At 68.0% G+C, this 56,223-nt stretch carries 49 protein-coding genes (2 of these 49 running past the window's edge); 19 read left to right on the top strand and 30 right to left on the bottom strand.

All coding sequences use genetic code 11. The features are described 5' to 3' along the window. The 4 genes in view from AC6CR5_RS17910 to AC6CR5_RS17895 are tightly spaced (at most 52 nt apart) and all read right to left on the bottom strand, a layout consistent with a single transcriptional unit that may run on beyond the window. On the bottom strand, nucleotides 1-198 hold the 5' portion of the coding sequence (locus AC6CR5_RS17910) for a YciI family protein (protein WP_024070579.1). It extends 99 nt beyond the left edge of the window; 198 of the gene's 297 nt are visible here — the first part of the coding sequence; it begins with the start codon at nucleotides 196-198; the stop codon falls past the left edge of the window. A 12-nt stretch (nucleotides 199-210) separates the two neighbouring features. Then, the gene (catC, locus tag AC6CR5_RS17905) at nucleotides 211-486 is read right to left on the bottom strand and encodes a muconolactone Delta-isomerase (RefSeq protein WP_020926098.1); all 276 of its coding nucleotides are present in this window, start codon (nucleotides 484-486) and stop codon (nucleotides 211-213) included. A gap of 52 nt (nucleotides 487-538) precedes the next feature. Further along, entirely contained in the window at nucleotides 539-1,183 is a 645-nt protein-coding gene (locus AC6CR5_RS17900) for a 3-oxoacid CoA-transferase subunit B (RefSeq protein WP_020926099.1), read from the bottom strand. Further along, entirely contained in the window at nucleotides 1,180-1,869 is a 690-nt protein-coding gene (locus AC6CR5_RS17895; protein ID WP_024070578.1) for a 3-oxoacid CoA-transferase subunit A, read from the bottom strand. Before AC6CR5_RS17895 ends, AC6CR5_RS17900 begins: the two co-directional genes overlap by 4 nt. 170 nt (nucleotides 1,870-2,039) lie before the next feature. Between AC6CR5_RS17895 and AC6CR5_RS17890 the strand changes: the two genes are divergently transcribed. Continuing rightward, nucleotides 2,040-2,822 carry an IclR family transcriptional regulator gene (locus tag AC6CR5_RS17890; protein ID WP_498084780.1) on the top strand — a complete coding sequence of 261 codons (783 nt, stop codon included), beginning with the start codon at nucleotides 2,040-2,042 and terminating at the stop codon, nucleotides 2,820-2,822. Nucleotides 2,823-2,872: 50 nt separating this feature from the next. Here the strand turns inward: AC6CR5_RS17890 and AC6CR5_RS17885 are convergent, their stop codons facing one another. The 4 genes from AC6CR5_RS17885 to ppc form a co-directional block, all read right to left on the bottom strand. Next, complete coding sequence (locus tag AC6CR5_RS17885) at nucleotides 2,873-3,601, bottom strand: SDR family NAD(P)-dependent oxidoreductase (protein ID WP_006391655.1); 729 nt, start codon at nucleotides 3,599-3,601, stop codon at nucleotides 2,873-2,875. A 155-nt stretch (nucleotides 3,602-3,756) separates the two neighbouring features. Continuing rightward, nucleotides 3,757-5,097 (bottom strand): short-chain fatty acid transporter, encoded by a 1,341-nt coding sequence (locus tag AC6CR5_RS17880; RefSeq protein WP_006390043.1) that lies wholly within the window; start codon nucleotides 5,095-5,097, stop codon nucleotides 3,757-3,759. Between the two features lie 182 nt (nucleotides 5,098-5,279). Continuing rightward, on the bottom strand, nucleotides 5,280-6,215 hold the full coding sequence (locus AC6CR5_RS17875) for a 3-hydroxyacyl-CoA dehydrogenase family protein (RefSeq protein ID WP_448685473.1): 936 nt from the start codon (nucleotides 6,213-6,215) through the stop codon (nucleotides 5,280-5,282). 344 nt (nucleotides 6,216-6,559) lie between these two features. Then, nucleotides 6,560-9,406: a phosphoenolpyruvate carboxylase gene (ppc, locus tag AC6CR5_RS17870; RefSeq protein ID WP_498084779.1), complete on the bottom strand. Its 2,847-nt coding sequence runs from the start codon at nucleotides 9,404-9,406 to the stop codon at nucleotides 6,560-6,562. Nucleotides 9,407-9,577: 171 nt separating this feature from the next. Here ppc and queC point away from each other — a divergent pair, with 171 nt between their 5' ends. Together queC and AC6CR5_RS17860 are read left to right on the top strand one after the other, a co-directional pair. Next, entirely contained in the window at nucleotides 9,578-10,291 is a 714-nt protein-coding gene (queC, locus tag AC6CR5_RS17865) for a 7-cyano-7-deazaguanine synthase QueC (protein ID WP_020926106.1), read from the top strand. 331 nt (nucleotides 10,292-10,622) lie between these two features. Next, nucleotides 10,623-12,248: an EAL domain-containing protein gene (locus tag AC6CR5_RS17860; protein ID WP_227740026.1), complete on the top strand. Its 1,626-nt coding sequence runs from the start codon at nucleotides 10,623-10,625 to the stop codon at nucleotides 12,246-12,248. On the opposite strand, the gene AC6CR5_RS17855 is transcribed toward AC6CR5_RS17860, so the two are convergent. After that, nucleotides 12,226-13,407 (bottom strand): MFS transporter, encoded by a 1,182-nt coding sequence (locus tag AC6CR5_RS17855; RefSeq protein ID WP_395500592.1) that lies wholly within the window; start codon nucleotides 13,405-13,407, stop codon nucleotides 12,226-12,228. The two genes, AC6CR5_RS17860 and AC6CR5_RS17855, sit on opposite strands and share 23 nt — an antisense overlap. Continuing rightward, nucleotides 13,404-13,949 (bottom strand): GNAT family N-acetyltransferase, encoded by a 546-nt coding sequence (locus AC6CR5_RS17850; protein ID WP_049053005.1) that lies wholly within the window; start codon nucleotides 13,947-13,949, stop codon nucleotides 13,404-13,406. Before AC6CR5_RS17850 ends, AC6CR5_RS17855 begins: the two co-directional genes overlap by 4 nt. Before the next feature lie 125 nt (nucleotides 13,950-14,074). Here AC6CR5_RS17850 and AC6CR5_RS17845 point away from each other — a divergent pair, with 125 nt between their 5' ends. Continuing rightward, on the top strand, nucleotides 14,075-14,965 hold the full coding sequence (locus tag AC6CR5_RS17845) for a LysR family transcriptional regulator (protein WP_026382245.1): 891 nt from the start codon (nucleotides 14,075-14,077) through the stop codon (nucleotides 14,963-14,965). Here the strand turns inward: AC6CR5_RS17845 and AC6CR5_RS17840 are convergent. Then, on the bottom strand, nucleotides 14,913-15,950 hold the full coding sequence (locus tag AC6CR5_RS17840) for a 2-isopropylmalate synthase (RefSeq protein ID WP_395500593.1): 1,038 nt from the start codon (nucleotides 15,948-15,950) through the stop codon (nucleotides 14,913-14,915). The genes AC6CR5_RS17845 and AC6CR5_RS17840 overlap by 53 nt on opposite strands. A 443-nt stretch (nucleotides 15,951-16,393) precedes the next feature. Here AC6CR5_RS17840 and AC6CR5_RS17835 point away from each other — a divergent pair, with 443 nt between their 5' ends. From AC6CR5_RS17835 to AC6CR5_RS17825, 3 genes are all read left to right on the top strand, one after another. Continuing rightward, nucleotides 16,394-17,221 (top strand): AraC family transcriptional regulator, encoded by an 828-nt coding sequence (locus tag AC6CR5_RS17835; protein WP_047992010.1) that lies wholly within the window; start codon nucleotides 16,394-16,396, stop codon nucleotides 17,219-17,221. Nucleotides 17,222-17,334: 113 nt separating this feature from the next. Then, nucleotides 17,335-19,200 (top strand): dihydroxy-acid dehydratase, encoded by a 1,866-nt coding sequence (gene ilvD, locus AC6CR5_RS17830; protein WP_047992009.1) that lies wholly within the window; start codon nucleotides 17,335-17,337, stop codon nucleotides 19,198-19,200. A 157-nt stretch (nucleotides 19,201-19,357) separates the two neighbouring features. Then, complete coding sequence (locus tag AC6CR5_RS17825; protein ID WP_047992008.1) at nucleotides 19,358-20,239, top strand: LysR family transcriptional regulator; 882 nt, start codon at nucleotides 19,358-19,360, stop codon at nucleotides 20,237-20,239. A 63-nt stretch (nucleotides 20,240-20,302) separates the two neighbouring features. On the opposite strand, the gene lpdA is transcribed toward AC6CR5_RS17825, so the two are convergent. The 11 genes from lpdA to AC6CR5_RS17770 all read right to left on the bottom strand — a co-directional run bounded on the left by lpdA (nucleotide 20,303) and on the right by AC6CR5_RS17770 (nucleotide 32,429). Next, nucleotides 20,303-21,700 carry a dihydrolipoyl dehydrogenase gene (gene lpdA / locus AC6CR5_RS17820; RefSeq protein WP_498084778.1) on the bottom strand — a complete coding sequence of 466 codons (1,398 nt, stop codon included), beginning with the start codon at nucleotides 21,698-21,700 and terminating at the stop codon, nucleotides 20,303-20,305. A gap of 8 nt (nucleotides 21,701-21,708) precedes the next feature. Beyond that, a complete protein-coding gene (locus AC6CR5_RS17815) occupies nucleotides 21,709-22,977 on the bottom strand; it encodes a pyruvate dehydrogenase complex dihydrolipoamide acetyltransferase (RefSeq protein ID WP_498084777.1) in 1,269 nt (422 codons plus the stop codon). A gap of 12 nt (nucleotides 22,978-22,989) precedes the next feature. Next, on the bottom strand, nucleotides 22,990-23,481 hold the full coding sequence (locus tag AC6CR5_RS17810; RefSeq protein WP_054439043.1) for a VOC family protein: 492 nt from the start codon (nucleotides 23,479-23,481) through the stop codon (nucleotides 22,990-22,992). Continuing rightward, the gene (locus tag AC6CR5_RS17805; protein WP_104413562.1) at nucleotides 23,478-25,661 is read right to left on the bottom strand and encodes an alpha-ketoacid dehydrogenase subunit alpha/beta; all 2,184 of its coding nucleotides are present in this window, start codon (nucleotides 25,659-25,661) and stop codon (nucleotides 23,478-23,480) included. Before AC6CR5_RS17805 ends, AC6CR5_RS17810 begins: the two co-directional genes overlap by 4 nt. Nucleotides 25,662-25,697: 36 nt before the next feature. After that, entirely contained in the window at nucleotides 25,698-26,486 is a 789-nt protein-coding gene (locus AC6CR5_RS17800; RefSeq protein WP_047992003.1) for an SDR family NAD(P)-dependent oxidoreductase, read from the bottom strand. Between the two features lie 30 nt (nucleotides 26,487-26,516). Continuing rightward, nucleotides 26,517-27,236, bottom strand: a complete 720-nt coding sequence (locus AC6CR5_RS17795) for an ABC transporter ATP-binding protein (RefSeq protein WP_054444585.1) — start codon at nucleotides 27,234-27,236, stop codon at nucleotides 26,517-26,519. Beyond that, the gene (locus AC6CR5_RS17790; RefSeq protein WP_006386226.1) at nucleotides 27,233-27,985 is read right to left on the bottom strand and encodes an ABC transporter ATP-binding protein; all 753 of its coding nucleotides are present in this window, start codon (nucleotides 27,983-27,985) and stop codon (nucleotides 27,233-27,235) included. Before AC6CR5_RS17790 ends, AC6CR5_RS17795 begins: the two co-directional genes overlap by 4 nt. Next, on the bottom strand, nucleotides 27,982-29,256 hold the full coding sequence (locus tag AC6CR5_RS17785) for a branched-chain amino acid ABC transporter permease (protein WP_498084776.1): 1,275 nt from the start codon (nucleotides 29,254-29,256) through the stop codon (nucleotides 27,982-27,984). Before AC6CR5_RS17785 ends, AC6CR5_RS17790 begins: the two co-directional genes overlap by 4 nt. Continuing rightward, entirely contained in the window at nucleotides 29,253-30,194 is a 942-nt protein-coding gene (locus tag AC6CR5_RS17780; RefSeq protein WP_006386228.1) for a branched-chain amino acid ABC transporter permease, read from the bottom strand. Before AC6CR5_RS17780 ends, AC6CR5_RS17785 begins: the two co-directional genes overlap by 4 nt. 137 nt (nucleotides 30,195-30,331) lie before the next feature. Beyond that, nucleotides 30,332-31,567 carry a branched-chain amino acid ABC transporter substrate-binding protein gene (locus tag AC6CR5_RS17775; protein ID WP_020926123.1) on the bottom strand — a complete coding sequence of 412 codons (1,236 nt, stop codon included), beginning with the start codon at nucleotides 31,565-31,567 and terminating at the stop codon, nucleotides 30,332-30,334. A gap of 40 nt (nucleotides 31,568-31,607) precedes the next feature. Continuing rightward, nucleotides 31,608-32,429 (bottom strand): shikimate dehydrogenase family protein, encoded by an 822-nt coding sequence (locus AC6CR5_RS17770; RefSeq protein WP_049053019.1) that lies wholly within the window; start codon nucleotides 32,427-32,429, stop codon nucleotides 31,608-31,610. Between the two features lie 238 nt (nucleotides 32,430-32,667). Here AC6CR5_RS17770 and AC6CR5_RS17765 point away from each other — a divergent pair, with 238 nt between their 5' ends. Both AC6CR5_RS17765 and AC6CR5_RS17760 read left to right on the top strand, forming a co-directional pair. Further along, entirely contained in the window at nucleotides 32,668-33,405 is a 738-nt protein-coding gene (locus tag AC6CR5_RS17765; protein ID WP_006386231.1) for an SDR family NAD(P)-dependent oxidoreductase, read from the top strand. Nucleotides 33,406-33,557: 152 nt separating this feature from the next. Further along, the gene (locus AC6CR5_RS17760; protein ID WP_006386232.1) at nucleotides 33,558-34,310 is read left to right on the top strand and encodes a FadR/GntR family transcriptional regulator; all 753 of its coding nucleotides are present in this window, start codon (nucleotides 33,558-33,560) and stop codon (nucleotides 34,308-34,310) included. Between the two features lie 59 nt (nucleotides 34,311-34,369). Here the strand turns inward: AC6CR5_RS17760 and AC6CR5_RS17755 are convergent, their stop codons facing one another. The 3 genes from AC6CR5_RS17755 to thpR form a co-directional block, all read right to left on the bottom strand. Next, a complete protein-coding gene (locus AC6CR5_RS17755; protein WP_020926127.1) occupies nucleotides 34,370-35,707 on the bottom strand; it encodes an NAD(P)H-dependent oxidoreductase in 1,338 nt (445 codons plus the stop codon). 104 nt (nucleotides 35,708-35,811) lie between these two features. Continuing rightward, on the bottom strand, nucleotides 35,812-36,372 hold the full coding sequence (locus AC6CR5_RS17750) for a 5'-3'-deoxyribonucleotidase (protein WP_110134801.1): 561 nt from the start codon (nucleotides 36,370-36,372) through the stop codon (nucleotides 35,812-35,814). 56 nt (nucleotides 36,373-36,428) lie between these two features. Beyond that, a complete protein-coding gene (thpR, locus tag AC6CR5_RS17745) occupies nucleotides 36,429-36,959 on the bottom strand; it encodes an RNA 2',3'-cyclic phosphodiesterase (RefSeq protein WP_327761233.1) in 531 nt (176 codons plus the stop codon). Nucleotides 36,960-37,161: 202 nt separating this feature from the next. Here thpR and AC6CR5_RS17740 point away from each other — a divergent pair, with 202 nt between their 5' ends. The 6 genes from AC6CR5_RS17740 to AC6CR5_RS17715 are packed head-to-tail and all read left to right on the top strand — an operon-like array spanning nucleotide 37,162 to nucleotide 43,083. Continuing rightward, on the top strand, nucleotides 37,162-37,731 hold the full coding sequence (locus AC6CR5_RS17740) for a Csu type fimbrial protein (RefSeq protein WP_047991996.1): 570 nt from the start codon (nucleotides 37,162-37,164) through the stop codon (nucleotides 37,729-37,731). 59 nt (nucleotides 37,732-37,790) lie between these two features. Next, nucleotides 37,791-38,306, top strand: coding sequence for a Csu type fimbrial protein (locus tag AC6CR5_RS17735; protein ID WP_047992127.1), 516 nt, complete (start codon nucleotides 37,791-37,793; stop codon nucleotides 38,304-38,306). After that, complete coding sequence (locus AC6CR5_RS17730; protein WP_498084775.1) at nucleotides 38,300-38,851, top strand: Csu type fimbrial protein; 552 nt, start codon at nucleotides 38,300-38,302, stop codon at nucleotides 38,849-38,851. Before AC6CR5_RS17735 ends, AC6CR5_RS17730 begins: the two co-directional genes overlap by 7 nt. Before the next feature lie 11 nt (nucleotides 38,852-38,862). Continuing rightward, on the top strand, nucleotides 38,863-39,636 hold the full coding sequence (locus tag AC6CR5_RS17725) for a fimbrial biogenesis chaperone (protein ID WP_047992125.1): 774 nt from the start codon (nucleotides 38,863-38,865) through the stop codon (nucleotides 39,634-39,636). A 7-nt stretch (nucleotides 39,637-39,643) separates the two neighbouring features. Further along, a complete protein-coding gene (locus AC6CR5_RS17720; protein WP_173000046.1) occupies nucleotides 39,644-42,112 on the top strand; it encodes a fimbria/pilus outer membrane usher protein in 2,469 nt (822 codons plus the stop codon). Nucleotides 42,113-42,123: 11 nt separating this feature from the next. Continuing rightward, nucleotides 42,124-43,083: a Csu type fimbrial protein gene (locus tag AC6CR5_RS17715; protein WP_053074792.1), complete on the top strand. Its 960-nt coding sequence runs from the start codon at nucleotides 42,124-42,126 to the stop codon at nucleotides 43,081-43,083. A 108-nt stretch (nucleotides 43,084-43,191) separates the two neighbouring features. Here the strand turns inward: AC6CR5_RS17715 and AC6CR5_RS17710 are convergent, their stop codons facing one another. The 3 genes from AC6CR5_RS17710 to AC6CR5_RS17700 form a co-directional block, all read right to left on the bottom strand. Beyond that, a complete protein-coding gene (locus tag AC6CR5_RS17710; RefSeq protein WP_498084774.1) occupies nucleotides 43,192-44,679 on the bottom strand; it encodes an efflux transporter outer membrane subunit in 1,488 nt (495 codons plus the stop codon). Between the two features lie 68 nt (nucleotides 44,680-44,747). Then, nucleotides 44,748-47,963, bottom strand: a complete 3,216-nt coding sequence (locus AC6CR5_RS17705; protein ID WP_173000044.1) for an efflux RND transporter permease subunit — start codon at nucleotides 47,961-47,963, stop codon at nucleotides 44,748-44,750. A gap of 36 nt (nucleotides 47,964-47,999) precedes the next feature. Then, a complete protein-coding gene (locus AC6CR5_RS17700) occupies nucleotides 48,000-49,190 on the bottom strand; it encodes an efflux RND transporter periplasmic adaptor subunit (protein WP_006386238.1) in 1,191 nt (396 codons plus the stop codon). A gap of 397 nt (nucleotides 49,191-49,587) precedes the next feature. On the opposite strand from AC6CR5_RS17700, the gene AC6CR5_RS17695 reads away from it, so the two are divergent. The 4 genes from AC6CR5_RS17695 (at nucleotide 49,588) to AC6CR5_RS17680 (ending at nucleotide 53,864) form a co-directional block, all read left to right on the top strand. Further along, on the top strand, nucleotides 49,588-50,652 hold the full coding sequence (locus AC6CR5_RS17695; protein ID WP_020926131.1) for a LysR family transcriptional regulator: 1,065 nt from the start codon (nucleotides 49,588-49,590) through the stop codon (nucleotides 50,650-50,652). A 178-nt stretch (nucleotides 50,653-50,830) separates the two neighbouring features. Continuing rightward, nucleotides 50,831-51,952, top strand: coding sequence for an AI-2E family transporter (locus tag AC6CR5_RS17690; protein ID WP_024070554.1), 1,122 nt, complete (start codon nucleotides 50,831-50,833; stop codon nucleotides 51,950-51,952). Nucleotides 51,953-52,064: 112 nt separating this feature from the next. Beyond that, nucleotides 52,065-52,832 (top strand): phytanoyl-CoA dioxygenase family protein, encoded by a 768-nt coding sequence (locus tag AC6CR5_RS17685; protein WP_006386241.1) that lies wholly within the window; start codon nucleotides 52,065-52,067, stop codon nucleotides 52,830-52,832. A gap of 204 nt (nucleotides 52,833-53,036) precedes the next feature. Continuing rightward, nucleotides 53,037-53,864 (top strand): IclR family transcriptional regulator, encoded by an 828-nt coding sequence (locus AC6CR5_RS17680; RefSeq protein ID WP_024070553.1) that lies wholly within the window; start codon nucleotides 53,037-53,039, stop codon nucleotides 53,862-53,864. 51 nt (nucleotides 53,865-53,915) lie between these two features. Here the strand turns inward: AC6CR5_RS17680 and dapA are convergent, their stop codons facing one another. Then, nucleotides 53,916-54,818, bottom strand: coding sequence for a 4-hydroxy-tetrahydrodipicolinate synthase (gene dapA / locus AC6CR5_RS17675; RefSeq protein ID WP_047991993.1), 903 nt, complete (start codon nucleotides 54,816-54,818; stop codon nucleotides 53,916-53,918). A 36-nt stretch (nucleotides 54,819-54,854) separates the two neighbouring features. Next, nucleotides 54,855-56,223: the 3' portion of an ABC transporter permease subunit gene (locus AC6CR5_RS17670; protein ID WP_054482505.1), read on the bottom strand. Its footprint extends 407 nt past the window's final position; 1,369 of the gene's 1,776 nt are visible here — the last part of the coding sequence; its start codon lies beyond the right edge, outside the window; its stop codon occupies nucleotides 54,855-54,857.

The raw sequence follows: 56,223 nt of genomic DNA, 5'->3' as shown, positions 1-56,223 counted from the left end.
CTGCTGCGCGGCCTCGCGCGTGTCCAGGTCGACGATGTACAGGCCGCCGCCCAGGTCCTTGCCGTCATCCTGCAGCTTGGCGCCGCAGGCCAGCAGCAGGTGCTTGTTGGCGTCCAGGTATTCGAGGTGCGCGGCGCGATGCTGCTGGCGCACGGCCTGGTGGTCGGGCTTGTCGAAGGTTTCGATGATGTAGGGCATGGGCGGCTCCGATCAGATGGCCGAGGGATGGCGCGCCAGCGCCGTCACCTGGATGTCCATGTACGGGAACAGCGGCAGCGACGACAGCAGCGCGTGCAGTTCGTCGTTGTCCTGCACGTCGAAGATGCTGACGTTGGCGTAGCGGCCGACGACGCGCCACAGGCTCTTCCACTTGCCGTCGCGTTGCAGCTGCTGCGCCAGGGCCTTTTCGTCGGCCTTGAGCTTGTCGGCTTGGGCCGCCGGCATGTCGACGGGCAGATTGACCTGCATTTGAACCATGAACAACATGATGGGTGTCTCCAGGAAATCGGCCCCGGCGTTGCCGGGGCGCGGGGATTGATCAGTTGGAAAACTTCAGCGGCAGGCCGGTCAGGCGCAGCAGTTCGTCGGCGGTGGTTTCGCCGAACATGTCGATCACCGTGACGCCGTCGGCGCGGATGTCGAACACGGCCACGTCGGTGTACACGCGCGACACGCAGCGCACGCCGGTCAGCGGATAGGTGCAGGCGTCGACCAGCTTGCTCTGGCCTTCGCGGGTCTGCAGTTCCATCATGACGAAGACGTCCTTGGCGCCGATGGCCAGGTCCATCGCGCCGCCCACGGCGGGGATGGCGTCGGGCGCGCCGGTGTGCCAGTTGGCCAGGTCGCCGTGCTGCGACACCTGGAAGGCGCCCAGCACGCAGATGTCCAGGTGGCCGCCGCGCATCATCGCGAACGAGTCGGCGTGATGGAAGAACGAGCAGCCGGGCAGTTCGGTGACGGGCTGCTTGCCGGCGTTGATGAGGTCGTAGTCTTCTTCGCCCTTGGCCGGCGCGGGGCCCATGCCCAGCATGCCGTTCTCGGTGTGCAGGATGACCTCGCGGTCGGCCGGCAGGTGGTTGGCCACCAGCGTCGGCAGGCCGATGCCGAGGTTGACGTAGGCGCCTTCAGGGATGTCCTGGGCGACGCGGGCGGCGATCTGGTCGCGGGTCAGTTTGGTGCTCATTGCTGCTCCTTGGCGGCCTGGGCGGCGTCTATCTGCACGACGCGCTGCACGAAGATGCCGGGGGTGACGACGGTTTCCGGGTCGAGGGCGCCCAGTTCCACGACTTCGCGCACCTGGGCCACGGCCACGCGCGCGGCGCTGGCCATGATGGGGCCGAAGTTGCGCGCGGTCTTGCGGTACACCAGGTTGCCCCAGCGGTCGCCGCGCTCGGCCTTGATGAGGGCGTAGTCGGCGTGCAGCGGATATTCCAGCACGTATTGGCGGCCGTTGATCTCGCGGGTTTCCTTGCCGTCGGCCAGCGGGGTGCCGTAGCCGGTGGGCGAGAAGAACGCGCCGATGCCGGCGCCGGCGGCGCGGATGCGCTCGGCCAGGTTGCCCTGGGGCACCAGTTCGAGTTCGATCTTGCCGCTTCGGTACAGGCCGTCGAAGATCTGCGAGTCCACCTGGCGCGGGAACGAGCAGATGATCTTGCGCACGCGGTTGGCGCCCAGCAGGGCGGCCAGGCCGGTGGTGCCGTTGCCGGCGTTGTTGTTGATGATGACCAGGTCCTTGGCGCCTTGCTCGAGCAGGGCGTCGATCAGTTCCATGGGCTGGCCGGCGGTGCCGAAGCCGCCGATCATGACGGTGGCGCCGTCAGGGACGTCGGCGAGGGCGGCCGCCGCGCTTGCAACAAGCTTAGAAATCATGGTGTTCGCTCATAGGTGGCGTGTCATAATTTGTTCTTAATTAGAACTTTCGTTCTTCTGAAGAACATCGTTTCATGGGGATGGTCGACCGTCAAGGCAAGCCGGCGCGGTGCGATCCTCCCCGTTTCAGGGTTGCCGGCAACGGCAACGTTTTTTCTCGCGGTAGACGGATGACCGAGCAAGCAACCCAGCAACCCAGCGACAGCTACGTTCAATCTTTTGCGCGCGGCCTGTCCGTGATCCGGGCGTTCGGCCCGGATCGTTCCCAGATGACGCTGTCCGAGGTCGCGGCCGTCACCGGCCTGACCCGCGCCGGCGCGCGCCGCATCCTGCTGACGCTGGAGCACCTGGGCTACGTCACGGTCGAGGACCGCAAGTTCGCGCTGACCCCGCGCATCCTCGAACTGGGCTACGCCTACCTGTCGGGCACGCCGTTGTGGAACCTGGCGCTGCCCTACATGGAAGAAGTGGCCGAGCAGACGCGCGAGTCGTGCTCGGTGTCGGTGCTGGAAGGCGCCGACATCGTCTACATCCTGCGTCTGTCGACGCACAAGGTCATGACCATCAACCTGGCGGTGGGCAGCCGCCTGCCGGCCTGGGTGACGTCGATGGGCCGCGTGCTGCTGGCGGGCCTGCCCGCGGCCGAACTGGACCGGGTGCTGGCCATGAGCCAGATCCAGGCCTATACCAAGGACACCGTGACCGACATCGGCGCGCTCAAGGCCATCCTGGCCGGCGTGCGCGCCGACGGCTACGCCTGCGTGGCGCAGGAACTGGAACCGGGCCTGCAATCCGTCGCGGTGCCGATCGTCGACCGCAGCGGCCGCGTGATCGCCGCCATGAACGTCAGCGGCCATGCCAACCGCTTCTCGCGCGAGGAAATGCTGGCGACCTTCCTGCCGCCGCTGCGCCACGCCGCCGACCAGATCAACCACGCGCTGCTGCGCCGCTAGGCGGCGCGGGCGGGCGGAGTCGGGCAGGCGGGCGGACATGGCGGCCGGTCTCAGATCGGGGCGACGCCCAGCGTCGTGCCGCCGCAGACGTACAGCATCTGGCCGGTGACGAAGCCGTTGTCGGGCGACAGGAAGAACATGGCGGCGCGCGCCACGTCCTCGGGCGTGCCCAGGCGCTTGACCACGATGCTGTTGATGATGCGTTCGGTCTGCGGCGCGCCGGCGGGATTGCTCTTGGTGAACAGGTCGGTGGCGATGGGGCCGGGGCCGATGGCGTTGACCGTGATGCCGTCGCCGCCCAGTTCCATCGCCAGCGTGCGCGTCAGGCCGACCAGGCCGGCCTTGGTGGCCGAATAGACCACGCGGTCCGGCTTGCCCAGCGCGGCGCGCGACGACATGTTGACGATGCGGCCGAAGCCGGCGGCGCGCATCGCCGGCAGCGCGGCCTGCACCAGGATCAGCGCGGTGCGCAGATGCAGGTTGACCACGTAGTCCAGGTCGGCCAGGGTGGCCGTGTCGGCGGTGCCGGGACGCGTGGCGCCGGCGTTGTTGACCAGGCCGACGATGTCGTAGGCCGCGGTCACTTCGGCGGCCACTTCCTTGGTGCGCGCCTCGTCGGTCAGGTCGGCCTGGTACGACACCAGCCCCGCCGGCGGATGCTCGGGCAGGCGGTAGTCGATGTTGACGACCTTGTGTCCGGCATCCAGCAGCATGCGGATGATGGCGGCGCCGATCCCGGCGCTGCCGCCGGTCACCAGATACGCGGTAGGTTTGCTCATCTCAGCTCCCAATTCAGTTCTCAATCGCGACGTCCTCAAGAACACCGCCTCTCAATATTCCATCTGCCTCCCCAGCGAGGACACCGCCAGATCCGGCTCTGCCGGTCTGCAGGTGTCGCCCCCTGGGGGGCGCGCGCAAGCGCGTACGGGGGGGCTTAATGCGTCAGATAGCCCCACGCCAGCACGGCGGTGATGTGGATCACGCCGACCCACAACATCATGATGACCGTATAGCCCATCACGTCGCGCAGCTTGAGCTTGGACAGCGCCAGCGCCGGCAGGATCCAGAAGGGCTGCACCAGGTCGTTCCAGGCGTTGCCCAGCATCACGGCCATGGTCGTCTGGTTGAGCGCGCTGCCGATTTCGCGGGCGGCGTCGATCATGAACGGACCCTGGATGACCCAGTGGCCGCCGGCCGAGGGCGCGAAGAAGTTGATGACGAACGAGCTGATCAGGCCCCAGAACGGCAGCGTGGCCGGCGTGGCGACGTCGACGAACACCTTGGAGATCGTGGTCACCAGGCCCGAGGCGGCCATGATGGCCATGATGCCGGCGTAGAACGGGTACTGCAGGATGATCCCGGAGATCGTCTTGATGCCTTCGGTCAGCTTGGCCACGTAGGCGGCCGGCGTGCCCAGCAGGATGATGCCCAGGAACAGGATGATGAAGTTGATCAGGTTCAGGTCGAGCGAGCCGCCATCGATGAAGTGGAAGGCGACGTAGGCCACGCCCAGCGCGCCGATCAGCAGGCTGAGGATGCGGCTGTTGTTCAGCTTGGAGGCGAGGGTGCCTTTCTCCAGCATGTCTTCGGCCGCATTGGACGCGTTGGCGTCGCGGTCGATGGCCGGGTCCACTTCGACGATCTTCTCGCCCTTCTTTGGATGCAGCCAGGCGTTCAGCAGCGGCAGCGTCACGATGATCACCAGGCTGGTGATCAGCATCGGCACCGAGAAGATGGTTTCCGTCAGCGGGATGATGCCCATCTGCTTGGCGGTGGGGTGGCCGGGGGTGGCCACCAGCACGGGGATGCTGGCCGACAGGCCCAGGCCGTACATGGTGAAACCGCTGTAGGCCGCGGCGATGATCAGCGGGTAGTGCACACCCTTGACCTTCAGCGCCAGTTTCTTGGCGACGATGCCGCCGATGACCAGGCCGAAGCCCCAGTTCAGGTAGCTGCCGATGCCGCCCACCAGCGTGGCGACGATGATGGCGGTGTGCGGCTTGTGCACGTGGCTGACGATGCGGTTGAGCAGGCGGTCGGTCAGCGGCGCGGTGGCCAGCACGTAGCCCATGGCCAGGATCACGGCCATCTGGGTGGTGAACGCCAGCAGGCTCCAGAAGCCCTTGCCCCAGGCGCGGGTCACGTCGCCGATGCCCTGGCCTTCGATGCCCATGGCCAGCAGCACGGTGAGCAAGGTCAGCGCGATCGCGAAGACAAAGGGATCGGGCAGATACTTGCGCATCAGCTCAGTGAAAAAAGATGCCAATTTATTCATGGTGCCTCCTACGAACTCCGGTAAGGCATATTGCTCTTGTGTCTTGCGCCGTGGCGCGCCGGATGTGGCGGCGCCGCGGGTGGGACGGTCGGTTTCTTTGTGTGGTTGGGCTCGTGGCCCGCTGGCGCGTCGGAGGGATCGCCGCGCGCCTTATGGTGTAGGGTTTCGGTGATGCGGCGGCGTCAGGAATCGCCGGCCTTGGCATTGAGCCACGCGGCCAGCTCGCCCAACGCCGCGCTCTTGTCGCGCAGCACCCGTTCGCGGCGTTCGGCGCTCCAGGTGTAGAACCCCTGGCCGCTCTTGGCGCCGAGCTGGCCGTTCTCGACCTTGCTCTTGAGCAGCTCGGACGGCTCGGTGCGGTTTTCCAGGTCTTTGTAGAGATAGCTGGCGATGGCGTAGTGGACGTCGATGCCGTTCATGTCGCGCTGCTCCAGCGGACCGGACAGCGCCAGGCGGATGCCCAGGCTCCACTTGACCACTTCGTCGATGTCCTCGGCGCTGGCCACGCCCTTTTCCAGCAGCGAGATGGCCTCGCGCGCCAGGGCGTGCTGGATGCGGTTGGCGATGAAGCCGGGGATGTCCTGGCGCACCAGCACCGGGCGCTTGCCGCCCAGGCGCAGCGTCGCCATGACGCGCGCCACGGTGTCTTCCGAGGTGGCGTCGTTGCGCACCACTTCGACCAGCGGGATGACGTCGGCGGGGGTGAAGAAGTGCGTGCCGACGAAACGGTCGCGGCGCGCGACAGCACTGGCGATGGCGTTGATCGACAGGCCCGAGGTGTTGGTGGCGAAGATCGCTGCGGGCTTGCACAGCGCGTCGAGCTGGGCGAACAGGCCGCGCTTGAGTTCCAGGTTCTCGGGCACCGCCTCGATGACGAGATCACAGGCGGCGGCCGCGTCCAGGCCGGGCGCCATGCGGATGCGTTGCATCACGGCGTCGACCTGGCCGGGGGCGTAGACGTTCAACTGGCGTTCGATGACGGCGCGGGCGCGATCCAGGGCGCCTTCCATCGGATCGACCAGGACCACGTCCAATCCCTTCGAGGCGAAGAGCGCGGCGATGCCGCTGCCCATGGCGCCGGCGCCGATGACGGCCAGATTCTGCAGGGGAGTATCCATGAGGGTTCGCTTGCCTTACACGGCGCGCGCGGCGGGCGGCACAGGCGGAACCAGGGAACTGCGATCTGTCTCTTCCGTCGGTGTCTTCCTGTGCGCGGGCCAGAAAAATCGTTGTGTTCTATATACGAACATTTGTGCGTATATAGAATTTCTGGAAAAGATAGTACTAAAAGTTGCCGGGGGTGGACAAATGGCCTTTTTGCGGTGTTCGGCAGGTGGACAGTGCGGGGCGCCACCAGGCCGCCTGCCGGGGCGTCGCGTTCCGCATGGAGGGCCGATCCGAGGGGATGGGGGCAAAGAGGGCGCCGGAGCGCGGGGCCCCGGCGCGGCGTTGGTCTTTCGTCTCAGCCCGAGTTGCGCAACCCCGCTGCGATGCCGTTGATGGTCAGGTGGATGGCGCGTTGCACGCGTTCGTCGGCCTCGGCGGCGGGCGACTTCTGCGCCGCGCGGTGGCGGCGGATCAGGTCGACCTGCAGATAGTTGAGCGGGTCGATGTAGGCGAAGCGCTCGCGCAGCGAGGCCTGCAGCGCGGGGTTGTCGGCCAGCAGTTCGCGCCGCGTCAGCAGCTTGAGCATGGCCAGGGTGCGGGCGTGCTCGGCGCTGATCATGCCGAAGATCTTCTCGCGCAGCGCGCGCTGCGGCACCAACTGCGCATAGCGCGCGGCGATGGCCAGGTCGGACTTGGCCAGCACCATCTCCATGTTGGACAGCAGGGTGCGGAAGGCGGGCCAGTCGCGCGCCATTTCGCGCAACTGGGCCAGGCGGCCGCGCTGCGAGCGCGGCGCCCCCGGCGCGCCGGTCTCCAGGTAGGCCTCGATGGCCGAGCCCATGCCGTACCAGCCGGTCAGCATCAGGCGGCATTGGGCCCAAGAAAACCCCCAGGGGATGGCGCGCAGGTCCTCGATGCGCTGGCCCTTCTTGCGCGAAGCCGGGCGCGAGCCGATGTTCAGGCCGGCGATCTCGGCGATGGGCGTGGCGGCGAAGAAGTACTCGGCAAAGCGCGGCGTGTCATACACCAGGCCGCGGTAGCTGCGCTGCGCGGCCTCGGACATGAACGACATGGCCGGGCCGTGCTGCGCCATGTGCGCGTCTTCCGCGCTGGTGGCCTCGGCGCGCGGCGCCAGGCTGGATTCGAGCGTGGCGGCGACCAGCAGCTCCAGGTGCCAGCGGCCGACCTCGGCGTCCTTGTACTTGCTCTGGATGACCTCGCCCTGTTCGGTCAGGCGGATCTGGCCGGCCACGGTGCCGGGCGGCTGCGCCAGGATGGCGTCGAAGCTGGAACCGCCGCCGCGGCCCACCGAGCCGCCGCGGCCGTGGAACAGGCGCAGGCGCACGTGGCGGCTGGAGAACACGTCGACCAGTGCGCGCTCGGCCTGGTACAGCGACCAGTTGGAGGTGAGGAAACCGCCGTCCTTGTTGCTGTCGGAATAACCCAGCATGACTTCCTGGGCGCCGTTCTGGGCGCGCTTCACGCGCTCGCGGATCTCGGGCAGGTCGAGCCAGGCGGCCATGATGTCGGCGCCGCGCTGCAAGTCGGGAATGGTCTCGAACAGCGGCACCACCATCAGGCCGTCTTCCGGCGGGATGTCCTGGCCGGCGGGCGCGATCAGGCCCGCTTCCTTCTGCAGCACCATCACTTCCAGCAGGTCGCTGAGGGTTTCGGTGTGCGAGACGATGGTCTGGCGCACGGCCTGCCTGCCATAGCGCTGGCGGCCGGCGGCGGCGGCGCGCAGCACCGCGAGCTCGCGCGTGGTGTCCTCGCTGTAGGCGATCCAGGGCGAGGCCAGCGGCCGCGCCTGCGCCAGTTCGGCGCGCAGCAGGGCCACGCGCGCGTCCTCGTCCAGCGCCAGATAGTCCAGCGGCTGGCCCGCGTGCGTGACGCCGGCGCGGCTGAACAATTCGGCCAGCGCGCGTTCGTGCACGTCGGAACTCTGGCGCAGGTCGACCGTGGCGAGGTGGAAACCGAACACTTCGACCGCCTGCTGCAAGCCGGCCAGCCGCAGCCGGCCGATGGGCGCGCCATGGTGCGCGGCCAGCGACGCTGCGATGATGGCCAGGTCGGCCGACAATTCCTGCGGCGTGTCGTAGGGCTGCGCCGCGACGGTGCTGCGGCGGGCCAGGTTCTGGCCGGTCAGGCGCAGCGCGGTGGCGGCCAGGCGCGCATAGACGCCGACCAGCGCGCGGCGGTAGGGCTCGTCGCTGCGATGCGGCGAGTCGTCGCCGCTGTGTTCGGCCAGCGCCAGCAGCGCCGGGTCGACCGCGATCAGCAGCGTGGTGATGGACAGTTCGGCGCCCAGCGCGTGGACTTCCTGCAGATAGTGCTCGAACAGCACCGTGGCCTGGCGCAGCAGGGCGCGCTCCAGCGTGTCGGCGTCGACGTTGGGGTTGCCGTCGCGGTCGCCGCCGATCCAGCTGCCCATGCGCAGGAACGGCTCCAGCGGCGCGGGCGGGGCGCCGAAGGGCTTGGCGTCGCGGTTGAGCAGCTTGGACAGGTCGCCGTAGACGCGCGGGATGACCTGCAGGAAGGTGCTGCGGTAGTACGACAGCGCGTTCTCGATTTCGTCGGCCACCGTCAGGCGGGTGTAGCGCAGCATGCGCGTCTGCCACAGCGTGGCCACGCGGCCGAGCAGCGCGGCGTCGAGCTCGGCCAGTTCCTCGGGAGTCAAGGGTTGGTCGCGCTGGGTCAATGCCGCGGCGATCTCGCGATGCACGTCCAGCGTGCTCTTGCGCTGCACCTCGGTGGGGTGGGCGGTCAGCACCGGCATGACGCAGGCCTCGGCCAGGAGGCGGCGGATGCGCGCGGGCGTCACGCCCTGGCGGCCCAGGGTCTGCACGGCATCGCGCAGGCTGCCGCGGGCCGGCGCGTCGCCCGCCAGCGCGCGGGCGCGCTGGCTGCGGTTCTGGTCGCGGTCCTCGGCGATGTTGGACAGGTGCAGGAAATAGCTGAAGGCGCGCGCCACCGAGTTGGGGTCGCTGCCCTGCAGGTGCTTGACGCGCTGTTCCAGCAGCTTGCCGTCGGCGGCATTGCCTTCGCGGCGGAATTTGACGGCGGTGCGGCGCAGGGTCTCGATGGTGTCGAAGACGCGTTTGCCTTCGCATTCGGCGATGACTTCGCCGAGCAATCGGCCTAACAGCCGGATATGGTGACGCAAGGGTTCTGCTGAATCGGACTGCGGGCGGCTGGCATTCATCGGGCGGGAGATCCGTCGGGCTGCTGGAAAAGGGGAAGGGTCAGGTGATGCGCACTGCGGGTAAACCGTAAACGAGAACGGCACCGATTTTACGCAGGCTTCCTTACGGGGAAGACGGCCAGCTGCGGTAAAGTCTGGCCTATCCCTTAGTCTTTGCAGAAACCCCCTTTTATGCTGAATCACCAACGTCGCGCGCTCGTGCTGTTTTCGGGCGGACAGGATTCCACCACCTGCCTGGCCTGGGCGCTGGACCGCTATGCCCATGTGGAAACCGTGGCGTTCGACTACGGCCAGCGCCACCGCATCGAGCTGGATGCGCGCCTGAACGTGCTGCGCGACATCCGCGCGCGCTTTCCGCAATGGGCGCCGCGCCTGGGCGAAGACCATCTGCTGGACCTTAAGGTGCTGGGCCAGGTGGGCGACACCGCCATGACCAGCGACCGCGCCATCGAGATGCAGGAAAACGGCTTGCCCAACACCTTCGTGCCGGGACGCAACCTGCTGTTCCTGACGCTGGCGGCCGCCCTGGGCTACCGGCGCCAGCTGGACGTGCTGGTGGGCGGCATGTGCGAAACCGATTTCTCGGGCTATCCCGATTGCCGCGACGACACCATCAAGGCGCAACAGGTGGCGCTCGGGTTGGGCCTGGGCAGCCGCGTCACCATCGAGACACCGCTGATGTGGATCGACAAGTCCGAAACCTGGGCGCTGGCAAAGCACCTGGGCGGCGACGCCCTGGTCGAGACCATCGTCGAGGAAAGCCACACCTGTTACCTGGGCGAGCGCGGCGCTCGCCATGACTGGGGTTATGGCTGCGGCGAATGCCCGGCCTGCAAGCTGCGCCGAGCTGGCTGGGACAAATGGCAGGCGCAGGGCGGGATCTGAGGCCTCCGTCCATCCCCCATCGATAACCCTGAATTCACACCGCTTCAGCGACAGGCCGCGATGCACTGCCGACCAACGCCGCAATGGCGTCAGAACTCGCGCGGACGGTAGCCAGGCGCGTGTCGCTACGTTTCGCCGATCAGTGATTTTTATTTCGATATATTGAATTCCATTCATTTAAAAGTGAATGGAATTCAATTATTTTCGACTTTGCGCAGCGACGTGAACGATTGAGCGCTCTTTTTTTGCGACCCTGTTCCCGGTATGGAGATGCAAACAAACATTTCAATACCGTTCGATGGAAAGCGGTTTCACTCAGGGCTCAATCATCATGAATCGGTCGCGCATTATCCTTATTTTCGACAACGAATTCGCCAAGCAGGGCATCTCCGATTCGCTCGAGCAGATCGGTTTCGTCCTGAATCCCGTATCGCTCCAGGAACCGGCGCCGGCGTGCCAGGCCGGCGAAATCCAGGTGCACCTGTGCCTGCCGCGAGATCTGGACATCACCATCGGCCAGTTGCGCGCGCGCTTCGCCCATTCCACGATCATCGCCATCCGCCACATCGAAAGCCCGGCGGTGCGGATCAATGCGCTGCTGGCCGGCGCCGACAGCTGCTATGGCGCCAACATCAGCTATAGCGAAGTGGCGGCCGCGATCCAGTCGGCGCAACGCAAACTGACCCTGTGCCAACCGCCCGCGGCGGTCGCACCGCGGCGGGCGGACGCGCCGCTCGATCCGACCGCGGCCGAAAAAAGCTGGCGGCTGTGCGACAACGAATGGACGCTGGTCTCGCCCGCGGGGCCGGGCGTCAGCCTCACGCCCATGGAGCGCGCGGTGCTCAAAGGCATGCACGCGCATGCCGAACGGCTCATCCGCCGCGCCGATTTCGCGGTCGCCAGCCTGGATATCCCCGGCAACGGCCGCGCGCTGGACCTGGTCATCAGCCGCCTCAAGCGCAAGGGCGCGGCCGCCGGGCTGAGCATTCCGATCCGCAGCTTGCGCGGCAAGGGGTATTCGTTCTCCGCCGCGTTGGCGCAGGATAGCGCCGCCGGCGACGGCCGCGAACCGGCGGCGCCCCGGAAAGAGGGCGGGCCCGTCTCGCCGTTGCTGGCCGCGATCCAGGGGGACCGGCTGCAATTCCACTACCAGCCCATCGTCGCCGCTTCGGACCTGGAGATCGTGGGCGCCGAGGCGCTGTTGCGGTGGCGGGCGGCCGGCGGCGAAACGCTGGGCATCGACGGCCTGTTGCGCGAGGCGGGGGCGCCCGAGGTCGCGCAAGCCCTGATCAGCTGGGGCATTCGCACCATTGCGAGCGACCAGGCGCGCTGGCGGCAGGCGGCGCGCGGCTGCGGACCTGCGGTCAATATCAATATCTCGCCCCAGAGCTTTGCCCGCCGTGACGTCGTCGGCGTGATCCTGCGAGATATCGCCGTGTGTGGACTGGCGCCGCGCGATATCCGCATCGAACTTACCGAAGAGGCGGCCTTGCACGCGGCCAGCGCGGACATCCGTTGCATGCTGGAGGAGTTCACCAGCCGCGGCATCCAGGTGTGGCTGGACGATTTCGGCAAGGGCTACAACAACCTCGAATGGCTGTCGACGCTGCCGCTGGCGGGCTTGAAACTCGACAAGTCCATCGTCTGGAGCGCGGCGCGGCAGGCCGATGCGCAGAAAGTGCTGGCCTCGATCTGCCAGCTGGCGCGGGATCTGGATATCGTCACCGTGGCCGAAGGGGTAGAAACCGAGGCGCATTGCCGGGCCGCGCGGGAAGCCGGCTGCGACCTGTTGCAGGGCTTCCTGTTCTTCAGGCCCGGCACCGCCGACGAACTGGCCACCGCGTTGAACGCGCAATGCCAGCGCCGTGACGACGAGGCCTGGGCGCGCGACCGCGGTGCGCCCGCCACGGCGGTCCGCGACGGCGGCGCGCCGTTCAGCCCCGTGCCCGGGCAATGAAGCGCCACCGCAGCGCCAATGCGGCGGCCAGGATGGCGCCGGCCAGGCCGGCGGACATGCCCATCGCGGCATGCGCCCCATGCCGTTGCACGACGTAGGCGTACGCCACCGGCGCGGCGGCCGTCAGCAGGAAGCTGGGCATCAGCAGGGCGCCGGTCACCGCGCCGTAACTGCGGAAGTCGAACAGTGCCAGCGGCAGCGTGCCGCGCGCGATGGTCAGCAGGCCGTTGCAGGCACCGTACAGCGAGGCATAGGCGGCCAGGGCGGCGAGATGGCCGCCGGAGAACAGCGCCAGCATGAAGCCGAGCGGCAGCAGGGTGGCCACCGCCAGGGTCAGGGTCAGCGGATGCAGGCGAGATCCCAGCGCGACATCGGCCAGCCGCGAGGCGAACTGGCCAATGCCCCATAGCGCGGCGACGTTGACGGCCAGGGCCTTGGCCAGGCCAAGGCCAGACAGCAGGGGGATCAGGTGGGCGGCGTTGCCGGCCGCCAGGAAGTTGGTCAGCATGGCGATCGTGGCATACAGCGCGCCAGCCAGGCGACGCTCGCGGGCATTGCGCGCCAGGCCGGCTCCGCCCTGGCCGGATGCCTGCGCCGGCGCGGCGTAGCGCGTGCGCGGCAGCGCCAGGTACAACGGCAGCGTCGCCAGCGCCAGCGCGGCGTACGCCAGCACCGCGCCGCGCCAGCCCAGCCAATCCGACAGCGCATGGCCCACCGGCCACATCACCGTCGAGGCGAGTCCGCCGAACAGGGTGATCTGCGACATCGGCCGGCGCGCGGCGGGACCCGCGGCGCGCGCCAGCGAAGCGAAGGCGGCGTCATACAGGCACAGCCGCATGCCCAGGCCCAACAGCGTCCAGGCGGCGAAGTACGCTACCGGGCCGTGCGCGGCGGCCAGCAGGATGCAGCCGGCCGCGGCCACGACGGCGCCGGTCGGCATGATGCGGTGGCCGCCCCAGCGGTCCACCGCCCGGCCAGCCAGCGGCGAAACCAGCGCCATGACGACGATGGCACAGGAGAAGCCGCCATAGATGGTGGCGGGGTTCCAGCCCAGGTCGGCGGCCATGTCCGGTCCGAGCGCGCCGATCAGGTAGAACGTCACGCCCCAGCCGACCAGTTGGGTCAGGCCCAGGCAGACCACCGCGCGGGCGGCGATCACGGGCGTTGCGGCGGCGTGCCGTCGCCTTCGCCGAGTGCGCGCTGCATCAGCACGGTGTCGCGCCATTCGCCATGCTTGTGACCCACCGAGCGCAGCGTGCCGACCGGATGGAAGCCCTGGCGCGCATGCACCGCGAGCGAGGCGGCGTTGCGGCTGTCGCCCACCACCGCCAGCATCTGCCGCCAGCCGGCCGCGGTGCAGCGTTCGACCAGCGTCGCCAGCAACCTGCCGCCGATGCCCTGGCCGGCGCGGCCGGCCTTGACGTAGACCGAATCCTCGACGGTGTGGCGGTAGGCGGGACGCGGACGATAGGGGGTCACGTAGGCATAGCCCACGACTTCGCCGTCGATTTCGGCCACCAGGTAGGGCATGTCCTTTTCCAGCACGCCGGCGCGCCGCTGGCGCATTTCCTGGATCGACGGCGGGTCCAGTTCGAACGACGCGGTGCCGTGCTGCACGTGATGCGCGTAGATGGATTTGATCGCGGGCAGGTCGGCGTCGACGCTGTCGCGGATCAGGATGGGAGCGGCGGAGGGCGGCATGGCGGTGTTTTCGGCGGTGGGGGATCGATGGAAAGCAGCCGCCAGTGTGGCGCAGGCCCATGCATAAATAAAGCTTTGGTCTGTTATGGTTTACATAAGCAAAACTTTGGATGACGGGCGGACTCATGCGCGGCCTCAATCTGGACGCCCTGCGCACGTTTGCGCAGGTGATCGAACTGGGCAGTTTTTCGGCCGCCGCCGAACGCGGCGGCATCACCCAACCCGCGGTCAGCCTGCAGGTGCGCCAGCTCGAGCGCCGCTTCGGCCTGAAGCTGGTCGAGCGGGTCGGCCGGCGCGCCGGTCCCACCGCTGCCGGACTGGAACTGCTGACCCACATCCGCGCCATCGACGCGGCGCTGGCGCAGGCCGAGCAGGCCATGACCGCGCATGCTTCACAGGTGACGGGCCGCGTGCGGCTGGGCACCGGCGCCACCGCCTGCACCTACCTGCTGCCGCCGCTGCTGGCTGATCTGCGGCGCCGTTTTCCGGCGCTGGACGTGGTGGCCAGCACCGGCAATACCGCCGACATGCTGCGCGGGCTGGAGAACAACACGCTGGACATCGGCCTGGTGACCCTGCCCGCGCCGGGGCGCATGATCGAGGCCACGCCGGTGCTTGAAGACGAGTTCGTGGCCATCTTCCCCGCGCGGGGGCCGCTGGCGATTCCCGACGCGGTGACGCCGCAGGCGTTGGCGGCATTGCCGCTGGTGCTGTTCGAGCCGGGCGCGCGCACCCGCCGCCTGGTGGACGACTGGTTCGAAGAGGCCGGTGTGGCGGTCAAGCCGGTCATGGAGCTGGGCAGCACCGAGGCCATGAAGGAAATCGTGGCCGCCGGCCTGGCCTGCGCGGTGCTGCCCAGGATGGCGGTGAGCGGCGCGGGCCAGCGCGGCAGCCTGGCGCTGCGTTCGCTGGCGCCGCGCCTGGCGCGCACCCTGGCGGTGGTGGTGCGCCGCGACAAGCCGCTCAGCCGCGGGCTGCGGCACCTGCAGGAGGCATTGCTGGCGCTGCGGACGTGAACGCGTAGGGATGGAACACGTCCACCGGCAATTGGTTGCATGCCTGCACGCAGTCGCGCACGGCGGCCATGTCGGAAAAGTCCAGGCCGCTGGCGATGCCCTGCCGGTCCAGGTTCAGCGCCAACGTCACCAGATCGACGTTGCCGGTGCGTTCGCCGTTGCCGAAGAGGCAGCCTTCGACGCGGTCGGCGCCCGCCAGCACCGCCAGTTCGGCCGAGGCCACGGCGGTGCCGCGGTCGTTGTGCGGATGCACGCTCAGCACGATGCTGTCGCGCCGCGCCAGGCGGCGGTGCATCCATTCGATCTGGTCCGCGTACACGTTGGCGGTCGTGCACTCCACCGTCGACGGCAGGTTGATGATCATCTTGCGGCCCGGCGTCGGTCGCCAGATGGCGCTGACCGCATCGCAGACCTCGAGCGCGAAATCCAGCTCGGCCAGGCTGAAGGTCTCGGGCGAGTATTCGTAGATCCACTCCGTCTCCGGATGCGCGTCGGCCAGCGCGCGGATCTGGCGGGTGCCGGCCAGCGCGATCTCCTTGATCTCGGCGCGGCTCATGCCGAACACGATGCGGCGCCATTGCGGCGCTATCGGGTTGTACAGGTGCACGATGGCGCGCGGCGCGCCGCGCAGCGATTCGAAGGTGCGCGCGATCAGGTCGGGCCGCGACTGGGTCAGGACCTCGATGGTGACGTCGCTGGGGATGCGGCTTTCCTCGATCAGCTTGCGCACGAAATTGAAATCCGTGTCGGACGCCGAGGGAAACGCCACTTCGATCTCTTTCAGGCCCACCGCCACCAATTGCTCGAAAAAGCGCAGCTTGCGGGCCGCGTCCATGGGCTCGATCAGCGCCTGGTTGCCGTCGCGCATGTCGGTGCTCATCCAGATCGGCGGTGCGCTCGGACGGCGCGTGGGCCACTGGCGTTCGGCGTAGTCGCGCGAAAAGGGCTGGACGGGGCGGTACTTGTGTTGGGGGTGGTCGAGCATGGAAACCTCCGGCCGCGCGGCGCGCGGCGTCTGTGGCCGCCGGTCTGCGGCGGCGGGCGGGCAAGGGAGGTGGCGAACGGACCCTTCAGAGGGGCCGTGGCTGCCGGGCGGCCACGGGGCGCAAGGCCCGGCAACCGCGCGCTAGTCGTAGCGTCGACGCGGCGGCGTGCGCGACAGGAGTGTCGAAGGGGCGGGCGGCCGGAAGGGCTGGCGCGCAGGCGCAAGCGGGGCGGGCGTCCGGGATCGCGCGCGTCGAGGTGAAGGCGTCCGATTTGCCGGCCACGCGCGCGCGCCTGCCGCGCAAGGTGGCGCAGGCGGCGGTGGAACGGGGGACGGGACGCATGATCGGGGCGCGGGCAGCAATGAAATCGAACGGGGATGCCGGCAGGATAGGTACACTGGAAAAGACCGTCTACCGCCAGCTGGACATGAATCGTCGAGAAATGGACAAACCCAAACCGCCGTCGCGCCTGGTCGGCTCGCGCAAGCCCGCCGATCTGGACCTGTTCCCATACGAATCCTCGCTGCGCCCGGTGGCCGCGCTGGCCGTGGACTACGAGGACGGGCATCGCGTGGGCCGCCACCGTCACCGCCGTTCGCAGCTGGTGTATGCGATCTCCGGCGTGATGGTGGTGGATACCGACGCCGGCATCTGGGTGGTGCCGCCCACGCGCGGCGTGTGGGTGCCGGCCTGGGTATCCCACGCCATCCGCATGAGCGGCGAGCCGCGCATGCGCACCGTGTTCGTCGAGCCGGGGGCGGCCTCGCACCTGCCCACCGAATGCTGCGTGCTGTCGATCTCGCCGTTGTTGCGCGAGCTGATGGTGGCGGCCGCGGAGGTGCCGCTGGACTGGAAGCCGGGCACCCGCGACGGCCGGCTGATGCTGCTGCTGCTGGACGAATTGAAACAGGAGCCGGTGCTGCCGCTGCACCTGCCGCAGCCGTCCGAGCCGCGCCTGGCGCGCATCTGTCGCGCCATCGTGCGCCACCCCGAGCGGCAGGCGGGCGCGGCCGACTGGGCGCGCGAATTGGGGGTGGATCCCAAGACGGTGCACCGCCTGTTCCTGCGGCATACCGGCATGACCTTCGGCCGCTGGCGCCAGCAGGCGCGCCTGCTGGCGGCGATGGAGCGGCTGGCGCGCGGCGAGCGGGTATTGGATGTGGCCCTGGACCTGGGCTATGAAAGCCCCAGCGCCTTCGCGGCCATGTTCCGCAAAGCCCTGGGCGAGCCGCCCAGCGCCTTCGCCGCGCGCGGCGCGGCGTCCGCCTGATGGCCGCGGCGCGGTCTCGGGGCGGCCTCGGAGGCGGTCCGCGGCCGCTGTGCGCCGGAACCAGCGTATTATTTACCGTTTTGCCGCCCACGCTAATCGCCTGAGACAAGATCATGCCGCACTACCGTTCCCGCACCTCGACCCACGGCCGCAACATGGCCGGCGCCCGCGCCCTGTGGCGCGCCACCGGCATGAAGGACGGAGACTTCGGCAAGCCGATCATCGCGGTGGTCAACTCGTTCACGCAGTTCGTGCCGGGCCACGTGCACCTGCGCGACCTGGGCGCGCTGGTCGCCAAGGAAATCGAGGCCGCCGGCGGCGTCGCCAAGGAATTCAACACCATCGCCGTCGATGACGGCATCGCCATGGGCCACGGCGGCATGCTGTATTCGCTGCCTTCGCGCGAACTGATTGCCGACTCGGTCGAATACATGGTCAACGCGCACTGCGCCGACGCCATGGTCTGCATCTCGAACTGCGACAAGATCACCCCGGGGATGCTGATGGCCGCGATGCGCCTGAACATCCCGGTGGTGTTCGTGTCCGGCGGCCCGATGGAAGCCGGCAAGGTCAAGTCGCCGACCGACGGCAAGGTGATCGCCAAGATCGACCTGATCGACGCCATGATCAAGGCCGCCGACCCCAACGTGTCGGACGCCGACGTGGCCGAAGTCGAACGCAGCGCGTGTCCGACCTGCGGCTCCTGTTCCGGCATGTTCACCGCCAACTCGATGAACTGCCTGACCGAGGCCATCGGCCTGGCGCTGCCGGGCAACGGCACCATCGTCGCCACGCACGCCTGGCGCAAGGGGCTGTTCGAGCAGGCCGGCCGCCTGGTGGTGGACCTGTGCCGCCGCTACTACGTCGAGGAAGACGAGTCGGTCCTGCCGCGCAGCATCGCCACCAAGAGCGCGTTCCAGAACGCCATGGCGCTGGACGTGGCCATGGGCGGTTCCACCAACACCGTGCTGCATCTGCTGGCCGCGGCGCAGGAAGCCGGCGTCGACTTCACCATGGCCGACATCGACCGCATTTCGCGCAAGGTGCCGTGCCTGTGCAAGGCCGCCCCGGCCACCGACAAGTACCACATCGAAGACGTGCACCGCGCCGGCGGCATCCTGGGCATCCTGGGTGAACTGGCGCGCGCCGATCTGCTCGACCTGTCCTGCGGCAACGTGCACAGCGGCACGCTGGGCAACGCCATCGCGCAATGGGACGTGGCCGGCGGCGCCGGCGAAGCGGCGCAGAAGTTCTATCGCGCCGCGCCTGGCGGCATCCCCACCACCGTGGCCTTCAGCCAGGACGCCACCTTCCTGACGCTGGACACCGATCGCAAGACCGGCTGCATCCGCAGCAAGGAAAACGCCTACTCCAAGGACGGCGGCCTGGCCGTGCTGTACGGCAACCTGGCCGAGAAGGGCTGCATCGTCAAGACCGCCGGCGTGGATGAATCGCAGTGGGTCTTCACCGGCCGCGCGCGCGTGTTCGAAAGCCAGGACGACGCCGTCGAAGGCATCCTGGGCGACAAGGTCGTGCCGGGTGACGTGGTGGTGATCCGCTACGAAGGCCCCAAGGGCGGTCCCGGCATGCAGGAAATGCTGTATCCCACGTCGTACCTGAAGTCCAAGGGCCTGGGCAAGACCTGCGCGCTGTTCACCGATGGCCGCTTCTCGGGCGGCTCGTCGGGCCTGGTGATCGGCCACGCCTCGCCCGAAGCGGCCGAGGGCGGCACCATCGGCCTGGTGGAAGACGGCGACACCATCGAGATCGACATCCCCAACCGCAAGATGCATCTGGCCGTGTCCGACGAGGAACTGGCCCGCCGCCGCGCCGCGATGAATTCGCGCGAGGATGGCGGCTGGCTGCCCGTGGATCGCGAACGCGTGGTGTCGCAGGCCCTGCAGGCCTACGCGGCGCTGGCCACCTCGGCCGACCGTGGCGCGGTGCGCGATCTGTCGCAGCTCAAGCAGAAGCGTTGATCGGCCGGCGGTCGATCCCATGGAAAAAGCGGCGCCGCGTGCGCCGCTTTTTCTTTTGTGGTCGCAGAGCCAGATAACCCTGCCGTCGGCCCGGCCACCGCGCAACCGGGGCGTCCACGCGCTATAAAATTCCGCTACTCGTGATCCGGAGTCAAAAATGGCGCTCAATTCCGAGGCCCTGCGGTTGTTCCTGGGCGTGGTCGACGCCGGCTCGATGAGCGCCGCCGCCGAGATGCTTGGCCAGACCGCGTCCGGCGTCAGCCGCGGCCTGTCGCGCCTGGAGGAAGACCTGGGCGTGACGCTGCTGAACCGCACCACGCGGCGCATGGAGCTGACCGCCGAAGGCGCGCATTTCCTGCACAAGGCGCGCCAGATCGTGCAGTCGTTGGAAGAAGCCGAGGAATGCATGCGCATCGTCAACCAGCAGCCGGCCGGCCGCCTGCGCGTCGATGCCTCGGTGCCGGTAATGCTGCATTGCGTGGTCCCGCATGTGGCGGACTTTCGCCGCGAGTATCCGGCGATCTCGCTGGAGCTGACCAGCAATGATCGCATCGTCGACCTGATCGAGCATCGCACCGATGTGGCGCTGCGCATGGGGCCGTTGAATGATTCCACGCTGCATGCGCGGCCCATGCGGCCGCGCCCGCGCTGGCTGATGGCCAGCCCCGAATACCTGGCGCGGCGCGGCGTGCCGCGCACCGTCGAGGACCTTGCCAGCCACGAGCTGCTGGGCTTCACCCAGCCCGAAAGCCTGAACGTCTGGCCGCTGCGCCATGCGGGCGGCTCGACCTATCTGGCCACGCCCACGCTGGCCACGTCCAGCGGTGAGACTCAGCGGCACCTGGCGTTGCGCGGCGTGGGCATCGCCTGCCTGTCGGACTTCGTGTCGCGCGACGACCTGCGCGAAGGGCGCCTGGTGCGCATCATGGAAGACCTGCACACCGACTACCTGCAGCCGATGCACGCGGTGTACTACCGCAATACGCAGCTGTCGCGGCGTATTGCGTGCTTCCTGGATTTCTTCGCCAGCCGCTTGTGAAGCGGGGCGCCCCGCGCGGCCGAGGACGGTCCGCGCGAGACGCCTGGCGCGTTGCCACGGGCCTTAGCCGTGCAGCGCCCGGCCGAAGGCCGCCAGCACCGATTCGTGCAGCGTCTCCGACAGCGTCGGATGCGCGAACACGGTGTGCATCAGGTCTTCCTCGGTGGCTTCCAACGCCGCCGCCACGCCGTAGCCGGCGATCAGCTCTGACGCCTCCGGGTGGATGATGTGCGCGCCCAGCAGCTCGCCGGTCTTGGCGTCGAACACGGTCTTCACCAGCCCCTGGTCCTCGCCCATGGCGATGGCCTTGCCGTTGCCGACGAAGGTGAATCTGCCGACGCGGATCTCGCCGCCCGTCGCCTTGGCGTGCTCGCGCGCGCGGGCCTCGGTCATGCCGATGCTGGCGACCTGCGGATGCGAATAGGTGCACGCGGGAATGCGCAGCGGATCGAGCGCGTGCACCGGCAGGCCGGCGATGGCTTCCACGCACAGCACCGCCTCGTGGCTGGCCTTGTGCGCCAGCCACGGCGCGCCGGCCACGTCGCCGATGGCGTAGACGCCCGGTTCCGCCGTGCGGCCCAGGCCATCCGTGACGATGTGGGTCTTCTCCACCTTCACGCGGGTCTGCTCCAGGCCCAGGTTCTCGACGTTGCCGACGATGCCGGCCGCGACGATGACGCGCTCGACCTCCAGCTCGATCTGCTTGCCCTGTTGCTCCAGCACGGCCTTGACGCCGGTGGCCGTCAGGCTGGACGACTTGACCGCGCACTGCGTCAGCACGCGGATGCCCTGCTTTTCGAAGGCCTTGCGCGCCAGCGCGGAGATCTCGGCGTCTTCCTGCGGCAGGATCTCGGCCGTCATGTCGATCAGCGTCACCTCCGCGCCGACCGCGCGGTAGAAGCTGGCGAACTCGGCGCCGATCGCGCCAGCGCCCACCACCAGCAGCGACTTGGGCAGCGCCGGCGGCGTCAGCGCCTGGCGGTAAGTCCAGATTCGTTCACCCACCGGCAGCGCCGGCAGCTCGCGCGCCCGCGCGCCGGTGGCCAGGATGATGTGGCGGGCCGACAGCGTGGCGCCGTTGTCGAGCGCGACGCGGCCGCCGCCGGCCAGCTTGGCGCTGGCGGCAAAGACCGTGACGCCGTTCTTCTTCATCAGGTGCGTCACGCCCTGGCCCAGGCGGCCGGCGACCTTGCGCGAGCGCGCCACCATCGCGGGCAGGTCGGGTTGGGCCGCGCCGGCGCCGGTCACGCCGTACTGGTCGGCCTCGCGGCAGGCGCGCAGCACGGTGGCGCTGTGCAGCAGCGCCTTGGTCGGGATGCAGCCCCAGTTCAGGCAGATGCCGCCGAGTTCGGCGCGTTCCACCAGCGCGGTGGACAGGCCCAGTTGCGCCGCGCGGATGGCGGCCACGTAGCCGCCGGGGCCGCCGCCCACCACCACCAGGTCAAACGAAGTCTTGGTCATGGCGGGGCTCACAGCAGGATGCGCACGGGGGCTTCGATCAGCGCGCGGAAGGCGGCCAGCCAGCGCGCGCCGACGGCGCCGTCCACCACGCGGTGGTCGGCCGACAGCGTCACGGTCATGACGGTGGCGGCCTTCAGGTCGCCGTTGTCGTCCACCACCGGGCGGCGCTCGGCCGCGCCCACCGCCAGGATCGCGGCCTGCGGCGGATTGATGATGGCGGCGAACTGCTTGATGCCGTACATGCCCAGGTTGCTGACCGTCAGCGAGCCGCCGGTGAATTCCTCGGGCTTCAGACGATTGACCTTGGCGCGGCCGGCCAGTTCGACGATCTCGGCGGCGATGGCGGACAGCGGCTTGACGTCGGCGTCGCGCACGATGGGCGTGACCAGGCCGCCGTCGGTGGCCACGGCCACGCTGATGTCGGCGCCGGCGTGGAATTCAATGGCATCGTCGTGCCAGCTGGCGTTGACCTCGGGCACCTCGCGCAGCGCCAGGGCGGCGGCGCGCACGATGAAGTCATTGACCGACAGCTTGACCGCGCCGCCCTGGTTGGCCTGGGCGCGCAGGGCCAGCAGCGCGTCCATGCGGCAGTCCACCGTCAGGTAGAAGTGCGGCACCTGCTGCTTGCTTTCGGTCAGGCGGCGGGCGATGGCGCGGCGCATGCCGGAATGCGGCACGCGGCGCGCGGCGGCGCGATTGGCGGACGGCGTTGCGGCAACGGGCGAGCGGTCGCGCGCGGCCTCGACGTCGCGGCGCACGATGCGGCCGCGCGGGCCGGTGCCCTGCACGTCGAGCAGGTTGACGTGCCATTGCGCGGCCAGGCGGCGCGCCAGCGGGCTGGCGAAGCGGCGCGTGCCGGGAGTGGGGGCGTCGGAAGCGGCGTCGCGTGCGGCGGGCGCCGGCGCGGCGATCGGTGCCGCATTGGCGGTGGCCGCAGGCGTCGCTGCCGGCTGCGCGGCGGCAACGGGCGCGGCGGGCTTTGCCGCCTGCGCGCCGTGTTCCGCCAGCGCCTGATCGATCGCGGCGGCGTCTTCGCCCGGCGCCAGCAGCACGCCGATCACGGTGTTGATCGGCACCGACGCCGGCCCGGCCTGCACCACGATGCGGCCGAGCACGCCCGCGTGTTCGGCGTTGATCTCGACGATCGCCTTCTCGGTTTCGATTTCCGCCAGCGCCTCGCCCACGGCGACCGTGTCGCCTTCCTGCTTGAGCCATTGGTGCAGCGTGCCGGCGTCGGCATCGGCCGCGACGGAGGGGAGCTTGATAAGGTGTGCCACGTGTATTTCGTCCTATTCTGCGCGCACGGCCAGGTCGGGCCGATAGGCCGCCGGGTCGTCGTATTCGACCAGTTCCAGCACATTGCCTTCGGGGTCGCGGAAGAAGGCCAGCCAGGTGCCGGGCCGCACTTGCATCGGCGCCGGATCGCTGTCGAAGACCACGCCGCGCGCCCGCAGGCGCTCGACGGTGCCGGCCAGGTCATGCACGATGAAGGTCAGGTAGGTGCTGCCCTGGCGGTCCAGGATGGCGGCGCCGCGCACCGCGGGCTCCGGCGCCACGGCCGGCTGCAGCAGCTTGATGCGCTCGCCGTACGAGGTCTGCAGGCGCGCCACGTCGTAGCCATGCTGCGTCAGGCCGGTGGCGCGGGCCTTGTCGGCCGGCACGCTGACGCGGTTCACCAGCGTCAGGCCGACTATGTCGGTGTAGAACGCCAGTTGCGCGTCCAGGTCGGCGCAGCAAATGCCGACTTCCATCGGCACGCTCATGCGCAAGGCGGCGTTCATGCGCGTTCTCCCAGGTCGGCCAGCACGTCGTTCAGGCCGGCGATGACTTCTTCCGTGTCGGCGAAGGCCGCGCGCTCCAGCACCTTGGAGATGCTGGGCGAGGCCTCGCCGCCCGTGACGCGCTTGACCGGCTGGTCGAGCCAGTCGAAGTAGCGGCGCTGGATCTCGTCGGCCAGCATGGCGCCGTACGAGGTGCCGCGCGCGCCCTGTTCGACGATCAGCACGTTGTTGGTCTTCTGGATGCTGGCGCCGATGGTGTCCCAGTCGAGGTTGGCGCGGTCCAGCGTGCGCAGGTCGATCACCTCCGCATCCACGCCGGTTTCCTCCGCCGCCTTGAGGGCGCGGCTGACCATCGACAGGTAGGTCAGCACCGTGACCTTGGAACCGGCGCGGCGCACGCGCGCCTTGCCGAACGGAATGGCGTAGTCCAGGTCGCCGTCGGGAACCTCGCCCGACGAGGCGTACAGGTCGACGTGCTCGATCACCAGCACCGGGTCCTTTGAGGCCAGCGCGGTGTTCATCAGGCCGATGTACTCATACGGCGTGGACGGCGCGACGATGCGCCAGCCCGGGGCTGTAGCGAAGACGCCGGCCGGGTCCATCGAGTGCTGCGAGCCGTAGCCCGTGCCCATCGCCACCTTGGTGCGCAGCACGAAGGGCACGTCGATGTCGCCGCCGAACATGTGGCGGGCCTTGCCGATCTGGTTGAAGATCTGGTCGGCCGCGACCCACATGAAGTCGGGGTACATGAATTCCACCACCGGCTTGTAGCGACCGTCCATGGCCAGGCCGCCGCCCAGGCCGGCGAAGGCGTTCTCGGAAATCGGCGTGCCCAGCACGCGGTCGGGGTACTTGTCCTTCAGGCCGCGGGTGGCGCCGTTGGTGCCGCCCTTCAGGCGGTGCACGTCCTCGCCCAGCACCACCACGCCGGGGTCGGTTTCCATGCGGCGATCGAGCACGTCGGCCACCGCGTCCACGAACTTGCGCTCGACGCGGGCGCCGGCATGGTCGGCGGCGTCCTGGTAGCGCAGGCCGGCCAGTTCCGAGCCGTCGCTGCGCAGGCCCACGTCGCGGAAGTCGGGGCGCGGCCACAGGTCGGCGCGCACGCGGCGCTTGCCGCCGTCGGTGGCCTCGGTCAGCCGGCCCGACACGTCTTTCATCACGTCCTTGCAGCGCTGGCGCAGGGCGTCGACCTCGGCCTGGGTGATCAGCTGACGGCCGATCATCTGGCTGGCGATCTTGTCGAGCGGATCGCGGCGGCGCCATTGCGCCTCTTCTTCCTTGCTGCGGTAGCCGAAGGCGCTGCCGGGGAAGGGGCCGTTCTGGTGGAAGAAGCGGTAGACGTCCACCTCGATGATGGTGGGGCCGTTGCCGGCGCGCATGTGCGCCACGGCTTCCGACATGGCCAGGTGCACGGCCAGCGGGTCCATGCCGTCGACCTGCCAGGCCGGGATGTTGAAGGCCTGGCCGCGGGCCGACAGGCGCGGCTCGGCGGTCGATTCCTCGACCGTGGTGGACACGGCGTAGCGGTTGTTCTCGATGAAGAAGCACAGCGGCGTCTTCCACGCGGCGGTCAGGTTCATCGTCTCGAGCACCGAGCCGATGTTGACGGCGCCGTCGCCGAAGTAGGTCACGGCCACGCGGTCGGTGCCGGCGTGGTGGTGGGCCCAGGCCGCGCCGGCGGCCAGCGGCACGCCGCCGCCGACGATGGCATTGGTGCCGAGCGCGCCGGCTTCCAGCCAGCGCAGGTGCATGCTGCCGCCACGACCGCGGCAGTAGCCTTGCGCCAGGCCCATGATCTCGGCCAGGGTCTTGTGCAGCACTTCGTCGATGGCGGGCGTGAGCGGGTTGCGCGGATCCAGGCCCAGCGGCGCGACGTGTTGCAGCGCCTTGGCCAGGAACTGGTGGTGGCCGCGGTGCGAGCCGTTGATCTGGTCGCCGGCGCCCAGCGCCAGCACCGAGCCGACGGCGCCGCCTTCCTGGCCCACCGACGAGTGGGCGGGGCCGTGCACCAGGCCTTCGGCGGCCAGGTCCAGCACCGCTTCCTCGAAGGCGCGGATCCAGTGCAGCTGCGTCAGCATGGTGGCCAGCAGCGCGGGGTCGGCCTGTTGCCAGTCCGAGGCCTCGACCGTCAGTTGCCGCCAGGGCGCCTGGGAACCAAGCGGTTGGTAGGTGGCCATGAGTGAATCTCCAGAATGTAGGTAAGCGTCGATGCGTCAGAGGTAGCTGTAGCGGCTCCAGCCGCCATCGGCCACCAGGGTGTGTCCGGTGATGTAGGCGGCCTGGCTGGACGCCAGGAACACCGCCAGGTCGGCCATTTCGGCCGGTTGCGCCAGGCGCCGCAGCGGCGTGCGCTGCTTGAGGCGTTCGGGGTCGAGGCGGCCGCGCGCGGCCAGGTCGCGCACCAGGTCGGTCTCGACGTAGCCGGGCGCCAGCGCGTTCACGCGCACGCCCGCCGGGCCCCATTCCACCGCCAGGGTCTCGGTCAGCAGCACCACCGCGCCCTTGGTGGCGCAGTAGGCGGCGCGGTCGGGCGCGGCCACCACGCCGTACATGGAGGCCAGGTTGATGATGCAGCCCTCGCCCTTGGGCACCATGCGGCGGCCGGCGGCCTGGGCGCACAGGAACACGCCGGTCAGGTTGATGTCGACCGCGCGGCGCCATTCCTCGGGGGTGACGTCCAGCGACGGCTTGTTGGCCGAGATGCCGGCGTTGTTGACCAGCACGTCGATGCCGCCCCAGGCCTGTTCGACCTGGGCGAAGCCGCGCTCGACCGCCTCGGCATCGGTGACCGAGGCCTGCGCGGCCAGCGCTTGGCCGCCGGCCGCGCGCAGCCCGGCCACGGCCGCGTCCAGGGCTACCGGGTCCATGTCCAGCAGCGCCACCCGCGCGCCCTGGCGCACGAACGCCTCGGCCGTGGCGTAGCCGATGCCTTTGGCGCCGCCGGTGATCACCACGTTCTTGCCGCGCAGGTCGGCGTGGCGTACTTCAGGGGTGTTGTCCAAGTGCTTGCCTCTACAGATGCGTTACGGCGGTCAGACCGCCAGCCATTCCTGGACCACGTCCTGGCGCTCATGCAGCTGCGCGGGCGGTCCTTCGAAAACGATGCGGCCATGGCCCATCACGCTCACCCGCGTGGAGACCTTCAGCGCGATGGTCAGCTTCTGCTCGACCAGCACCACCGACACGCCGCGCTGGTGGATGTCGCGGATCACGTCGGCGATCACTTCCACGATCTTGGGCGCCAGGCCCTCGGTGGGTTCGTCGATCAGCATGACCTTGGGATTGCCCAGGAGCGAACGGCACATGGTCAGCATCTGCTGTTCGCCGCCGGACAGGTTGCCGGCGCGGGTATTGCGGCGTTCCTTCAGGCGCGGGAAGTAGCCGAACATTTGCTCGATGGTCCAGGCCGGCGCGTCGGGCCGCACGGGCTGTTCGCCCATGCGCAGGTTCTCGTCCACCGTCAGGTTGGCGAACACCTCGCGCTCTTCCGGCACGAAACCCAGTCCGGCGCGAGCGATCTCGAAGGGGCGCTTGTTGGTGATGTCGCGGCCTTCGATGGCAATGCGGCCGCCCGTCACGTCCACCAGCCCCATGATGCTCTTCATGGTGGTGGAGCGGCCGGCGCCGTTGCGGCCCAGCAGGCTGACCACTTCGCCGCGGCCCACCGTCAGGTCGATGCCGTGCAGGATGTGGCTCTTGCCGTAGTGCGCGTGCACGCCTTGCAGGGCCAGCAGGGGGGATTGCATGTTCATACCGTTTCCTCTCCCAGGTAGGCTTCGCGCACGCGGGCGTCGCCGCGGATCTCGGCGGGCGTGCCGGTGGCCAGGATCTCGCCGTACACCAGCACGCTGATGCGGTCGGCCAGCGAGAACACCACCTGCATGTCGTGCTCCACGATCAGCAGGGTGCAGTCGCGCGTTACGTCCTTGATGAGTTCGACGGTGTAGTCGACCTCGTGCTGAGACATGCCGGCCATCGGCTCGTCCAGCAGGATCACCTTGGGCCGCGAGGCCAGCGTCATGCCGATTTCCAGCGAACGCTGCTCGGAGTAGTTCAGGTCGCCCGCCGCGGTGTGCTGCTTGGCGGCCAGGCGCACTTTCTCCAGCAGCTGGTCGACGTTCTCGTTGACGGCGCGGTGGCGCGCGATGGGGCGCCAGAAGTTGTAGACCAGGCCGTGCATGCGCAGCACCGCCAGCCGCAGGTTTTCGCGCACCGACAGGCGCGGGAACACGTTGGTGATCTGGAACGAACGCGCCAGGCCGAGGCGGTTGATGCGCTCGGGCGGCAGGCCGCCGATGGGTCGCGAGCGCAGGCTGATGTCGCCCGAGGTCGGCGCGAACGAGCCGGACATCAGGTGGAACAGCGTGGACTTGCCGGCGCCGTTGGGGCCGATGACGGCGTGGCGTTCGCCGGCCTGCACCTGCAGGTTGACGCCGCGGATGATCTGCGCGTCGCCGAAGGACTTGCGCACGTCGGTCAGGGTCAGGATCTCGTGGCTCATTTTGCGGTCTCCAGCACGGGCGCGGCCTCGGCCTCGCCGCGCCACAGGGCCAGCGCCCAGCGGCTGGCCAAGAGGCCGGCCGCGAACAGCGCCAGCGGCAGCAGCCAGGTCGACAGCGCCAGCGGCGCCCAGTCGTGGCCGAACAGGGAAATGGCGGGCCAGCCGGCATCGGGGTTCATCGCCAGCAGCGAGCGGTAGTCGCGCGCGAACATGCGTTGCAGCAGTTCCACCGAGAACACCGTGGCGCCGGTCAGCAGCAGGCCGCCGACGACGGACACCGCGGCGCGCGGCAGCCAGTCGGCCAGCCCGCGCTGGCGCAGCGACTTGGCGGCGCGCTGCACCAGGCCGACCAGGCCGTCCGGCACGAACAGCATCACCAGCACGAACAGGATGCCCTGGTACAGCAGCCAGGAACGGGTGATGTCGGCCAGCGTCTGCGACAGGAAGGTCAGGATCGACGCGCCCAGCACCGGTCCCAGGAAGGCGTTGACGCCGCCGATGTAGGCGAACAGCACCGCGTCGGTCGACAGCTTGACCTCGAACAGCACGTAGTTGCCGGCCTCGATGTTCAGCGCCTGCAGGCCGCCGGCGATGCCGGCGAACATGGCCGACAACGCGAACACCATGGTCTTGAGCGTGTGCGGCCGGTAGCCCAGGTAGCGCAGGCGGTTGGCGTTTTCGCGCAGGCCCAGCGTCAGGCGGCCCAGCGGCGTGCGGGTCAGGCCATACAGCGCGGCCAGCGACACCAGCACCCAGGCCAGCACCAGGAAGTACACCTCGACGTCCGAGCCGAAGGTGAAGCCCCAGGCCGGCATGCGCATGGCGGACAGCCCGGCTTCCCCGCCGAACACGCCTTTCAGGTGCGGCGCCAGCGCATGCAGCAGTTCGGCCAGCGCCAGCGTGATCATCGAAAAGTACACGCCGGCGCGCATGGTGGCGAACCAGCCCGCGACCAGGCCGAACAGCAAGCCGGCCACGCCGCCCGCCAGCGGCATCAGCGGCGTCGGCAACAGGCCCGCGCCGCCCAGCGCGTTCATGGCGTGGATGGTGGCGAAGGTGCCGACGCCGAAGTAGGCCGCGTGGCCGAAGGACAGCATGCCGCCCTGGCCGGCCAGCAGGTTGAAGGCGCAAGCGAACAGCGCCGCGATCAGCATCTGCACCGCCGCGACCAGCTGGCCGGCGGGCAGCAGCCACGGCAGCGCGCACAGCGCGGCCACGCAGACGATCAGCAGCAGGCCGGCGGTGGCCCGGCGAGACGAGTTCTGGCTCATGCCTGTTCTCCTTTCAGGCCCGAGGGCTTGACCAGCAGCACCACCAACATCAGCAGGAACGGCAGCGTCGCGGCCAGGCTGGAAATCTTCACCGTCATCAGGCCGCCCACGCTTTCGGCCCACTCGCCGGCGCCGAACAGGCCGAACAGGGTCGCCAGGCTGGCGTCGATGCCGACCGAGAACGAGCTGATCAGCCCGATCAGCAGCGAGGCGATCATGGCGCCTTCAAGCGAGCCCAGGCCGCCCACGACCACCACCACGAACACCAGCACGCCCAGTTCCAGCGCCATGTTCGGATTGGTGGTGTAAAAGGCGCCCGCGACCGCGCCCGCCAGGCCGGCCATCGCCGCGCCCACGCCGAACACGCTCATGAACACCAGCGGCACGTTGTGGCCCAGCGCCTCGGCCATGCGCGGCCGGTAGATGGCCGAGCGCACCACGATGCCGACGCGGGTGCGCGACAGCAGCAGGTAGATCACCGCGAACATCGCCAGCGACACGCCGCCCATCAGCAGGCGGTAGAACGGATAGTCGGCGTCGAACACGCGGAAGGCCGCGAAGTTCAGGAACTGCGGCACGCGGTAGTCGACCGGGAAGTCGCCGTAGAACAGTTTGATGAGCTCGGCGACGATGAACGCCAGGCCGAAGGTCACCAGCAGCTCCTGCGCGTGGCCGAACTTGTGCACGCGGCGCAGGAAGAAGCGCTCCACGCCCATGCCGAGCACGCCGGCGATGACGGTGGCCAGCACCAGCGCGGTCCAGAACCCGGTGACGGGCGTCAGGGTATAGGCGGCGTACGCGCCTATCATGTAGAACGAGGCGTGCGCGAAGTTGAGCACGCCCATCATTCCGAAGATCAGTGTCAGGCCTGCCGACACCATGAATAGCAGCAGGCCGTAAATCACGCCGTTCAACAGCGAGACGGTAAAGTATTCCATGTCCGCTCCAAAATCCTTGCGCGCAGGCGCCGGGCGCCTGGCGATCCATCACGCTCTGTTGTGTCCCGGCCCCGCGCCGGCGAGCGCTTTATCGGCGAGTGGCCGCGGACGGCATGCCGTCCGCGGCCATCGCGTCATCAGTCCGGGCGAACCATTTTGCAAGTGGCCTGCACCGGCGCGGACACGTCCGCGGCGGACAGCACCTTGACCGGCTCGAAGCCCATGTCGGTGCCGTCGGCCTTGTACTTGGCGTTCTTGCCGACCTTGGACACCACCATCGGCAGCTGCACCTGGTGGTCTTCGGCGCGCATGGTGTAGGTGCCCAGCGGCGAGGTGTAGGTGACCTTCTCCAGCGCGCGCGCCAGGTCCGGCACCGACAGCTTGCCGTCCTTGGGCTTGACCGTCTTGAGCGCCTCGCCCAGGAAGGTGATGCCGATGACGGTCTGCGGCTCGGTGTAGCTGGGGTAGTGGCCGGTCTTGGCCTTGTAGTCCTCGGCGAACTTGGCGCCTTCCTCGCCCGCGGCCTCGATGTTGTAGGGATGGGCGATGTAATGGCCCAGCGCCACGTCGCCGGCGTTGGCGAGGTTGCCGACCTGGTCCAGGAACACGGTGGCAAAGCGCACCTTCAGGCCGGCCGACTGCGTGGCCTTCATCAGCAACAGCAGGTCGTTGGACCAGTTGCCGGTGATGACGGTGTCGGGATTGGCCGAGCGGATGCGGGCCACGTAGGGCGCGAAGTCCTGGATCTTGTTGACTTCGTGCAGCGTCTTGCCGACCACCTCGTAGCCGTACTGCTTGGCGAAGCGCTCGGTGGCGCCTTCCATGTCCTGGCCCCAGGAGTAGTTCTGGTTGATGGCGTAGACGCGCTTGCCCAGCGTGCCGTCGGCCGACATGACCGAGGCCAGCGCCTTGACGCGCAGGTCGGCGTTGGTGGTGAAGCGGAAGTGGTAGAAGTGGCACTTCTGGCCGGTCAGTTCCAGCGCTTCGCCGCCCACGTTCAGGAACACGACTTCCTTGCCCGGGTTGCGCAGGTTGTGCTTGCGCACGTCCTCGGTCAGCTGGCCGGAGATGGCCGACGACGAACCCTGCACCAGGATCTGCACGCCTTCGGCGGCGGCGGCGCGGAAGCGGTCGGAGGCGCCCACCGGGCCGCCCTGGTTGTCGAACTCGACCAGTTCCAGCGGCTGGCCGTTCCAGCCGCCGGCGGCGTTGATGCGGTCCAGCTGGTACTTGACCGCGGCGCGGAACATCAGGCCGGTCGAGGCCTGCGGGCCGGACAGCGTTTCGATCAGGCCGATCTTGACGGGCGCGGCCTGGGCCGATGCGGCGATGCCGGCCAGGCACAGCAGGCCGGTGGTGAAAGCCAATTTCATGCGTGTCTCCTCCGTGGAACGGGAGTGGTAGGTCCGTGAATCAAGCAAGCGCGTTCAGCAGTTCCTGCTGCGGCTTTTCTATGCCCAGGAAGCGGGCAATTTCGGTGAGTTGTCCTTCCAGCATGTAGAGGCCGGGATGGGTGCGGCAGCCGCGCGCGGCCGCGGCGCGCAGCAGCGGCGTGTCGACGCGGCTCATGACGGCGTCGGCCACCACCGCGCCGGGCGCCAGGGCGTCCAGTTGGAAGGGCAGGGGATCGTTGTCGTCCAGGCCGAGGGTGGTCGCGTTGATGGCGATGTCACAGGCTTCGGGACGCGGGCCGGCCACACTGATGGCCAGGCCGGGATAGTGGCGCGCCAGGCGCGCGGCGAACGCCTCGGCCTTGCCGGGCGAACGGTTGTACAGGCGCAGGCTGGCCGGGCCGGCCTCGGCAATGGCGCAGGCGATGGCCTTGCCGGCGCCGCCCAGGCCCGCCAGGTAGACGTGGCGGCCGGCGGGCTCATGGCCCTGGCCGCGCAGGCCGGCGACGAAGCCCAGGCCGTCGAAGTTGCCGCCGGTCAGGCAGCCGTCGCGCAGCCGCACCGCATTGACGGCGCCGATCAGTTCGGCGGCGGGGGTGAGGGCGTCGCACAGCGTGGCGGCGCGTTCCTTGTGGGGCACGGTGACCACCAGCCCGCCCAGGTTGGCCAGGCCGCGCAGGCCCGCGAACAGGCCGGGCAGGCCGGCGGCGGCCACGTGGAACGGCACCATGACGGCGTCGATGCCGCGTTCGCGCAGCAGGGCGTTGAGCCGCTGGGGCGTCTTGACGTGCGCGATCGGGTCGGCCGCGATCGCGAATACGGTTGTGCTGCCGGTGATTTCCACCTGGTTGTCCCCTGCCTGTCATGCGGCCGTTGGCCGTGTTTTTCCGACCCGCTTGCCTGAAATCGCCAGTTGCTTTACGCTTTCAACACAAGTTGTCAGGCAACTTTATTAAGTTGTCCGATAAATCATAGGGCAAGCGTTTTTCCCGTGTCAAGCGATGCATTTGGCGGTTCAATCGAATCGTTGGCGGCACCCCGGGAGCGGGCGCTTGCCGTCGAAAAAGCGCTTTGGAGACAGCATGATTTCGTTCGAAGGACAGGTAGTGGCCATCACCGGCGCGGGCAATGGCATCGGTCTGGCGACCGCGCGGCTGATGGCCGCCCATGGCGCCCGGCTGGTGCTCACCGACATCGACAAGGCGCGCCTGGACGAGGTGGCCGCCGAGCTGGACGCCAGCGGCCAGCGGGTGTTCGTGCACGCGCTGGACGTGGCCGCCTCGCACGATTGCGACCGCGTGCTGGAACGCGCCGCGCACCACTTCGGCGGCCTCGACCACCTGGTGCATTGCGCCGGCATCTACCCGGAGCAACTGGTCAAGGACACCAGCGACGAGGCCTGGAAGAAGCTGATGGGCGTGAATCTGGACGGCACCTTCTACGTGTGCCGCGCGGCCCAGCGTCACCTGCGCCAGAACGGCTCGATCGTGCTGCTGACGTCGCTGGCGGCGCAGCGCGGCAGCTACGCGCACGCGGCCTATTCGGCGTCCAAGGGCGCGGTGCAGAGCTTCACCCGCAGCCTGGCGCTGGAGCTGGCGCCGCAGATCCGCGTGAACGCGGTGGCGCCCGGGATCATCGCCACCTCCATGACGCACGACCTGATCGGCCAGAAGGGCGCGCAGTTGCTGGAAAGCACGCCGTTGCGGCGCTTCGGCACGGCCGAGGAAATCGCCGGCGCGATTGCTTTCCTGTGCTCGCCGCTGGCCGGTTTCGTGACGGGCGAGGTGATGCAGGTGAACGGCGGCATCTATATCGCGTAAAGTCTGAAGCGGCCGCGCCCTTGATTCCGGCAAAATCCTATAATTTTCAAGGGCGCCGCCGCAGTGAAACGTCGAGAATTCCTATAACCACGGGCCGGCGCGCCCCAGGGGCTTCCCCGCCGCGAGCCGCCTTCACGTTTTAACGATTCCACATGCAGCCCACTCAAGCACAGGACTCCGACCCGCAGCGCGCCGCGCCCAGGCATTCGCTTTCGGCGGGCGTGGCCGACGCGCTGGCCGAGCAGATCCGCCAGGGCACGCTGGCGCCCGGCGACCGCCTGCCCACCGAAAAGCAATTGACCGAGATCTACTCGGTCAGCCGCGCCGTGGTGCGCGAGGCGCTGGCGCGCCTGAAATCCGAAGGCTTGATCACCTCGCAGCAAGGCAGCGGCGTGTTCGTCGATCCGAACTTCCAGCGCAACGCCTTCCGCATCGCCGCGCCCACGCCGGGCGACAACCAGGACCTGGAACACATCCTGGAGCTGATGCTGTCGATCGAAGTGACCGCCGCGCGCTACGCGGCGCAACGCCGCACCGAACCCGACCTGAAGAAGATGCGCCAGGCGCTGGTGGGCATGGAGTACGCGCTCATCAACGACAAGCTGGGCGACGAAGAGGACTACCAGTTCCACCAGGCCATCGTGCAGGCCACGCACAATCCGCACCTGGTGGCCCTGAACGACTATCTGGAAGCGAACGTGCGGCGCGTCATCCGCAGCGCGCGCAACAACACGGCGCGCATGTACGCCGAGCGCATGGCGGCGGTGCAGAGCGAACACCAGGCGATCTTCGCGGCCATCGAGGGCGGGGATTCCGATGCCGCCGGCAAGGCCGCCGAGCAGCACCTGCGCAATGCCGCCGACCGCCTGCGGCTGTTCCAGGCGGAACGTTCGCCGCCGGTCTGACGGTCGTCGGCCCGCCCCGATTCACGCGGGGCCGGGGGCGGCATGGCGAGGCGCCGCGTTCAGGCGAAGGTCTGTTCCATTTCGCGGCGGAACTGCACGGCGGCCGAACGATCGTCGTATTCCACGTCGCTCCAGCGGATCGCCTGCGACTGCCGCACCGCGTGCTTGAGCTTGACCTGGTGCGACAGGCCCAGCGGCAGGTAGCCCTCGTCGACCGAATCGCGCGCCGGCATCAGCCGGCCATACACGGTGTAGCCGCCTTCGCCGTCCAGCAACTGCCCGGCCTGCAGGTCGCGCTTGGCCGTGGCCACCACGTCGCCATGCCAGCCGGCCGGCGCGCCGGTAGGCTCGCGCCGCAGGCCGACGCTGGCCACGCTGATGCCCAGTTCCAGCCCGATCAGGTGATAGGGCTTGTACATGGCGGTGTAGTTGCCGCTGGGATCGGTGACCAGGCCGTATTCCTTGAAGCAGCGCCGCACGTAGTCGCTGTCGGCCGCCAGCGTCACGTACACGCCCCAGCGCAGGTCGCGGAACACCGGCCGGCCGTCGCGTTCGAGCGAGGAAATCACTTCCACCTGGCCGCGGTGGTGCAGGATGCCGCCGTCCTCGCGCGGCCGCAGCACGCGCGCCAGGTCGTCCACGCCGCAGGGCGGGAAATGCAGGCCGGACGGCGAGGGCAGCAGCCCGGTGGCGTTGGAGACCGCGGCCATCTCGATGGCGCTCTTGGTGCCGTCCAGGAAGCTGTTGAACATCTGCGCGTTGAAGTCGCCGGCCGCCACCATCTCGGCGGTGAAGCCGTAGTAGGGCCAGACGGTGTCGGGCGTGGAAGTATGGAATTCGGGCAGGTACTTGGTGCCCTTGCCGGCCGCCATCACCTCGAAGCCGCTGGCGCGGGCCCAGTCCACCATTTCGCAGATCAGCGCCGGCTGGTCGCCATAGGCCAGCGAATAGACGATGCCGGCTTCGCGCGCGCGGCGCGCCAGCAGTGGCCCGGCCAGCGCGTCGGCCTCGACGTTGACCATGATGATGTGCTTGCCGTGTTCGCAGCAGGCCAGCACATGGCCGATGCCGGCGGCCGCCTGGCCGGTGGCGTCGATGACGATGTCGACGTCCGGACTGGCGATGACCGCGTGGGGATCGTCGGTGAAATAGACCTTGCCCTGCTTGAGGGCGTCGCCGGTGCTGGCGGCGTTGAGCGCCGTGGCCGGCCAGCCGACCCGGGTGAGCGCGGCGCGGGCGCGATCCGGGGCCAGGTCGGCCACGGCCACCAGCCGCATGCCGGGCGTGCGCGGGGCCTGGCTCATGAACATCGCGCCGAACTTTCCGGCGCCCAGCAGCGCTACGCGCAGGGGCTTGTGATCGGCTTCTCGCTGCTTGAGCAGGCGGTGCAGATTCATGGTGCAGGCTCCTCCAGGGTGTGGGGATACAGCACCACAGAATAGCCCCAACCCCGGCCGCTGAACAGGGCCGGCCACCCGGCCGTCAGGATGTCATCCAGGCGTCATTCGTCGGCCGTATACAGCTCGCCGGCCAGCACGTTGCGCCAGTTGCTCCAGGTGATCCGGGGACGGTCGGTGACGTCGCGGTTGTAGGGCGCGTCGAACAGGACGTGCTTCCAGCGCGGTTTGACCGCGCCCTGGATCACGGGCTTGTCGTCGATCAGCAGGTTGCCGTGCACCAGGGTCTTGTCCTTGGTCAGGATCAGCCGGTTGGTGGCCTCGCGGCCCAGGTGTTTCTCGACCCACAGGTATTTCTCGGCGACGCAGTTCTCGAACTGCGACAGGGGCGAGGTGCAGATGCGCACGTCCATGCCCAGCGCCAGCAGTTCCTTCACGGCCTCCAGCGCCCCCGGCACCGGCGGCAGGTTGCGGATGAACCCGGGCGCGGTGTAGATGGCCTCGGCCATGCCGCGCAGCTCGGGCGCGTAGTCTTCGCGGATATAGAAGGATTTGCGGTCCTCGAACGCCACCGGCGCGATGTCGGGATGGCGCGCGCGCCAGGCATCGATGAAGGCGTGTTCGAAGTCGGCCAGTACGCCGTCTTGGTCGAGCAGGATGATCATAAAGATCCTAAGTCGTTGCGACGCGCTCGATTGTGCCAGAGCGCCGGCGAGTGGCCTCAGCCCGGTTGCGGTTTCGAGCGGGCGACGACGCGGTAGCGGCTGCCGCCGTCGGTGGACTCGGACGCCACCAGCACCATGCGGTCGTAGTGCCAGGTCAGGGGCGGGGGGGCGTCGGCGGGTGGGTCGTTGCGCTCGATGTTGCGCAGCAGCGTGACGTGGGGGCGGAACGGCTGGGCGGGCGGCACGAAGCCGAAGGCTGACAGCCACAGCCACAGGCCGTCATGGCTGGCCTGGAGCGAATCCGGAGTCTGCGCGGGGCCGGCCCAGAGGATACGAGGGCGGGCGAAGACGCCGTAGCGGTCGAGGGTGACGGTGCCGGGCTGCAGGCGGTGGTAGGGGGTGGCGTCGATGAGTTCGTCGGCGATTTCCTTTTCCACGGAGCCCAGGAAGGCCAGCGTCATGTGCAGGGTTTCCGTGCGCATGGCGCGGCCGCGGCTGTGCGGCTGGGCTTGAGTGGCCCAGGTGGACAGCGTGTTGGCCAGGGGGGTGTCGGGCCAGAGGGCGTAGAAGAGGCGGAGGGTCGACATGGCGGAATTGTGCCCGATCCTGCGCGGCCGGGTAAGACACTACTGAACCGTGGGCTTGTTGCTTTGACAGGTGATCGGGTGCGGGGAGGTTATTCGGAATCGTCTGATTTCGATAGCCCTTACGACTTGCTGTAATACCCACCGTAATGCGGCGATGTTGCCGCGAGTTCCTCCTCGCCTTTCTTCCGATCAGAGCATTTTTATGAAGAACACCCTCCTGAACGCCGCCATGCTGTGTGGTTGCACCTTCTCCGCGGCGTCGTTCGCGGCCGACCCACCCGTCGCTCCTACCTATTCCGCGGGAGAGGTGCGCGGCCAGTTGGCCGTCGAACTGACGATCGGCAAGGGCTGCGAAGTGGTAAATGGTTCGGTCAACGGGGCCAATGCCTTCGGCACGCTGAGCTTTGGTGAGGTGTCGTCGCTGACGAACAACTCGATCGATGCGCAGGCCAGGGGCACGGCGGGCGCCATTATCCAGTTGAACTGCACCAAGGACGTAGCCTACCGCGTCTCGCTGGATGACGGCCGCAACTCCTCTGGCCAGGGCGCGCGGCGCCTGGCGCTCGTGGGGGGCGGCAAGGACGACTTCGTACCGTACAACCTGTACAAGGACGCCGCGCGCCAGTCGTTGTGGGACAGCAAGAATCCCTATACCGGCACTGGCAGCGGCACGGCGGAAGACATGGTGGTGTACGGCCGCATTCCGACCATGGCGAAGACCCCCGCCTCCGGGAAGTACTCGGACATCGTCATGCTGACCGTCAGTTGGTGACTTCTTATCAGTTCTTATGAGGACAGGACCGGCACCGGGTGCGGGTTCCTGTGATCGCCATGCTTCGCCGTGTTCTTTTCTCGCTCTGCTGCCTTGCTCTGACTGATGGCGCGCATGCCCAGACATTTTCGCAGTCTGGCAGTGCCACCCTCGGCGTGCGCGTGGTCATTGCCACCTTGTGCTCGGTGGGCGCCACGTCGACAGGCACTGCCACGGCGTCGTTTGGCAAACTGGATTTCGGCAGCCATCCCAGCCTGGCCAACAGGTTGACCGGGCAGCGGGGCGCGGATATCCGCGTGCAATGTGCTACTGGCGTACCCTATCGCGTCGTACTGGGCGCGGGCGAAAACGATACGGGTACACAGCGCCGGTTGAAGGGGCCCGGGGGAGCCTTCGTGCCATACGTGCTCTTTGGCGATGCTTCCCTGAGCCAGCCCTTGACCGCGAGTGCGCCGGTGACGCGCCTGGGCACGGGTGCGGAAGAGACGATTCCTGTCTACGCGGCGATCAATCCGCAGGCGACACCGGCCGCTGGGCTTTATCGCGATACCGTCAAGGTAACGATCCAATGGTAACGGCGCGATTGCAGGAGGGGCGGCGCGCACGCGCGACGCTCCTGGCCGGAATCCTATTGCTGGGGAGCGCGCGGGCCGAGACCGTATCACAGGTGATGACGGTGCGGGCGGCGATCACACCGGGTTGTTGGTTCGGCACTCCCCAGGCGCCACTGCTGTCGCTCGGCACCATCGATTTCGGTGTCGTGTATCGGCTGGACAAGGAGGTGACGACGCGTTCCAGCGTTGGCGCCGGAAGCGTCGTCATGACGTGCACGCCGGGCACGACATTTCGCGTGGACATCAACGATGGCGGCAATGCCGGCGCGCTTTGGTGGTATGCCGGTCGGCAAGTCAAGAACGCCGCCAGCGGCAAGGTCCTGAGGTACGAGCTTTATCGCGACAGCGCCTACAGCCAGCGTTGGGGCCAAAGCAGCGAGGGCGCGCAATTCACCGCGACCGGCGGGTCGGTCGTGCTGCCTATCTACGCCAAGCTGCTGAGCACGCAGACGGCGCCCGAACCCGGCGTCTACACCGACGACTTGATCGTCACTGTCTACTACTGATGGCCATTTTCATGAAACTCCTTGTTCGCCTTACCGGCGCGCTAGCCGCTCTGTGCCTATCGTGCGCGACCTTCGCGGCCGCCTCCATCCTTGTCTGGCCCATCGACCCCGTGATCGAGCACGACGAGGCGGGGACGGCGATCTGGCTGGAGAACAACGGCAAGTCCGCCTCCCGCATCCAGATCCGCGCGCTACGCTGGACCCAGACCAATGGGGCGGATGAGTTGGCGCCGCAGGAGAACATCGTGGTCAGTCCGCCCGCGGCCGAGATCCAACCCGGGCAGCGCCAGTTGCTGCGCCTGATACGCACCGTACCAGTCCAGGCGGGCAAGCAGGATGCATACCGCATCCTGATCGACGAGATTCCCGGCCAGAGCGGTCCGGAGCCGGCCGCCGCGCCTGCCGGGCAGGTGGCGGGGCTGGCATTCCAGATGCGCTATTCCGTCCCACTCTTCGTCAGCGGCAAGGGCGCCTGGACGCGCGAGGATGCGCGCAAGCATCCGGACCCCAAGACCGCCGCCCAGCCGGTGCTCACTTACGCCGTGCAGGCTGGGCAGGGCCAACGCTGGCTGATCCTGCGCAACAGCGGTCCGGTGCATGCACGCCTGTCGCACGTCAGCTTTGTCGTCGGTGGGCGGGAGGTGTGGACCGTGCCGGGCCTGCTCGGCTACGTACTGCCTGGCGCTGAAATGCGCTTCGAGGTGCCCGCTTCGGTTCAGGCGGGGGGCACGTTGAAGGCCATTGTCAATGCCGATAGGGAACCACGGGCAATCTCGATCCGGTGATGCCGACGTGTCTCGCTTCTTTCATCCCCTGGCGCGGTGCGGCGCCGCCCGTCTGTGTCCGAACGTGATTGCGCTGGTGTTGGTCGCATGCGCCGGCAAAGTCCACGCCCAGGCGGCCGAAGCGTCGTTCTCCATGCCGGACGGCATCCTGTATCTCGATATCGTGGTCAACGGCAAGTCCGTTGCCCAGGCGCGTAAAGTGGACTATCGGCAGGGGCATTACTACTTGCCCGCGGCCACTCTGAAGGATACGGGCGCGAAGGTCGAAGCGCCGGCCCACGAACTGGTTGCCGTCGACCAGATACCCGGGGTGCGGGTGGCGTTGGACAATGCCACGCAGCGGCTGATGATCAGCGTGCCACCGGAGTGGCTGCCCCGCCAGGTCGTGGACATGACACAGCGGGAACCTGCCAGCGTCCGGGCCGCCAGCTCGACAGGCTTGCTGATGAACTACGACGCCTACCTGAATAATGGGCCGCGCAGTGCCTCGCTATCGGTTTGGAACGAGCCGCGTCTTTTCAGCGCCTATGGCACGCTGTCCTCGACCGGAGCCTGGCGCCGAACGCTGCGCGGGCAGGACTTTGGCGGCGGTCCCGGCTTCATGCGCTACGACACGCAATGGCGCTATAACGACGCCACCACCATGCGCAAGTATGTCGCGGGTGACCTCGTCACCGACACGTTGGCGGATTCCAGTTCGGTGCGCATGGCGGGATTCCAGGTCGGAAGAAATTTTGCCACGCGCCCCGACCTGGTGACCTTTCCAATCCCGCGGTTCGCCGGCCAGGCGGCGGTACCGACGGCGGTGGACCTGTTCATCAACAACTACCGGATGGGATCGCGCGAGGTCGGCCCCGGCCCCTTCACCCTGCAAAGCATGCCGTATATCAACGGCGCCGGCACGGCAACCGTGGTGACGCGCGATGCCCTGGGCCGCGAGGTGAGCCAGGAGGTGTCGTTCTATGTGTCCAATGACCTGCTGCGGCCCGGCCTGTCCGACTACAGTCTCTCGGCCGGCCTGTTGCGCAAGCGGTATGGTCTGTCTTCGTTCGATTACGGCGATCTCGCGGCCAGCGGCGTTTTTCGTCACGGCGTGACGTCCGGTTGGACCGCGACGGGATGGACGCAAGGCGCCGCCGGATTCGCCGCCGCCGGGGTTGGCTCGAATGTCCAACTGGGGGTGTACGGCGTGTTCAGCGCGGCGGTTGCCGCCAGTCATGCCGCGACCGGTAAGGTGGGGCAGTCGGATGCCTACGCCTGGCGTGTGCGCTCGCCGTATGCCGCGTTGACGGGGCAGCCCGCCCAGGCCGCCGCCAATCCGTCAGGCTACAACGCCCAGGCCGTCAAGGGTGGGCAGTGGTCGCTAGGCTACTCCTATGCCAACCAGCGCTTCAGTGTCGGCGTACGCCGCACTCATCGTGACGACGGTTTCGCCGATCTGGGCCGTTACCGCAGCGCGGGGCGCCTGGCGCGGCAGGAAGACCAAGCCACCGCCAGTCTGTCGATGGGGCGCTATGGGTCGCTGGGGATGGGATGGTTCGACGTGGACTACGGGCCGGGCCAACGCACGCGCCTGTTCAACGTTTCCTATGGGATCGCGTTGGGACAGGGTGTCAGCCTCTACACCAGCGCCAACCGCGAGATCGGCACGGGTGGCTACAACGCCCAGTTGTCGCTGTCGATCTCGCTGGGGGATGGATCCTCCGCCAGCGCGAGCGTGAACCGCGACCGTGCCGGACGGCGTTCGGAGCAGGCCAGCTACATGCGGGCTGCTCCCCTGGCCGGCGGCGTGGGCTGGAGCCTGGGCGCCAGCCACAACCCGGGCGGCAGTGTGTATCGCCAGGCCGACATCAATTGGCGTACGCAGCGCTTCGATCTGCGCAGCGGTGTGTATGGCGCAAGCGGCGATCTGTCGCAATGGGCGCAGTTGGGCGGATCTGTCGTCGCCATGGACGGCGCCCTATATTTTTCACGGCCAGTGACGGACGCCTTCGCACTGATTTCGACGGACGGTTATGCCGGCGTCCCGGTGAGCTTCGAGAACCAGTATGTCGGCGATACCGACAGCAGCGGGCACCTGCTGATTCCTTCCGTCTCGTCCTGGTATCCGGCCCACTTCGAAATCAACCCGGTGAATCTGCCCGCCGACGTCAAGATTCCCGTTGCCAAGACCGAGGCGGCTATCCGTGATCGTAGCGGGCTGCTATTGCGATTCCCGGTGGAAAAGCAGCGCTCCGCGGTCTTTTCGGCCCTGGACGCCAGCGGTCGGCCGATCGTACCTGGCAGCCAGGTGCAGGCGGATGGCAGGGACGTCGCCTGGGTCGGCCGGGAGGGCGAGGTCTATCTGGAAACCTTGCCCGCCAACAGTCTGGTTAGTGTTATTCCCGCCAATGGCGAGCCGGCCTGCCACATCACGCTTGGACCGGTGCCGGCACAGGCCGGCATCTTCCGGCTCGGTCCGCTTACCTGCCTATGAACGGCCTTCTCATGCTCAATACGCTTCGGTCGCTAGCCCTCCTGCTGGCCTTGCTTGCCGGTCTGCCCGCGACGGCCCTTGCCGCCGACAACAACTGCCAGGGAGGCACCGCGCCGCCCATCAACTTCGGTTCGTTCTATTCCTGGCAGCTCTACAACAGCCAGAATTCACGGCAGTTCGATTCCAAGTTCACCTGCAACTTTTTCTCGCTCATCAATCTGGGCACCAATTCCCAGTTGAAGGTGACCGCGCGCAGCGCCAACAACGGAGCAATGACCGCACTGTTCGGCATTGCCAGACTTCCCTACAAGCTGTACAGCGATGCCAAGGGAACCATTAATCTGCCTTTCGGCCAACAGGTTGATCTGCCGCAGGGTGGCTTGAGTTTCCTGGGAGCCGGCGGCTCGGTGGGTGGCAGCGTGCAGTTGTTCCTGGAGACACAGGCGGGATCCGTTCCAACGGCGACTTACTACAGCGATACCATTACCCTAACTTGGGAATGGGGCTACTGTTCCCTGGGCGCGTTGGGCCTTTGTGCCCCCTGGTCCTGGCATAGCGGCACGGCTGTCACGACCGTCAACGTCACGGTGGATGTGCGCAAATCCTGCCTGTTCAACGGTTCAGCCGCTGTGCTGGACTTCGGCTCGCAGCCGCTGGTGTCCCTGTTCAAGCCGGCCACCGCCAGGCTGAATCTCTATTGCACCCTGCTGGTGCCGTTCAAAATGTACTTCGGAGAGGGCGAAAACGCGGCGGGCGGCATGCGCAGGATGAAAGGCGCTGGTAACAACTACATCGCGTACCAGCTCTACTTGCCGGGGACGAACACCGCGATCCCGGCAAACACGCCGCTTGGCGGCACGGGCCTGGGGGTGACGCAAGAGGTCACGATCGAAGGTCGGGTCAACTCGGGGCAGGCCGATGTGCCGGTGGGAGACTACATTGATCGTCCAGTCGTGGTGATCGAGTATTGAGCCTGTTCACCGCGCGCTTCGCTGGCGCAAAGAACCACATTACGGGATGGCGGTTGGACGGGATGCAAAAGGGGGGATGACCGCCCCTTTTTCCTTGCCGTCCGGGCGTTAAGGATTCGCCGCGACGTTCTCGGCCCCAGGCACCGGATTCCCCCACCCGCCGCCGATCGCCCGAATCAGATCCACCGCAGACCGCGCCTGCTCACCGCTCAACTGCACCGCCACCCGTTGCTGCAGCAGCACACTGCGATCAGCTTCGATCACGTCGAGATAGCTGATCGAGCCTTCGCGGTATTGCGTGTGCGACAGCTTCGCGGCGCGGGCCGAGGCTTCCACCGCGGCGTCCTGCGCGCGCGTCTGGTCGGACAGGATGCGCAGGTTGGCCAGGTTGTCCTCGACTTCGCGGAACGCGTTCAGCACCGTCTGGCGGTAGACCGCCACGTCCTCCTCGTAGACGGCGCGGGCGCGGTCCAGGCCGGCCTGGCGGCGGCCGCCGTCGAAGATCGGCATCGACAGCGCGGCGCCGACCAGCGGACCCAGCAGGAACGTGCGGCTCGACCATTGGAACAGGTTGCCCAGTTCCGACGACTCGTAGCCGAAGGCGCCCGTGATGTCCAGGCGCGGGAAGAACGCCGACTTGGCGGCGCCCACGCGGGCGTTGGCGGCGGCCATGGCGCGTTCGGCGGCGGCGATGTCGGGACGGCGTTCCAGCAGCGTCGACGGCAGGCCGGCCGGGATCGACAGCGCCACCTTTTCGATCGGCTTGGGCGGCATCGCGAATTCCGACGGCGCGCGGCCCAGCAGCACGGCCAGCGCGTGTTCGCCGGCGGCGCGGCGGCGGTCGATGCCCAGCGCCTCGGATTGCGCCGAGGCCAGTTCGGCCTTGGCGCGCGCCAGGTCCAGCTCGCTGATGTCGCCCGCGTCGTAGCGGCGCTGGATCAGCTGCAGGGTCTCGGTGCGCAGTTGCACCGTCTGGCGGTACAGCGCGGCTTCGGCATCCTGTTCGCGCACCAGGAAATAGATGGTGGCGACGTCGGCCTGCAGCGCCAGCAGCACCGAGCGGTACAGCGCTTCGCTCTGCTGCGCGTCGGCGGTGGCGGCGTCGGCGGTGGAGGCGACGCGGCCGAACAGGTCGGCCTCGTACGACACCGTGCCTTGCGCGCGCCAGGTGGTCACCGGCCGCGTCGACGTGCCGTCGGGCAGGCCTTGCGATACGGCCGAGGGGCGCTGGCGATTGGGGCCGAAGGCGGCGTCCAGGCTGGGGAAGAAACCGGCGCGGGCCTCGCGTTGCAGCGCGCGCGCCTGGGTCAGGCGGGCGGCGGCGGCCTGCAGGTTCTGGTTGGCTTTGTGCGCCTCTTCCTGCAGCTGGTTCAGGCCTTCGTCGCCGAACACTTTCCACCATTCGCCGCGCAGCGCTTCCTCGGACGGCTGCGCCGGTTTCCAGGTGCCGGCTTCGGCGGCGGGCAGCGCGGCTTCCTTGTAGGCCGCCGGCGTGGCGGCCGCGGGCCGTTCGTAGGTCGGGCCCACCGCGCAGCCGGCCAGCACGAGCAGGACGGCAAGCAGGGCGGAACCGCGGATCAGTCTTTTGGTCTTCATGACGATTCTCTTGGGCGCGCGCCCCGCCGTGCGGGACGGGGCGCGCTGGCTATTTTTTCCAGGCCGGATCAGGCGTTGTGCTGCGTGGCGGGCGGCGCATGCGGGTCGATGTGCGGCATGCATACCGGCGCCTCGTGCGGCGCGGCCGAGTGCAATTTCTTGCCGCCCATCGAACGCAGCAGCACGTAGAACACCGGCGTCAGGAACAGGCCGAACAGGGTCACGCCGAGCATGCCGAAGAACACGGCGACACCCATGGCATGGCGCATTTCCGAACCGGCGCCGGACGACAGCACCAGCGGCACCACACCCATGATGAAAGCGATCGACGTCATCAGGATCGGACGCAGGCGCAGGCGGCTGGCCTCGATCGCGGCTTCCAGCGGCGTGCGGCCGTTCATTTCGAGCTCGCGGGCGAATTCCACGATCAGGATCGCGTTCTTGGCCGACAGCCCCACCAGCACCATCAGGCCGATCTGGGTGAAGATGTTGTTGTCATTGCCCGTCAGATACACGCCGGTCAGCGCGGCCAGGATGCTCATCGGCACGATCAGGATCACGGCCAGCGGCAGGGTCAGGCTTTCGTACAACGCGGCCAGCACCAGGAACACCAGCAGCACGCTGATCGGGAACACCCACAGGCCGGCGTTGCCCGCCAGGATCTGCTGGTAGGCCAGGTCGGTCCATTCCAGCTTCATGCCGCGCGGCAGGGTTTCGGCGGCCACGCGCTCGGCCGCGGCCTGGGCCTGGTCGGACGAGTAGCCCGGCGCCGGTCCGCCGTTGATGTCGGCGGCGGTGTAGCCGTTGTAGCGCACCACCATTTCGGGGCCGAAGGTCTGCTTGACGGTCACCAGCGACGACAATGGCACCATGTCGCCGGCGGCATTGCGGGTCTTGAGCTGCAGGATGTCATCGGCATGCGCGCGGTACTGCGCGTCCGCCTGCGCCCGCACCTGGAACACGCGGCCGAACCGGTTGAAGTCGTTGACGTACATCGAGCCCAGGTAGATCTGCATGGTGTCGAAGACTTCCGTCACCGGCACGCCCAGCTGCTTGGCCTTGACGCGGTCCAGGTCCACGTCCAGCTGCGGCACGTTGATCTCGTAGCTGGAGAACGCGGGGCCGAGCTCGGGCGCCTGGCGCGCCTTGGCCAGGAACGCGGACTTGGCCTTGTCCAGTTCGGCGTAGCCGGCGGCGCCGCGGTCCTCGATCTGGAACTTGAAACCGCCCAGCGTGCCCAGGCCCATCACGGGCGGGGGCGGGAACACGGCGATGAACGAGTCCTGGATGGCCGCGAACTTCTGGTTGAGCGAAGCCGCGATGGCGTTGCCCGACAGCGCGGCGCCCTTGCGCTCGTCGAAGGGTTTGAGCATCACGAACACGATGCCGGCGCTGGAACTGTTGGTGAAGCCGTTGATGGACAGGCCCGGGAAGGCGATGGCGCTCTGCACGCCGGGTTCCTTCAGGGCGATGTCGCTCATGCGGCGGATCACGGCGTCAGTGCGGTCCAGCGAAGCGCCGTTGGGCAGCTGGGTGAAGCCGATCAGGTACTGCTTGTCCTGCGCCGGCACGAAGCCGCCCGGCACCAGGTACGACACGCCGATGGTGGCGGCCACCAGCACCGCATAGACGCCCATGGCGCCGGCCTTGCGGCGGATCACGCCGGACACGCCCACGCCGTAGCTTTCCGAAGCGCGGCCGAACATGTTGTTGAACCAGTTGAAGAAGCGGCCGAACACGCGGTTCATGCCCCGGGTCAGCCAGTCGGGCTTGTCGTGGTGGCTCTTGAGCAGCAGGGCCGACAAAGCGGGCGACAGGGTCAGCGAGTTGAAGGCCGAGATCACCGTCGAGATGGCGATGGTCATGGCGAACTGCTTGTAGAACTGGCCGGTCAGGCCCGTCATGAACGCCAGCGGCACGAACACCGCGCACAGCGTCAGGGCGATGGCGATGATGGGGCCGCTCACCTCGCGCATGGCGCGATAGGTCGCGTCACGCGGACTCAGGCCCGCGGCGATGTTGCGCTCGACGTTCTCCACCACCACGATCGCGTCGTCGACCACGATCCCGATGGCCAGCACCATCCCGAACAACGACAGGGCGTTGATGGAATAGCCGAACATCAGCAGCAGGCCGAACGTACCCACGATGGACACCGGCACCGCCAGCAGCGGGATGATGGACGCGCGCCAGGTCTGCAGGAACAGGATCACCACCAGCACCACCAGCGCGATGGCTTCCAGCAGCGTGTGCACCACGGCCTCGATACTGGAGCGCACGAACTGGGTCGGGTCGTATTCGATGCGGTATTCCACGCCCGGCGGGAAGTCCTGGGCCAGCTCGGCCATGGCGGCGCGCACCTGCGAGGACACGTCCAGCGCGTTGGCGCCCGGCGATTGCATGATGCCCATGCCCACCGCCTGCTTGTTGTCCAGCAGCGAACGCAGGCCGTATTCCTGGGCATCCAGTTCCACGCGGGCCACGTCCGACAGGTGCGTCACGGCGCCGTCGGGCGAGGTCTTGAGGATGATGTCGCGGAATTCCTCCTCGGTCTGCAGGCGGCCGCGCGCATTCACGTTCAGCTGCAGCGGCACGTCGCCCAGGGTCGGGGACGCGCCGATCACGCCGGCGGCGACCTGCACGTTCTGCTCGCGGATGGCGGCGACCACTTCGGCGGCCGTCATGCCGCGCTGCGCCACCTTTTGCGGGTCGAGCCACACGCGCATCGAGTAGTTGCCCGCGCCCCACACCGTCACTTCACCCACGCCGGTGATGCGCGCCAGGCGGTCCTTGATGTTCAGGATCGCGTAGTTGCGCAGGTAGGTGATGTCGTAGCGGTCGTTGGGCGAGATCAGGTGCACCACCAGCGTCAGGGTGGGCGAGCTCTTGGTGGTCGTGACGCCCAGCCGCTGCACGTCCGGCGGCAGGCGCGGCAGCGCCTGCGACACGCGGTTCTGCACCAGCTGCTGGGCCTTGTCCGGGTCCACGCCCAGCTTGAAGTTGACCGTCAGCGTCAGGTTGCCGTCGCTGTTGGCCTGCGACTGCATGTACAGCATGTTTTCCACGCCGTTGATGGATTCCTCCAGCGGCGAGGCGACGGTTTCGGCGATGACCTTGGGGTTGGCGCCCGGATACTGCGCGCGCACCACCACCGAGGGCGGCACCACTTCCGGGTATTCCGAGATCGGCAGCTGGAACATGGCCAGCAGGCCGCCCAGCAACACCAGCACGGACAACACCCCGGCGAAGATCGGCCGGTCGATGAAGAATTTCGAGATATTCATGAACGTTCTCGTTCTGCTTTGCGGTTCACCGGCGGCTTAGTTGGCGGCCGCGGTCTTGACCGGGTTGCGTTGCGCCGCGACCATGGGCACCACGGTCGGGCTCACGGCGTCGCCGGGGCGCACGCGCTGCAAGCCATTGACCACGATGCGTTCGCCGGCGGCCAGGCCGGAGTCCACGACCCGCAGGCCTTCCTGGTTGGCGCCCAGCTTCACCTGGCGGTAGTTGGCGTGATTCTTGTCGTCCAGCACCAGCACGTAGCGCTTGTCCTGGTCGGTGCCGATGGCCTTCTCGTCGATCAGCACGGCGCTGCGCGGTTCGCTGCCGCCCAGGCGGATGCGGGCGTACAGGCCCGGCAGCAGGGTGCCGTCGGCGTTGTCGAATTCGGCGCGCACGCGGATGGTGCCGGACGTGGCGTCCAGGCGGTTGTCCACCGATTGCACGAAGCCGGTGCGCGAGTAGCCATCCTCGTTGGCCAGGCCCAGTTCGACCGGCACCGAGCCAGCCTTGCCGTTGCGGGCGGGGTTCACGTACTTCAGGAAGGTCTGCTCGTCGACGTCGAACGAGGCGTACATCTTGGAGACCGACACCAGCGTGGTCAGCGGCACCGAGGCGGCGCCGGCGGCGACCACGTTGCCCACCGTGACTTCCGCGCGCGACACGCGGCCGGCGACCGGCGCTTCGATGCGGGTGTAGCCCAGGTTGAGCTTGGCATAGTCCAGCGCGGCCTGCGCGCCTTGCAGGTTGGCCGCGGCTTCACGCGCGGCGTTCTGCTTTTCCTCGAAGTCGCGACGGGCGATGGCGTTGTCGGCCAACAGGCGCTGGCCGCGGGCCAGTTCGGTGGCCGTGTACGAGGCGCGGGCCTTGGCGGCGGTCAGGGCGGCGGCGGCGCGGTCCACCTCGGCCGCGTAGGGGCGCGGGTCGATGGTGAACAGCACGTCGCCCTTCTTGACGATGCTGCCGTCCTGGAAGTGCACCGCGGTCAGAGTGCCGGACACCAGCGGGCGGATGTCCACGCGGTCGATGGCTTCCAGCCGGCCGGAGTAGCGTTGCCAATCGACGATGGTCTTGCTGACCACTTCGGCCACCTCGACAGGGGTCGCGGCGGGCGCGCCTTGCGCCTGGGCCGCGTTGGCGCCGGCGGGGGCGCGAAACAGGGCATAGCCCCCGCCGGCCGCGATGACGGCCGCGAAGACGACGAGCACAGCAATACGATTACGCGAAACCATGATGTTCCTTGATGGGTGATGTCGGGGTGAAGCGCGCTTGCCGTGACCGCGACGGGGGCGGGTTGGCGGCGGGGCGGGCATCGCGGCGGGTCTGTCAGTCCTGAAACACCGATGTCATATTGCAGTGCAACATGCAACGCGGTTACGTTTCCCTGGTGGAACCCGCCTTTTTTTGGGGGACGGGTTATACCGGGATCGGAATCTGAGGATTGACAGGCCCTGGGATGGCGCCGGGCGGCACGGGCACTTCAAGATGCTTTGCATTCTGAGTGTTTTGCCGGCGCGGATAAACACGTCTATCTCGGCAACACTGTTCGGCAGATTTGTCTAATCTCGGGCGAATTCGGGTTATGCTCCGTACACCCCGACCAAATTGCCCTTAAAGGACACCGTCGCCATGGACCGTTTTCAGGCTATGCAGGTGTTTGTGCGCGTCGTGGACGCCAATAGTTTCACCCGGGCGGCCGACAGCCTCTCGCTTCCGCGCACCACCGTCACCACCATCATCCAGAATCTCGAACGCCTGCTGGGCGTGCGCCTGCTCAACCGCACCACGCGTCGCATCGGCCTGACGCCCGACGGCGCCGGCTACTACCAGCACTGCGTGCGCATCCTGGCCGACGTCGAGGAAACCGAGGCCTGTTTCCAGGAAGCGGCGCTGCGCCTGAAGGGCCGGCTGCGCATCGATGTGCCGACCTGTATCGGCCGGCTGATCCTGATTCCCTCATTGTGTGATTTCCACGACAAGTACCCCGATGTCGAACTGGTGCTGGGCATGGGCGACCGTCCCGTCGATATGGTGCAGGAGGCGGTCGACTGCGTCATCCGCGCCGGCGACCTGGAAGATTCCAGCCTGGTGGCGCGCCGCATCGGCACCCTGCAGACCGTGACCTGCGCCTCGCCGACCTACGTCGCGCGCCATGGCATGCCGCAGACCATCGAGGAACTGCGCAACCACCACGCCGTGCATTATTTCTCCAGCCGCACCGGCCGCAACTGCGCCTGGGACTTCAAGATCGACGGCAAGCACCAGGAAGTGGACATGCGCGGCACCGTGGCGGTGAACGAGGCCGGCGCCTACCTGGATTGCGGCCTGAAGGGTTTCGGCCTGATCCAGACGCCGCGCTACATGGCGCTGCCCTACCTGCAGTCGGGCGAGCTGATCGAGGTGCTGCCGCAATGGAAGCCCAGCGCCACCGCGATCTCGGTGCTGTATCCGCAAAGCCGCCAGCTGTCGCCCAAGGTGCGCGCCTTCGCCGACTGGGCGGCGGAACTGTTCGCCAGCTGCCCGCTGCTCAGCGGCCGCGACGAGACCGATCCGGCCGCCGCCAGCTGCGGCGTGTTCCAGCAGCGCCAGATCAGCCAGGCCAAGCAGATGGCCGTGGCCGGCGTGGCCGCTGCCAACGACCCCATGCCGCGCCGCCGTACCGCGCGCGAAGAGGCCGCCGAATACGCGCTGTAAGGCAGGCCGTGTCCGAGGTGGCGGGCCCGCGGGTCCGCCACGCCCGCAATTTGCCGGCAAAATCCCGGAACACCGGGAAACCCCGTAGTAAATACAGGGCTTGCGTCCCTCGTATTTCCCGAAACGTCTGTATAGTCCGACAGTCAAAGCCTCAACGCATTCACTGTCGATCCGCTCTATGCAGCCTGTACTCCCCGCTTACCTGATCGCCCGTTGGCTTTTGCTGCTCGTTTTGTTGGCGGGGGTGTATTTCCTCAGCGGCTTCCTGGTGCCGGCGCTGGCCGCGCTGATCATCGGCCTGGCCAGCTGGCCCCTGTACCAGCGGCTGGTCGCGCGCTGCGGCGGCCGCACCGCGCTGGCGGCGTCGCTGGCCCTGCTGGTGGTGATCGTGGTGCTGATCGTGCCGTTGTCGCTGGCGCTGTCGTACGCCATCAAGGAGGCCAGCACCTTCTTCGCCTGGGCCATCGCCGCCAATCGCCATGGCGTCGCGGTCCCCAACTGGATCACCTCGATGCCCGTGGTGGGCGACCGGCTCTCCGAATACTGGCAGGCCTATATCGGCCAGCCGCATGCGCTGGGCGCGCTGGTCGAGGCCGTCAGCGGCGAACACCTGGGCAATATCTACCGCATGGTGCTTGCCGCCACCGGCAACGTGTTCCAGTTGCTGCTGACGGTGCTGTTCATGCTGATCACGCTGTTCTTCGTCTACAAGGACGGCATGCGCATGGTGGCGCAACTGGACGTGCTGGGCGAACGCATCCTGCCGGCGCGCTGGCAGCGTTTTTCGCGCGTGGTGCCGGCCACCATCAATTCCACCGTCACCGGCATGGGCCTGATCGCATTGGGCGAGGGCGTGGTGCTGGGCATCGCCTACTGGGTCGCCGGCGTGCCGTCGCCGGTGCTGCTGGGCGTGGTCACCGGCTTCATGGCGTTGATTCCCGGCGGCGCGCCGCTGTCGTTCACGCTGGTGTCGCTGTACCTGGTCGGTTCCGGCCATGTGGTGGCGGGCATCGCGTTGATGGTGTGGGGCAGCGTCGAACTGTTCATCGTCGACAAGACGCTGCGTCCGCGCCTGGTGGGCGGGCCGGTCAAGCTGCCGTTCCTGCCGACCTTCTTCGGCCTGGTGGGGGGCGTGAAGACCATGGGCATCGTCGGGTTGTTCGTCGGCCCGGTGCTGATGGCGCTGCTGGTGGCCGTGTGGCGCGAGTGGGTGCACCACGAGGAAGCCGAGCGTGACACCGCCCGCCTCCGGGCCGCGCCCCCGCCCGACCAGACGCCGGCCGCCGGCCCGCGTATTTAGGTGTAATCTAGCTCTCCCCGCGCTCGCCGGCGCCTCGCCCGGCACGCGCCTGCCCTGTGCGCAGACGCTTTGCAGCTTACGCCGCGGGGTCTGAGGGGTTGGCAGGTTCATCATGTCCGCGTCGTTGCAAGAAGATGAGTTAGCGGTCCTGCGCGAGCAGGGTTTCGTGGTCGCGCGCCAGTTCGCCGACCCGGCCGAGGTGGCGGCGCTGCGCGCGCTGGCCGAGCGCCATCTGCGCGAGCACGTGGCGCCCATCGAATACGAGGCGGACCTGCGCTATCCCGGCGCGCCCGAGTCGCGCAACGCCGAAGGCGGCCTGACGGTGCGGCGCCTGCTCAGCGCCTATGGGCGCGATCCCTTGTTCGCGCAATGGGCCACCAACGCGCGCATCGGCCAATCGCTGGCGCGCTATTTCGGCGAGACGCCGGTGCTGTCCACGGTGCACCACAACTGCGTGATGACCAAGCATCCCGCCTATGGCAGCCTGACCGGCTGGCACCAGGACATCCGCTATTGGTCGTTTTCCGATACCGACCTGATGTCCTGTTGGCTGGCGTTGGGCGACGAGAACTGGGACAACGGCGGCCTGTCGTTCATTCCAGGCTCGCACGCGGCGGCGTTCAAGCCGGCGCAGTTCGACGAGCAGAAATTCTTCCGCGATGACGCGCCCGAGAACGCCGCATGGATCGCGCGCGCCGTCTGTCCCGAGCTGCGCGCCGGCGACCTGGTGTTCTTCCATTGCCGCACGCTGCACGCGGCGCAGGGCAACCGCAGCGACCGCGTCAAGCTGTCACTGGTGCATACCTACCATCCGCAGTCCTGTCATCCGGTGCCGGGCACGCGCTCGGCCAGCCAGCCAGGCGTGCCGTTGGCCGCATGACGGCGCTCGCGGCAGCGTGAGGGCCGGTCCGCCGACGCACGGTTGAGGGCAGCGCGATCGCGTGTGCCGCGCTATGTGGTAATTGGGATCTGCTATTAATAATTGAATTACAATTAAATCGCGTGCGATACGCGCGATTGCCGCCGGCAAGACGGCCCGCGCTTCCGATTCGCGCGCGCTCCTTCTTTCAAATAGGCTGCTCCCGTGCCCAAAAACAAGCCCGACGATACGGACAAGACGCAGGCGGCGACCGAGGCCCGGTCTTCGCTCTTTGTAGGCTCGACCGAAAAAGCCTTCCAGGTGCTGCACGCCTTCGACGGCCCGAAACGCCACATGACGCTGGCCGACATTGCGCGTGCCTCGGGCCTGGACCGCAGCGCGACGCAACGCCTGGTCTACACGCTGGAAACGCTGGGCTATCTGCGCCGCATTCCGGACACGCGCAATTACGGACTGACGCCGAAGGTGCTGCAGTTCTCGTACAACTACGTGCGCGCCAATGAGTTGATCGACAAGGCGTCGCCCTATCTGCTGGACATCAGCCGCACGCTGGGCGAAACCACCAACCTGCAAGAACTGGACGGGCACGAGATCGTGTTCGTGGCCCGCTTCCCAGGGCATCACCTGGTCAATGTGGACATCGCCGTGGGCAGCCGCCTGCCGGCGTATTTCACCGCGTCGGGGACGGCGATCCTGTCACGCCTGTCGGACGAGCAGCGCCGTGAAATCCTGTCGCAGACCCGCCTGGAGCCGATCACGCCCTACACGGAAGTCAATCCCGACAAGCTGCTCGAACGCGCGCAGCGCGTGGCCGAAAAGGGCTACGCGATCATCGTGAACGAGACGGTGCTGGGAGATATTTCGGTGGCGGCGCCGGTGATCGATCATCGGGGATTGGCGGTGGCGGCGATTAACATCTCCGTGCCGACGACGCGATGGACCGTGGCGCGGGTCGAGGCGGAGTTGGCGCAGCATGTGCAGGTGGCGGCGACGTCCATCTCCAAGTCCAAGTTCTCGGCGTATTCGAGGTAAGGGCCGGGCGCGGTCGATCGATTGCGTCCAATCCTTCCCGAATCGCCTGTCTCAAACGCCCTCGAACTCCGCCAGCAAGGGCTTGACCACCGACCGCAAGGACGCCTGCAGGTCGGCCCCGGGCTGCACCAGGGGATCCAGCACTTCCGGCGCATCGACGCCGATGAGATCCATCACCGACTTCATCGGTCCGGGATTGGTCTCGGCGAACGCAAGGTTCATCAGGGGGATCAGGCGACGGTGCAGCAGCATGGCGTCGCGCGTGCGGCCTTCGGCGGCCAGGTCATAGACCTTGCGCCAGGCCTTGGGCAGCAGGCTCGCCGTCACCACGATGCCGCCTTGGGCGCCGGCGGCCAGGTGAACCGGCAGCAGCGTGTCCTCGCCGCTGAACACGGCGAATGATTCGTCCACGCCGGCCACCGTGCGCAGGAAGTGGTACATGTCCGTGTTGCAGGCCTTCATGCCGATGATGTTCGGGTGGCGCGACAGTTCGTGCAGCACTTCGGGCGCGATCGCGATGCGCGTGCGGTACGGGATCTCGTAGATCATCACCGGCAGCGGCGATGCGTCGGCGTAGCGCAGGAAGTACTCGCGGATGCCGGCCTGGGTCGGGGTCGTGTAGTAGGGCGTCAGCACCATCAGCGCGTCGGCGCCCGCGTCGGCGAATTCGCGGCCGGCCTGCAGGGCGTCGTGAAAGCCCGGGTCCAGCACGCCGGGAATCACCGGCACGCGCTTGGCCACGGCGTCCACCGTCAGCTTGCACATGCGGATGCGTTCGGCCCGCGCCAAGGCTCCGTACTCACCGGTGCCGCCGAGCGGCACGATGCCGTCGATGCCCTGCTTGAGCAGGTAGGCGATCAGCGCCTGGGCCGCCGGGACGTTGATGGTGTCGTCGGCATTGACCGGGGTGGGAATCGCGGGAAACACGCCGCGCAGGTGGCTTGCATTCAACATGGAAAAATCCTGATGGAAGGGAAACGGCGCCGCGCCTCAGCCCGCCAGGCTGCGGCGGCGCAGCCGGTCGGCGAGCCAGATCAGCGCGGCGATGAAGATAAACAGGCAGGTGGACACGGCGGCGATCACCGGAGAGATCTGCAGCGTCACCTCGTCCCAGAACTGCTTGGGCAGGGTGGCGTTCAGCCCGCCCGAGGCGAACAGCGCGATCGTCAGCTCGTCGAACGAAGTCGCGAAAGCGAACAGGAACGATGACATCAGCCCCGCGCCAAGGATCGGGAAGGTCACGAAGCGCAGCGTCGACCAGGGCCCCGCGCCCAGGCTTTGCGCCGCCAGGTCCAGGCGTGTGTCGTAGTTGCGCAGCACCGCCATCATGGTGATCACCACGTACGGCACCGCCACCACCGTGTGCGCCAGGATCAGGCCGACGGTCGACCCGACCAGGCCGACGCGGGCGAAGAAATAGAACATGCCCACCGCGATGATCATGCGCGGCACCACGATGGGCGACAGCACGAAGGCCAGCATGGCGGACTTGCCGCGCATGTCGGCGCGCACCAGCAGGAAGGCGGCCGGCGTGCCGATCAGCATGGCCAGCAGGCCGGTGCCCACACCCACGACCAGCGAGCGCGTGATGGCCTGCATCCACACCGGCGACGTGAACATCTGCTCGTACCATTGCAACGAAAAGCCCTTGGGCGGCCAGGTCAGGCCGGACCCCGAATCGAACGACAGCGGGATCATCAGGAAGGCGGGCGCGGACAGGAAGGCCAGCACCGCCAGCACGATCCACCACAGGGTGCGCGATTGGCCGGTGCCTGACACCGAACGGCGCAGGCGCGTGGGCAGCAGCGAGAACAGGCGGTCGGACAGCGCGGCCAGCAGGTCCAGCAGGGCCTCGCCCGCGCGGCGCGCCAGGCCGGGCTTGGCCGAGACGCGGGGGCGCGACGCGCCGGCGCCGGTCATGGTCGACAGGCCCAGTATGCGGTCGTACAGCGCGAACACGGCCAGCACCACCACCAGCAGCAGCACCGACACCGCGCCAGCGAATTCCCAGTTCATGGTCTGCTGCACCTGGTCGATGATGATCTGGGTGATCATCGTCTCCTTGCGGCCGCCCAGCAGCGCCGGGGTGATGAAAAAGCCGATGGCGGTGACGAACACCATGATGGCCGCGGCGGCCACGCCGGGCATGGACAGCGGGAAGTAGATCTTCCAGAACGCGGTGCCCGGGCGCGCGCCCAGGGTGGAGGCGGCGCGTGGCAGGTTGCGGTCGATGTTCTCCATGACCGACAGCATCGTCAGCACCGCCAGCGGCATCAGCGCATGCACCATGCCGACCAGCACGCTGCCGAAGTTGTAGAGCAGGTTGGCCGGCGCATCCAGGATGCCCAGCGCCTGCAGC

It is taken from the genome of Achromobacter sp. EG18, assembly GCF_059759395.1.
Note: the sequence above shows the minus strand (reverse complement) of the source record. Positions and strands in the feature narration are given on the sequence as shown.

Excerpts from the sequence above, each read along its gene's own strand:
- AC6CR5_RS17725 (WP_047992125.1), top strand. The coding sequence starts at position 38,863 with ATGAAACTCCTTGTTCGCCTTACCGGCGCGCTAGCCGCTCTGTGCCTA.
- thpR (WP_327761233.1), bottom strand. The coding sequence starts at position 36,959 with ATGTCGACCCTCCGCCTCTTCTACGCCCTCTGGCCCGACACCCCCCTG.
- AC6CR5_RS17790 (WP_006386226.1), bottom strand. The coding sequence starts at position 27,985 with ATGAGCCACGAGATCCTGACCCTGACCGACGTGCGCAAGTCCTTCGGC.
- AC6CR5_RS17810 (WP_054439043.1), bottom strand. The coding sequence starts at position 23,481 with ATGAACGCCGCCTTGCGCATGAGCGTGCCGATGGAAGTCGGCATTTGC.
- AC6CR5_RS17885 (WP_006391655.1), bottom strand. The coding sequence starts at position 3,601 with ATGAGCAAACCTACCGCGTATCTGGTGACCGGCGGCAGCGCCGGGATC.
- dapA (WP_047991993.1), bottom strand. The coding sequence starts at position 54,818 with ATGTTGAATGCAAGCCACCTGCGCGGCGTGTTTCCCGCGATTCCCACC.
- AC6CR5_RS17685 (WP_006386241.1), top strand. The coding sequence starts at position 52,065 with ATGTCCGCGTCGTTGCAAGAAGATGAGTTAGCGGTCCTGCGCGAGCAG.
- AC6CR5_RS17710 (WP_498084774.1), bottom strand. The coding sequence starts at position 44,679 with ATGAAGACCAAAAGACTGATCCGCGGTTCCGCCCTGCTTGCCGTCCTG.
- AC6CR5_RS17890 (WP_498084780.1), top strand. The coding sequence starts at position 2,040 with ATGACCGAGCAAGCAACCCAGCAACCCAGCGACAGCTACGTTCAATCT.
- AC6CR5_RS17785 (WP_498084776.1), bottom strand. The coding sequence starts at position 29,256 with ATGAGCCAGAACTCGTCTCGCCGGGCCACCGCCGGCCTGCTGCTGATC.
- AC6CR5_RS17780 (WP_006386228.1), bottom strand. The coding sequence starts at position 30,194 with ATGGAATACTTTACCGTCTCGCTGTTGAACGGCGTGATTTACGGCCTG.
- AC6CR5_RS17715 (WP_053074792.1), top strand. The coding sequence starts at position 42,124 with ATGCTCAATACGCTTCGGTCGCTAGCCCTCCTGCTGGCCTTGCTTGCC.
- AC6CR5_RS17740 (WP_047991996.1), top strand. The coding sequence starts at position 37,162 with ATGAAGAACACCCTCCTGAACGCCGCCATGCTGTGTGGTTGCACCTTC.
- AC6CR5_RS17895 (WP_024070578.1), bottom strand. The coding sequence starts at position 1,869 with ATGATTTCTAAGCTTGTTGCAAGCGCGGCGGCCGCCCTCGCCGACGTC.
- AC6CR5_RS17875 (WP_448685473.1), bottom strand. The coding sequence starts at position 6,215 with ATGGATACTCCCCTGCAGAATCTGGCCGTCATCGGCGCCGGCGCCATG.
- AC6CR5_RS17805 (WP_104413562.1), bottom strand. The coding sequence starts at position 25,661 with ATGGCCACCTACCAACCGCTTGGTTCCCAGGCGCCCTGGCGGCAACTG.
- AC6CR5_RS17850 (WP_049053005.1), bottom strand. The coding sequence starts at position 13,949 with ATGCCGCCCTCCGCCGCTCCCATCCTGATCCGCGACAGCGTCGACGCC.
- AC6CR5_RS17730 (WP_498084775.1), top strand. The coding sequence starts at position 38,300 with ATGGTAACGGCGCGATTGCAGGAGGGGCGGCGCGCACGCGCGACGCTC.
- AC6CR5_RS17735 (WP_047992127.1), top strand. The coding sequence starts at position 37,791 with ATGCTTCGCCGTGTTCTTTTCTCGCTCTGCTGCCTTGCTCTGACTGAT.
- AC6CR5_RS17880 (WP_006390043.1), bottom strand. The coding sequence starts at position 5,097 with ATGAATAAATTGGCATCTTTTTTCACTGAGCTGATGCGCAAGTATCTG.
- AC6CR5_RS17845 (WP_026382245.1), top strand. The coding sequence starts at position 14,075 with ATGCGCGGCCTCAATCTGGACGCCCTGCGCACGTTTGCGCAGGTGATC.
- AC6CR5_RS17835 (WP_047992010.1), top strand. The coding sequence starts at position 16,394 with ATGGACAAACCCAAACCGCCGTCGCGCCTGGTCGGCTCGCGCAAGCCC.
- queC (WP_020926106.1), top strand. The coding sequence starts at position 9,578 with ATGCTGAATCACCAACGTCGCGCGCTCGTGCTGTTTTCGGGCGGACAG.
- AC6CR5_RS17700 (WP_006386238.1), bottom strand. The coding sequence starts at position 49,190 with ATGGTTTCGCGTAATCGTATTGCTGTGCTCGTCGTCTTCGCGGCCGTC.
- AC6CR5_RS17775 (WP_020926123.1), bottom strand. The coding sequence starts at position 31,567 with ATGAAATTGGCTTTCACCACCGGCCTGCTGTGCCTGGCCGGCATCGCC.
- AC6CR5_RS17825 (WP_047992008.1), top strand. The coding sequence starts at position 19,358 with ATGGCGCTCAATTCCGAGGCCCTGCGGTTGTTCCTGGGCGTGGTCGAC.
- AC6CR5_RS17695 (WP_020926131.1), top strand. The coding sequence starts at position 49,588 with ATGGACCGTTTTCAGGCTATGCAGGTGTTTGTGCGCGTCGTGGACGCC.
- AC6CR5_RS17750 (WP_110134801.1), bottom strand. The coding sequence starts at position 36,372 with ATGATCATCCTGCTCGACCAAGACGGCGTACTGGCCGACTTCGAACAC.
- lpdA (WP_498084778.1), bottom strand. The coding sequence starts at position 21,700 with ATGACCAAGACTTCGTTTGACCTGGTGGTGGTGGGCGGCGGCCCCGGC.
- AC6CR5_RS17755 (WP_020926127.1), bottom strand. The coding sequence starts at position 35,707 with ATGAATCTGCACCGCCTGCTCAAGCAGCGAGAAGCCGATCACAAGCCC.
- ppc (WP_498084779.1), bottom strand. The coding sequence starts at position 9,406 with ATGAATGCCAGCCGCCCGCAGTCCGATTCAGCAGAACCCTTGCGTCAC.
- AC6CR5_RS17795 (WP_054444585.1), bottom strand. The coding sequence starts at position 27,236 with ATGAACATGCAATCCCCCCTGCTGGCCCTGCAAGGCGTGCACGCGCAC.
- ilvD (WP_047992009.1), top strand. The coding sequence starts at position 17,335 with ATGCCGCACTACCGTTCCCGCACCTCGACCCACGGCCGCAACATGGCC.
- AC6CR5_RS17860 (WP_227740026.1), top strand. The coding sequence starts at position 10,623 with ATGAATCGGTCGCGCATTATCCTTATTTTCGACAACGAATTCGCCAAG.
- AC6CR5_RS17765 (WP_006386231.1), top strand. The coding sequence starts at position 32,668 with ATGATTTCGTTCGAAGGACAGGTAGTGGCCATCACCGGCGCGGGCAAT.
- catC (WP_020926098.1), bottom strand. The coding sequence starts at position 486 with ATGTTGTTCATGGTTCAAATGCAGGTCAATCTGCCCGTCGACATGCCG.
- AC6CR5_RS17690 (WP_024070554.1), top strand. The coding sequence starts at position 50,831 with ATGCAGCCTGTACTCCCCGCTTACCTGATCGCCCGTTGGCTTTTGCTG.
- AC6CR5_RS17705 (WP_173000044.1), bottom strand. The coding sequence starts at position 47,963 with ATGAATATCTCGAAATTCTTCATCGACCGGCCGATCTTCGCCGGGGTG.
- AC6CR5_RS17760 (WP_006386232.1), top strand. The coding sequence starts at position 33,558 with ATGCAGCCCACTCAAGCACAGGACTCCGACCCGCAGCGCGCCGCGCCC.
- AC6CR5_RS17840 (WP_395500593.1), bottom strand. The coding sequence starts at position 15,950 with ATGCTCGACCACCCCCAACACAAGTACCGCCCCGTCCAGCCCTTTTCG.
- AC6CR5_RS17900 (WP_020926099.1), bottom strand. The coding sequence starts at position 1,183 with ATGAGCACCAAACTGACCCGCGACCAGATCGCCGCCCGCGTCGCCCAG.